The organism is Pseudomonas fluorescens Q2-87, assembly GCF_000281895.1.
In the GTDB taxonomy this organism is placed as follows: domain Bacteria; phylum Pseudomonadota; class Gammaproteobacteria; order Pseudomonadales; family Pseudomonadaceae; genus Aquipseudomonas; species Aquipseudomonas fluorescens_S.
On record NZ_CM001558.1, the window covers coordinates 3025677 to 3082667 of the forward strand.

Here is a 56991-nt window from a genome sequence, read left to right on the forward strand (position 1 = left end):
GTTGCATCGCGATTCCGACGGAAAATACCCACGGCTATGAGCTGATCCTGGACGGCAGTATCGAGGCCTGCGCGGCGTCGCTGTTGGAATTCCTGCTCAACAGAACCCCAGGCTAGCCCTGCGGGAATGCTGAAGCTGGGAGCTGGGAGCGGGGTTGCCCGCTCCCAGCAAGGTCTGCGTTACAAGCCCAGCTCGGACAAGCCGGGATGATCATCAGGCCGACGTGCCAGCGGCCAGCGGAACTTGCGCTCGCTTTCCTTGATCGGCAGGTCGTTGATGCAGGCATAGCGGTTGAACATCAGGCCGTTTTCGTCGAACTCCCAATTCTCGTTGCCATAAGAGCGGAACCAGTTGCCCGAATCATCGTGCCATTCGTAGGCATAGCGCACGGCGATGCGGTTGTCAGTGAAGGCCCACAGTTCCTTGATCAGCCGATAATCCAGTTCCTTGGCCCATTTGCGCGTCAGGAAGGCCTTGGCTTCTTCGCGGCTACTGGCAAATTCGGCACGGTTGCGCCATTGGGTGTCGAGCGTGTAGGCCAGCGAAACTTTTTGCGGGTCGCGAGAGTTCCAGCCATCTTCGGCCAGGCGAACTTTCTCGATGGCCGTTTCACGGGTGAAGGGCGGCAGGGGCGGGCGAACTTCAGAAGAAGACGACATGGCGGATCTCCAGTGAGTGGTAGACGAATTGCACAGCGGTTCAACGGGTCAGGCTTGTTGCGAATCCATGGGCAATAACGTTTTCAGCATGTCCCGGGCATCGTCGGCCGCGCTGTGGTCGCCCATGACCAGCGCCACGGTGATGGCGCCATCAATCAGGATCAGCAACTGCCGGGCCAGCGCCTCCGGGTTCTCGATACCTTGATCGATGCACAGCCGGGTGACGTATTCGAGCAACTTCTGTTTGTGCAGCTTCGCCACTTGGCGGACCGGATCCTGCGGGTCGCCGGTTTCGCCGCTGGTGTTGATAAATGCACAGCCGCGAAAGCCTTCGCTGTCGAACCAACCCTTGAGCACGGTGAACAGGTTGAGCAGCCGGGCGGCGGGGTTCGGCGCCTTGTCGACCTCGGTGCTGAACCAGAGCATCCAGCGCTCGTCGCGTCGCTTCAGTGCGGCCACGACCAAGTCGTCCTTGTTGGTGAAGTAGCGGTAGATACTTTTCCTGGAGACGCCGGCGGTTTTCACCAGAAGGTCCATGCCGGTGGCGGCGATGCCACTTTTATAGATCAACTTTTCGGCGACATCGAGGATGATGTCTCGTGTTTCGTTGCCAGTGATTTCGTTCATGACGCAACAGTAGAACGATCGTTCTTCTTGGTCAAATCTTTTTTCATGACGACGGGAAGACCCAGCCCCATCCATGGTGTAAGCTCATCCGTTCTTCGGAATCGACCTTATTGCGAGCCCTATGCCGTCGCTTTTCAAACGCTCCCTGCTGCCCAAGCTGCGCAGCTTTGCACTGACCGCCGATGCGGTGACCATCCTCGATGGCGCTGCCCAATTCCGCCATTGCCTGTTGGAAAAAATCGCCCAGGCTACCCAGCGCATCTATATCGTCGCCCTGTACCTGCAACAGGACGAGGCCGGCCAGGAAATCCTCGATGCCCTGCACGCTGCCAAGGCTGCGCGTCCGGAACTGGACGTGGTCGTGGTCGTAGACTGGTTGCGGGCCCAGCGCGGGCTGATCGGCGCCAAGAAGCAGCCGGGCAACTCGGCCTGGTACCAGGAGCAGACGCGCACCCATGCCAGCGAAGTGCCGATCTATGGCGTACCGGTGCAGACCCGTGAGCTGTTCGGCGTGCTGCATCTCAAGGGTTTCGTGATCGACGACTGCGTGCTGTACAGCGGCGCCAGCCTGAATAACGTTTACCTGCACAAGTTCGACAAGTACCGCTACGACCGTTATCACCTGCTGCAGAACACGGCGTTGGCCGACTCGATGCAGCATCTGGTTCAGCACGGTCTGGTGGCGTCCAAGGCGGTGCATCGCCTGGACCTGCCGAACCTGCCCAGTACTCGCAGCCTGCGCAAGGACATCGGCGATCTGCGCAGCCGCCTTAAATATGCGGCCTACGACACCACGGCCGGCAGCCTCGACAAGAGCGGGCTGACGGTGAGTCCGTTGCTCGGCGTGGGCAAGAACAACCCGCTCAGTAAGGTGATCGGCGAATTGATCGCCAGCAGTCGTCGGCAGTTGACCATCTGCACGCCGTACTTCAACCTGCCCCTGGCCGTGACCCGGGAGATCAATCGCGCCCTGGCCCGAGGCGTCAAGATCGACATCATTGTCGGCGACAAGACGGCCAACGATTTCTTCATCCCGCCGAGCGAGCCGTTCAAGATCATCGCGGCGCTGCCCTATCTCTACGAAATCAGCCTGCGACGCTTCGCCAAACGCCACCAGCGCTACATCGACAGCGGCCAGTTGAACCTGCACCTGTGGCGTGACGGCGATAACACGTATCACCTGAAAGGCATGTGGGTCGACGAGCGCTATACCTTGTTGACCGGCAACAACCTCAATCCGCGGGCGTTTCGCCTGGACCTGGAAAATGCCCTGTTGCTGGACGATCCCAAGGGTGAGCTGCTTGCGCCACGCCAGCTTGAACTTGAGCAGATCTATCACCATACCCGCCGGATCGAACGGTATCTGGACCTCGAAACGTTGCCGGATTACCCGGCGGCGGTGGCCAAGTTCCTGAAACGGGTCAGCCGCGTGCGGATCGAGCGGCTGCTTTATCGAATCCTGTGAACGCCCGCGCCGTGTCGCAGAAGGACACCATTTCCATCCAGCTGGTGCGTGAAGCGCTGCTGCAAAGTTGCCCTTCTGGAGCGGCTACCGACGAGGTGCTGCGCGCAGTGGGCATCGATCCTGCGCTGCTCGGCGATGCCCAGGCGCGGGTGCCAGCCCATGCCTACGCGCGGCTCTGGCGTTTGCTGGCCCGGCGCCTGGATGATGAATTCTTCGGCATGGACCCGCGCAAGCTCAAGTCCGGCAGCCTGGCGTTTCTCTGTCAAAGCGCCATGGCCCAGCCCACGTTGGCGGCCGGCTTGACGGCGGGGCTGGCGTTTCTCTCATTGATGCTCGAACGCCTGCCGGCCCAGTGGGTTCGCCAGCAAAGCCTGGCGGAAATCGTCCTGTTGGAAGACGATCAAGAGCCACGTCGTGCCTTTACCTACTTCACCTACTGGATGATCGTCCATGGCGTGGCCTGCTGGCTCGCTGGGCGGCGCATTCCTATTCTTGCCATCGAACTGCGCTGCCCGGCGCCGGATTTCTGCGACGACTACCGGGTGATGTTCTCCCAGAACCTGCGCTTTGACCGGCCCCGTACCCGGATGATTCTCGCCGCCGAGTGCCTGGACTTGCCCATCCGGCGCAACGCGGATGAACTCAAGCGTTTCCTCGCCCAGGCCCCGGCCAATATCCTGGTCAAGTACCGCAACCCGCAAAGCCTCGCCAGCCGCATTCGCCACGACCTGCGGCAGTTGCCGGCCGAGCAGTGGCCGGAAACCGAAGCCCTGGCCCAGCAATTATGCGTTTCGGCGTCCACCTTGCGCCGACGCCTGGCGGAGGAGGGCCAGACCTACCAGGCCCTCAAGGACAGCGTGCGCAAGGACCTGGCCATCACCTGGCTGGCCGAACCCTCCATCAGCTTTGTCGAAATCGCCGCGCGCCTGGGCTTCGCCGATGCCAGCTCCTTCTACAAGGCGTTCCGCAAATGGTCGGGGTCCAACCCGGGGCATTACCGGAGCCTGATTCTCAACGATTCTGCCTGACCTATCGGTAGGTCTCAGACCTTCGCCCCACAAGGGGCCTTGCGTAGGCACGCTCATAAAACTGTCATTTTTCTTTGATACAAGCCTGTGCAGGCCCGGATAAACCGAGCCATTGAGCAGGGTAGTGTATGCAAGTGACCGTTTTGGGATGCGTATGAGGGTACTGGTCACCGGCGCTGCCGGCTTCATCGGCTTTCATACGGCCAGGCGGCTGTGCGGCGAGGGCCATCAGGTCATCGGCATCGACAACCTCAACAGCTACTACAGCGTCGAACTGAAGCAGGCACGACTGGCGCTGTTGGCCGAATGCCGAAATTTCCAGTTCCACTTGGTCGATATTGCAGACAAACCAGCGCTGCTGGACCTGTTCGCCAAACACGCCTTCGAGCACGTCATCCATCTGGCGGCCCAGGCCGGTGTGCGTTACTCCATCGATCATCCCGATGCCTATGGGCAAAGCAACCTGTTGGGTTTTCTCAACGTAGTGGAAGCCTGCCGTGCCCATAAGCCGGCGCATCTGATGTTTGCCTCGAGCAGTTCGGTGTACGGATCGAACGAACGCCTGCCATATGCCACGACAGACCCGGTGGATCGGCCAGTGTCCTTCTACGCGGCGACCAAACGGGCGAATGAACTGATGGCCCATACGTACGCTCACCTGTACGGCATTCCCACCACCGGCCTGCGCTTTTTTACGGTGTACGGGCCTTGGGGACGGCCCGACATGGCGCTGTTCAAATTCACCGATGCCATCCTCAACGGTCGCCCCATCGACATCTATAACGACGGTGCGATGTCCCGGGACTTCACTTACATAGACGACATCGTCGAGGCCCTCGTGCGATTGATCCCGCTGCCGCCGAGCGATCAAGCCGGGGCACCCAACAAGATCTACAACATCGGATTCGGCGCGCCGGTGAGGCTTCTGCAATTCGTCGAGTGCATCGAAGCGGCACTGGGTATCCGGGCGATGAAGCATTTCCTGCCGTTGCAGCCGGGCGATGTAATCGACACCTGGGCGGACACCCGGGAGTTGGAAGCGCGCGTGGGGTTTCGCCCACAGGTCGCGGTGCCCACCGGCGTGCAGTCGTTTGTCGAGTGGTACCGCAACTATTACGGCGTCTAACCCTTCGTTCCTCGTTCCCCTGGAGTGTCATGCACCAAGCCCCTTACGTGTCGGTCCTGATTCCGGCAAAAAATGAAGCTGGCAACCTCATTCCACTTCTGGAAGAAGTGCGCACCGCAATGGCCGACGAGGCCTTCGAAGTGATTGTGGTCGACGACGGCAGCACCGACGGCACCGCCGCCGAGTTACGAACCTTGCAAGACAGCGGCTATCGGCAGTTGCGAGTGCTCCGCCATGCCCGATCCCTCGGCCAGAGCACATCGATCCACCACGCCGCTGAAGCGGCGCGCGGGCACTGGCTGGCCACCCTCGACGGTGATGGGCAGAACGATCCGGCCGATCTGCCCAGGATGCTGGACCTGGTGCGCGGTACGGAAGGCGAACCGGCCGGCGTCAAGTTGGTGGCCGGGCATAGAGTCAACCGCCGGGACACGGCGAGCAAGCGCTGGGCATCGCGATTTGCGAACAAGCTGCGCGCCAGTCTGCTGAAGGACCAGACGCCCGATACCGGTTGCGGGATCAAACTGATCGAGCGCGAGGCGTTCTTGCGCCTGCCGTATTTCGATCACATGCACCGTTTTATCCCCGCGCTGATCCGCCGGCACAACGGTCGGATGCTGGTTCAACCGGTGAACCACCGCGAGCGCGGGGCCGGGGTTTCGAACTATGGAAACCTTGACCGGGCCTTGGTGGGCATACTCGATCTATTCGGGGTGTGGTGGCTGATAAAGCGCACTCGCCTGGACGTCAACGCTCAGGAAACCGAGGTCTGAGATGGGCAGAGAATCTTTGTGGCTGGCCGTTGGCTTTGGTGGTCAATTGGCGTTCACCGGGCGCTTTGCCCTGCAATGGCTCTATAGCGAATACAAGAAACGCAGCATGATCCCGGTGGGATTCTGGTACCTGAGCATCGTCGGCAGCGCGCTGTTGCTGGCTTACGCCATCTACCGAGAAGACCCGGTGTTCATTGTCGGCCAGTCGTTCGGCTTCGTTGTGTATCTGCGCAACCTGCAATTGATCGCCAAGCATCACGCCCGTGAAGGCGGCGGACTGGATGAGAAGGGCTGAAACGGTGCGGATACGATTATCTTCCTCGCGGCTGGAGCTGTGGGTTCTTGTAGCGCTGGCGACGATCCTGGTTGGCGCCGGCCTCGGCTGGCGTCAACCGCTGAATGTCGACGAGGAGCGCTTTCTCGGCGTCGCCCTGGAAATGCTGCAGAACGGCGCGTGGTTCATTCCCCATCGTGCCGGTGAAATCTATGCGGACAAACCGCCGCTGTTCATGTGGGCGGTGGCGCTGTTCGTGCAGTTGACCCACCTGCCCAAAGTCGCCCTGTATCTGCCTGCGCTGCTCGCAAGCGCCGTGACCACGGCGTGCCTGTATGACTTGGGCCGGCGCTTGTGGGGCCGGCGCGTGGGGGTGATCGCGGCGCTGCTGTTCCTGGCCACGTACCAGACCTACAGCATCTTGCGCACCGGGCAGATCGATGGGTTCCTCGCGCTCTGGACGATCCTGGGTATCTACGGCTTGTGCCGGCACCTGTTGCTCGGCCCGGCCTGGCGCTGGTACTACGTTGCCTGCGCGGCGATGGGGTTCGGGATCATCAGCAAGGGCGTGGGTTTCCTGCCAGCGCTGATGCTGATTCCCTACGCCTATGCGGTGCGCAAAGGCTGGCGCGGCGTCGTGCCCATGCCGGGCAAGGCGCGGGCCTGGTGGCTGGGGCTGGCCGTGGCGCTGGCGGCGGTTGCCCTCTGGCTTGGGCCTCTGCTGGTGATCGTGGGGCAGGGCGGCCCCGATAGCCTGGCCTACGCCCAGGAAATCCTGCTCAAGCAGACCGCCGGCCGTTATGCCAGCGCCTGGGAACATCGCGAACCTTTCTGGTATTTTTTCGTCCACGTGATCCCGAAGTACTGGCTGCCGATGGTGTTCATGCTGCCCTGGCTGGTACCGGCCTGGCGCAAGCAATTGCTCAAGCACGACGGTCGAGTGTTGGTGCTGCTCGGTTGGGTGGTGCTGGTGCTGCTGTTCTTCAGCCTGAGCAGCGGCAAGCGCAAGCTGTACATCTTTCCTGCGCTGCCTGCGTTGATCCTGCTGGTGGCGCCTCTGGTGCCGTGGGTGCTGCGGCGCTGGTTCGGCCGGCATCCAAGGGGCAGGGTGGCATTTTCCGTGCTGGCGTCGGTGTGGCTGTGCGCCTGGTTCGTACGCGGCTTCATCGAGCCGCACAAGGAAGGCATCAACCCCCACGAAACCCTGATGCACGACGTCGCGGGGCTGACGGCAAATGCCCAGTTGGTGCTTGTGGGATGGCGTGAGGGTCACTGGTTGTTCGCCCAGCAACCTATCGTGCATTTTGGCTTTTACAGCCACCAAGCCCTGGAACAGTCCGCCGTATGGCTTCGCAGTCATCCGCAGGACTACGCCTTGGTGCCCGGGCACGATCTGGCACGCTGCTACGACCCGCAAAAAGCCCGCCGGGTCGGCAATACCTCCAGAGCCGAATGGTTCCTGGTGGGGGCTGATGCGGACAACCGCAACTGCCTGTCGCCTGCGCCAGAGAAAGTCTATTCATTCGCATGGGCGCATCCTTTGTAGCGTCTGGACCACTACCCCGTGGCGAGGGAGCTTGCTCCCGCTGGGCTGCGAAGCGGCCCCAGAGCAATTTGCCTGATACACCGGGTTGTCAGGTTTTGGGGCCGCTTCGCGCCCCAGCGGGAGCAAGCTCCCTCGCCACAAGGACTGGATAGACAACCCATCACCCAAACCATGGCCAAACCAGTCAAGCAACTTGATGGCTTTGACCATTGCCGCCAGCGCCCTTCGGCGCGAGTATTTCCCTGTTATCTACGGTTCCCCCACCAATAAAAAGTACAGAGGGATGCTGGTCATGCGCGATTATTCGTCCGCCACTTCGCAATTCGATTACCTGCACACCGTCAATGCCGCGTTGCACGGCTCGCTCGAGGCGCTCAACGCCTGCGTCGAGTGCTGCGACCGGCACGCCTTGCCGGGGCGAATTGCATTGTTCTGGGAAGGCCGTGACGGCAGCGAGGCAACCTGGACCTACCGTGACCTGCAGGACAATGCCGCGCGTTTTGCCAATTTCCTCCTGGCCCAGGGCGTAGGCAAGGGCGACAGAGTCGCCGGCCTGTTGCCGCGCACCGCTGAACTATTGATCGTGGTATTGGCCACCTGGCGCATCGGGGCGGTGTATCAGCCCTTGTTCACCGCATTCGGGCCCAAGGCCATCGAACATCGCCTGGGCAGCTCAGGTGCGCGCATTGTCGTCACCGACGCCGTCAACCGTCCGAAACTCAGCGAAGTCGCCGCTTGCCCTACCGTGGTCACGGTTGGCGGCGCGAAAGGTCAGGGCATCGTGCGTGGCGACTACAGCTTCTGGGCCGAAGTGGCGAACCATTCCAACCAGTGCGAGCCGGTGATGCTCACCGGTGAAGACCCCTTCCTGATGATGTTCACGTCCGGCACCACCGGACCGGCCAAGGCGCTGTCGGTGCCGCTCAAGGCCATCGTCGCGTTCCAGAGCTACACCCGCGATGCCGTCGACCTGCGTCCGGAGGATGCTTTCTGGAACGTCGCCGATCCGGGCTGGGCCTACGGTATCTATTTTGGCGTGACCGGACCGTTGGCGATGGGGCATCCGATCACCTTTTACGATGGTCCGTTTACCCTGGAAAGCACCTGCCGGGTGATCAACAAATACGGCATTACCAACCTGACCGGCTCGCCCACGGCTTATCGCCTGCTGATCGCCGGGGGCGAGCAATTCGCCCGGTCGATCAAGGGCAAGCTGCGCATCGTCAGCAGCGCCGGCGAGCCGCTGAACCCGGAGGTGATCCGCTGGTTCGCCGACAACCTCAACGTGGTGATTCACGACCATTACGGCCAGACCGAACTGGGCATGGTGCTGTGCAACCACCATGGCCTGGAGCACCCGGTGCACCTCGGTGCGGCTGGTTTCGCCTCGCCAGGTCACCGGATCGTGGTGCTGGACGAACATCACCAGGAGCTAGGCGTCGGCCAGCCGGGCATCCTTGCGGTGGACCGCAGCCAGTCGCCGATGTGCTGGTTCGCCGGCTATGAGGGTGGACCGACCAAGTCTTTCGTCGGTGATTACTACCTCAGTGGTGACACCGTGGAGTTCAACCCCGACGGCAGCATCAGCTTCGTAGGGCGCAGCGACGACGTCATTACCACGTCGGGCTATCGTGTCGGCCCGTTCGACGTTGAAAGTGCGCTGATCGAGCACCCGGCGGTGGTCGAGGCCGCGGTTATTGGCAAGCCTGATCCGGAGCGTACCGAGGTGGTCAAGGCTTTCGTGGTGCTCAGTGGCCAATACCGCGCCGCGCCGGAGCTGGCCGAAGAACTGCGCCAGCACGTGCGCAAGCGCCTGGCGGCCCATGCCTATCCCCGCGAAATCGAATTTGTCAGCGACTTGCCGAAAACCCCCAGCGGCAAGTTGCAGCGCTTTATCTTGCGCAACCAGGAAATCGCCAAAGCTCAAGAGGCGGCGGCGCAGAACGCTTCAGCTTGAACCCAAGGAAACCATGATGCAGATCGACAATAAGATTTTCCTCGTCAGTGGCGGCGCGTCCGGCCTCGGTGCGGCCACTGGCGAGATGCTGGTCAAGGCCGGCGCCAAGGTGATGCTGGTGGACCTCAACGCTGACGCCGTCGCCGCCCAGGCGCAGAAACTTGGCTGCCACAGCGTGGTCGCGGATATCAGTAACGAGGCGGCGGCAGAAGCGGCGGTCAAGGCCACGGTCGAGGCCTTTGGTGGCCTCAACGGCCTGGTGAACTGCGCCGGTATCGTGCGCGGCGAGAAAATCCTCGGCAAGAATGGCCCGCACGCCCTGGCCAGCTTCACTCAGGTGATCAACGTCAACCTGATCGGCAGCTTCAACCTGCTGCGCCTGGCGGCTGCGGCCATTGCCGAAACCGAGGCTGACAGCGACGGCGAGCGCGGGGTGATCATCAACACCGCGTCGGTGGCTGCGTTCGACGGCCAGATCGGCCAGGCGGCTTATGCGGCGTCCAAAGGCGCCATTGCCAGCCTGACGCTGCCGGCGGCCCGGGAGCTGGCTCGCTTCGGCATTCGCGTGATGACCATCGCCCCTGGCATTTTCGAAACTCCGATGATGGCCGGCATGACGCCCGAAGTCCGCGACTCCCTGGCGGCCGGTGTGCCGTTCCCGCCGCGCCTGGGCAAACCCGCCGAGTACGCGGCGCTGGCCAGGCATATCATTGAAAACAGCATGCTCAATGGCGAGGTGATCCGTCTCGACGGTGCCTTGCGCATGGCGGCCAAGTAGGAGAGATAGTCATGTCCAACGATCCGATTGTTATCGTCAGCGCTGTCCGCACCCCCATGGGTGGTTTCCAGGGCGAATTGAAAAGCCTCAGCGCCCCGCAACTGGGCTCCGCCGCTATCAAGGCAGCCGTGGAACGAGCCGGCCTCGCACCCGATGCGGTGGAAGAAGTGCTGTTCGGCTGTGTGCTTGCCGCCGGCCAGGGCCAGGCACCCGCGCGCCAGGCTGCGCTGGGAGCCGGCCTCGACAAGTCGACCCGCTGCACCACCCTCAACAAGATGTGCGGTTCGGGCATGGAAGCGGCGATTCTCGCCCATGACATGCTCATTGCCGGCAGCGCCGACGTCATCGTGGCGGGCGGCATGGAAAGCATGTCCAACGCCCCCTATCTGCTCGATCGTGCCCGTAGCGGCTTGCGCATGGGCCACGGCAAGGTGCTCGACCACATGTTCCTTGACGGTCTGGAGGACGCCTACGACAAGGGCCGCCTGATGGGCACCTTCGCTGAGGATTGCGCCGAGGCCAACGGTTATAGCCGCGAGGCCCAGGATGCCTTCGCGATTGCTTCCACCACCCGCGCCCAACAGGCCATCAAGGATGGCGGTTTCGAGGCCGAGATCGTGCCGTTGCAGGTGATGGTCGGCAAGGAGCAAGTGACCGTGCGCCACGACGAACAACCGCCCAAGGCGCGAATCGACAAGATCGCCTCGCTCAAGCCGGCGTTCCGTGACGGCGGCACCGTGACCGCGGCCAACTCCAGCTCCATTTCCGACGGCGCCGCCGCGCTGGTGCTGATGCGCCAGAGCCAGGCTGCCGAACGTGGCTTGAAGCCCTTGGCGGTGATTCACGGCCACGCAGCTTTTGCCGACGCTCCGGGCCTGTTCCCGACCGCACCGATTGGCGCTGTCAAGAAACTGATGCGCAAGACCGGCTGGTCGTTGGATGAAGTCGATCTGTTTGAAATCAACGAAGCCTTTGCCGTGGTGGGTCTGGTGACCATGGACAAGCTTGGAGTGGCCCACGACAAAGTCAACGTCCACGGTGGTGCATGCGCACTGGGTCATCCAATCGGCGCATCCGGGGCGCGAATCCTGGTAACGCTGCTCTCGGCCTTGCGTCAGAAAGGCCTCAAGCGCGGCGTTGCAGCGATTTGCATCGGCGGCGGCGAAGCCACGGCGATGGCCGTCGAATGCCTGTATTAAGGAATCACCATGCTCCCGACTGAAGAACAGACTCAAATCAGCGACGCGGCCCGGCAATTTGCCCAGGAACGCCTGAAGCCGTTTTCCGCCGAATGGGACCGCGAGCACCGCTTCCCGAAAGAAGCCATCGCCGAGATGGCCGAGCTGGGTTTCTTTGGCATGCTCGTGCCGGAGCAGTGGGGCGGTTGCGACACCGGCTACCTGGCCTACGCCATGGCGCTGGAAGAAATCGCCGCAGGCGACGGCGCGTGCTCGACGATCATGAGCGTGCACAATTCGGTGGGCTGCGTACCGATCCTCAAGTTCGGCAGTGACGAGCAAAAGGCTCGGTTCCTCACGCCGTTGGCCAGCGGCACGATGCTCGGTGCCTTTGCCCTGACCGAGCCACAAGCGGGTTCGGATGCCAGCAGCCTCAAGACCCGGGCGCGACTGGAGGGGGATCACTATGTGCTCAACGGCTGCAAACAGTTCATCACCTCCGGGCAAAACGCCGGCGTGGTGATTGTGTTTGCGGTGACTGATCCAAGCGCGGGCAAGCGCGGCATCACGGCGTTCATCGTGCCGACCGATTCGCCGGGCTATACCGTGGCGCGGGTCGAGGACAAGCTTGGCCAGCACGCTTCCGACACTTGCCAGATTCTCTTCGAGGACGTGAAGGTGCCGGTGGCCAATCGCTTGGGCGAGGAGGGCGAGGGCTACAGGATCGCCCTGGCGAACCTGGAAGGCGGGCGCGTGGGGATCGCGGCGCAGTCGGTGGGCATGGCCCGCGCTGCGTTCGAGGCCGCCCGCGACTATGCCCGCGAACGGGACAGTTTCGGCAAGCCGATCATCGAGCATCAGGCCGTGGCGTTCCGTCTGGCGGACATGGCGACGCAGATCGCCGTGGCCCGGCAAATGGTGCACTACGCCGCCGCCCTGCGGGACAACGGCCAGCCTGCGCTGGTGGAGGCGTCGATGGCCAAGCTGTTCGCCTCGGAAATGGCGGAAAAAGTCTGCTCCATGGCGTTGCAAACCCTGGGCGGCTACGGTTACCTCAACGACTTCCCGCTGGAGCGCATCTACCGCGACGTGCGGGTCTGCCAGATCTACGAAGGCACGAGCGACATTCAGCGCATGGTCATTTCGCGCAATCTTTGAACAGGAGTCCTGCATGAGCTACGAAACGATTTTATTGGAGATCAAGGACCGCGTCGGCCTGATCACCCTCAACCGTCCCCAGGCCTTGAATGCCCTGAACGCGCAGATCGTCAGCGAGCTGAACCAGGCGCTGGACCTTCTGGAAGCGGATCCGAAGATTGGCTGCATCGTGCTCACCGGCTCGAAGAAAGCCTTTGCCGCCGGCGCCGACATTAAGGAAATGGCCGACCTGACCTATCCGCAGATCTATCTTGATGACCTGTTCAGCGACAGCGATCGCGTGGCCAACCGCCGCAAGCCGATCATCGCGGCGGTGAACGGCTTTGCCTTGGGCGGCGGCTGCGAGCTGGCTTTGATGTGCGACTTCATCCTGGCCGGCGACAACGCCAAGTTCGGCCAGCCGGAAGTTAACCTCGGTGTGCTGCCTGGCATGGGCGGGACCCAGCGCCTGACTCGGGCGGTAGGCAAGGCCAAGGCCATGGAAATGTGCCTGACGGGGCGCTTCATCGATGCAGTGGAAGCCGAGCGCTGCGGCATCGTGGCGCGGATCGTACCGGCTGATGAGCTGCTGGATGACGCGCTGAAAACCGCCGCGTTGATCGCTTCCAAGTCCGTGCCTATCAGCATGATGGTCAAGGAAAGCGTCAACCGCGCCTTTGAAGTGAGCCTGTCCGAAGGCGTGCGTTTCGAGCGCCGAGTCTTCCATGCGGCGTTTGCGACGCAGGATCAGAAGGAAGGCATGGCAGCATTCGTGGCAAAGCGCCCGGCAGAGTTCCAGGACAAGTAAGCGGCGTTTTTACCGACGCTTTCACGAGCAAGCCCGCTCCCACAGTGGATCGCTGGTGTACGCAGCATTTGCATATACCACTGGACCTGTGGGAGCGGGTTTACCCGCGAAGGCGGCGGCACATCCACCATCACTTCAAGCTGACCCACCGCTTTCGCGAGCAAGCCCGCTCCCACAATGGATCGCGGGTGTACGCAGCATTTGCATACACCACTGGACCCTGTGGGAGCGGGTTTACCCGCGAAGACGGCGGCACATTCACCCTCACTTCAAGCTGACCCACCGCTTTCGCGAGCAAGCCCGCTCCCACAGTGGATCGCTGGTGTACGCAGCATTTGCATATACCACTGGACCTGTGGGAGCGGGTTTACCCGCGAAGGCGGCGGCACATTCACCCTCACTTCAAGCTGACCCACCGCTTTCGCGAGCAAGCCCGCTCCCACAGTGGATCGCTGGTGTACGCAGCATTTGCATATACCACTGGACCTGTGGGAGTGGGTTTACCCGCGAAGGCGTCGGCACATCCACCATCACTTCAAGCTGACCCACCGTTTTCGCGAGCAAGCCCGCTCCCACAGTGGATCGCTGGTGTACGCAGCATTTGCATACACCACTGGACCCTGTGGGAGCGGGTTTACCCGCGAAGACGGCGGCACATTCACCCTCACTTCAAGCTGACCCACCGTTTTCGCGAGCAAGCCCGCTCCCACAGTGGATCGCGGGTGTACGCGGCATTTGCGTAAGGCACTGGACCCTGTGGGAGCGGGTTTACCCGCGAAGGCGTCGGCACATCCACCATCACTTCAAGCTGACCCACCGCTTTCGCGAGCAAGCCCGCTCCCACAGTGGATCGCTGGTGTACGCAGCATTTGCATACACCACGGGACCCTGTGGGAGCGGGTTTACCCGCGAAGGCGTCGGCACATCCACCATCACTTCAAGCTGACCCACCACTTTCGCGAGCAAGCCCGCTCCCACAGTGGATCGCGGGTGTACGCGGCATTTGCGTAAGGCACTGGACCCTGTGGGAGCGGGTTTACCCGCGAAGACGGCGGCACATCCACCATCACTTCAAGCTGACCCACCGTTTTCGCGAGCAAGCCCGCTCCCACAGGGGCCAATGGTGTACGCGGCATTTGCATACGGCACTGAACCAATGTGGGAGCGAGCCTGCTCGCGATGCTTTTCCAGCCATCAAACCAGGTAGTGCTTCAACTCGCGGGCGATGACCATCCGCTGGATTTCGCTCGAGCCTTCGTAGATCTGGGTGATTCGCGCATCCCGGTAGTAACGTTCCACCGGATAGTCTTCTAGATACCCATACCCACCATGGATCTGTATGGCCGAGGAGCAGACTTTCTCAGCCATTTCCGAGGCGAACAGCTTGGCCTGGGAGGCTTCTGACAGGCAGGGTTTGCCGGCGCTGCGCAAACGGGCGGCGTGGAGGATGAGCAGGCGGGTGGCGTTCAGGCGGGTGTGCATGTCGGCCAGCAGGTTGGCGATGCTCTGGTGTTCAATGATCGGTTTATCGAACTGCACCCGGTCTCGCGCGTAAGCCAGCGCTGCTTCGAACGCGGCCCGGGCGATGCCCAGGGCTTGGGCGGCGATGCCGATGCGGCCGCCTTCCAGGTTGGAAAGGGCGATGGCCAGGCCTTTGCCCCGCGCGCCCAACAGATTTGCCTCGGGGATGCTGCAGTTATTCAAGGTGACGGCGCAGGTGTCCGAGGCACGAATGCCCATCTTGTGTTCGGTGCGATCAACGATGAAACCGGGGGTCTCGGTGGGCACCAGAAACGCCGAGATGCCTTTTTTGCCCAGCTCCGGGTCCGTCACGGCAAACACAATCGCCAGTTTCGCGCGCTTGCCGTTACTGACGAACTGCTTGGCGCCGTTGATGACCCATTGACCATCCCGCAGCTCGGCCCGGGTGCGCAGGTTATGGGCCTCGGAGCCGGCCTGGGGCTCGGTCAGGCAGAAGCAGCCGATGGCTTGGCCACTGGCGAGTTCGGCCAACCAGGTCTGTTTTTGCTCATCGGTGCCGAAATTCAGCACAGGGCCGCAACCCACCGAGTTGTGGATGCTCATCAACGCCCCGGTGGCGCCATCTCCGGCGGAGATTTCCTCCACCGCCAAGGCGTAGGCCACGTAATCGACATAAGTACCCCCCCATTCTTCCGGCACCACCATCCCCAACAGGCCCAGCTCGCCCATCTTCGCCACCAGGCCGTCATCGATCCAGCCAGCTTTTTCCCAGGCTTGGGCATGGGGGGCGATTTCGCCACGGGCGAAGTCGCGAGCCATGTCGCGGATCATCACTTGTTCTTCGGTCAGTTCGAGGTCGTGCATGATTCAGTTCCCGTGGTCGTCGAAGCCGTCGAAGAAACTCGCCACATGGCCGGCGTCCAGCGCCTGCAGGGTTGGCGGGTTCCAGCGCGGGTTCTTGTCTTTGTCGATCAGCAAGGCGCGCACGCCTTCGATCAGGTCGCCACGCTCGAACCATTGGCGGTCCAGGTGCAGCTCCAGGGCAAAACAGTTTTCCAGGCTCAGGTGCCGACCGCGGCGCAACATCTCCAGGGTCACGGCCATGGCCAGGGGTGAACGGGTCTCCAGCAGGTCGGCAGTCTTGGTCGCCCATTCATGGCTGTTGGCAACCGTGACCTGGCGCAGCTGCTCGACCATGCTCGGCAGGTCGGGCAGGGCAAAGAAATGATCGATGGCCGGCCGCAGGTCGGCCAAGGGCGGGGCAGGGAGCTGCTGCAAACCGAGCTTCGCCAGCAGGCTTTGCAGGTCCTTGAGTGGCGTGTCATGCCACTCCAGCCGGTCGAGACGCTCATCGAGCTGTCCGAGCTTGCGGCTGTCCAGATACCAGTCGGCCAGGCCGCAATACAACGCGTCGGCGGCACGGATCTGCACGCCACTGACCCCCAGGTAGATGCCCAGCTCCCCGGGAATGCGCGGCAGGAAATAACTGCCGCCCACGTCAGGGAAATAACCGATCCCGACTTCCGGCATGCCCAGGCGGCTGCGTTCGGTGACGACCCGCAGGTCGGCGCCTTGCACCAGCCCCATGCCACCGCCCAGTACGAAGCCATCCATCAAGGCGAGGATCGGTTTGCGGTAGTGGTGGATCGTCAGGTCGAGGGCATATTCCTCGACGAAAAATGCTTCATGCAGCGTGTCGCCTTGCCGGTGGCTGTCGTACAGCGAACGGATATCGCCGCCAGCGCAAAAGGCTTTGTCGCCAGCACCACGCAACACCACGGCGTGGATCTGTGGATCGAGTGCCCAGGTGTCGAGCTGTTGCTGCAAGCTGCGCACCATGCCCAGGGTGAGGGCATTGAGGCCGGAGGGGCGGTTCAGGGTCAAGTGGCCGATGTGATTGCGGACCTCGGCCAGTATTTCTTGAACGTGGGCCTCGACGGTTCCGGCGGCTTGGGATGAAACCTGAGCTGTCATCGCTAACTCCCTGCTTTTATTATTCTTTACGAATTGATTCGCGCGTACCCGAGCAGGATCGTACCAGCGCAAATTTGCATAGCACAACCCGGATACGTGCAGGTCCTGTCTGCATATTTATAGCAGCCCCAGGATCAACCGCGACCCGAAAGCACCTCCGTGATGCTGCGACGCTTGGCATTGCGCTCGCTGATGTGAATCAACTGCTCGAGATCTTCCGGGGTCACGTCGAAGAATGCCTCCATTTCCGCCAGGGCCTGCTTCAAGTCTTCAGCGGTGATGGCCTGCCGGTCGACGGGGGGATGGTCCGCGGGGACGACGGCCACCGGCTCGCTGGCCCGTTTCGGATAGCGCACCCGAGTCAGATTGTTATAGGCCAGCGCGAAGGCGAGCAGGCCGGAGCCGGCCAGCATCGCGGCACCGACGGCCTGCCAGTCCAGGGCAACGATGGAGGCGTCGGCCAACACCAGCGTGGCCGCCAGGGCACCCGCCGGAGGATGCAGGCAACGCAGCCAGCACATCAGCACCAACGCCATGCCCGCCGCCAGGCAAGCGCTGCCCAAGGTGCGGCCCAACACATGGGCCACCAACAGCGCAACGACCGAGGCGCACAGGTAACCGCCGAAAATCGACCAGGGTTGGGCGAGGGCGCCCGATGACACCGCGAATAAGAGCACCGCCGATGCGCCCAAGGGGCCGATCAGGTGCTGCGCGACTTCAAGGCCGAAGACCTGGCCACAGAGCCAGACACTGAACAAGGTCCCCAACGCCATGCCGATGGCGGCACGGCTCCATTCGGTGGGACGAGTATTGATTGCAGCGGGGAACCAGCGAGAAAGCATTCAGCGAAAATCCAAAAAACGAACAAAAAAGGGGCTTACCGGATAATCCCTGAAAGCCCTTTAAGTGTTCCAACAGTTGGGGGAGGAACGCCGCACAGTGTGCCGTCCGCCACTCCTGCTTACAAATTCATATTAATGCTGCTTGAGTTCATTAATTTTGAGGTAAGGGACTTCATGCGGTTCTGGACGCCTGAAACCAGTTTTGCTCGGCGAGGGGCAGGGTGTGCGACTGGCCGCGCCCCATCGGGAAGTATGTGAACCCTTTGTCTGCCATGCGCTCGGGGTCATACAGGTTGCGTCCGTCGAACACCACTGGCGCCTTGAGTCGCTGTTGGATCAAGTTGAAATCCGGCGCCTTGAACGGCTGCCATTCGGTACAAATGATCAGGGCATCGGCGCCTGGCAATACCGATTCCGGTGTGCCCATCAGCATAAGCTTCGGCTCGTTGGGGTAGAGCAGTTGGGTCTGCTGCATGGCTTCTGGATCGAAGGCGCGGACACTGGCGCCCGCCGCCCATAGCGATTCCAGGAGGGTGCGACTCGGCGCATCGCGCATGTCGTCGGTGTTGGGCTTGAAAGCCAAACCCCACAGCGCGAAGGTCCTGCCCCGCAGATCGCCCTTGTAGAACGCGTTGATGCGTTCGAACAGCTTGTGCTTCTGCCGCCGGTTGATGGACTCCACCGCTTGCAGCAGGTCGCTGGAGCAGTTGGCTTGCTCAGCCGTGTGGATCAGGGCGCGCATGTCCTTGGGGAAACACGAGCCGCCGTAGCCACAGCCCGGATAGATGAAGTGATAGCCGATGCGCGAGTCGGCGCCGATCCCCAGGCGCACCGACTCGATGTCCGCCCCGAGGTGTTCGGCCAGTTCCGCGATCTGGTTGATGAAGCTGATCTTCGTCGCCAGCATGCCGTTGGCCGCGTATTTGGTCAGCTCGGCGCTGCGCAGGTCCATGAACAGGACCCGATCGTGGTTGCGATTGAACGGTGCGTACAGGTCGCGCATGGTTTCCCGTACTTCCTCGCGCTCGCAGCCAATGACGATGCGATCCGGGCGACGGCAATCGGCGACTGCCGAACCTTCCTTTAGAAATTCAGGATTGGAGACGATATCGAATTGCAACAAGCGACCGGCCTTGAGCAGGCATTTATCGATGTGCGTGCGCAGCACATCGCCAGTGCCCACCGGCACGGTGGATTTCTCTACGAGAATGACGGGATGCTCGCGATGCCGGGCGACTGCATCCCCGACGGCCAGGACCTGGCACAGATCGGCCGAGCCATCGGCCCGGGAAGGCGTGCCGACGGCAATGAACAGTACCTGGCCATGCTGCACGGCAAGTTGTTCGTCGCTGGTGAAGTGCAAGCGCCCGGCCTCCAGCCCTTCGCGCACCAGCGTCGCCAAACCGGGCTCGAAGATGCTTACCAGGCCCTGGCGAAGGCTGTCGACTTTGCGCTCGTCAATGTCCATGCACACCACGTCATGGCCGACCTCAGCCAATACGGCGGCTTGCACCAGCCCTACGTAACCACTCCCGAACACGCTGATTTTCATGACGACTCCCTGAAACATTCCGAGCGGGCGAACATGCACGGCCAGCCCATTGGCGGTCGTGCGCTCGTTTCAGAATAAGTCGGGGATGTTGCAATTCACTGACAGGCTGCGGCAGGCCGTGCTTAAGTCGCCTCTACGCCGCATTCTGGCGGCAACTGCGCCACGAAAGCGGCCACCACTTCCCGGGTCAGGCTGACTATGTCTTCCACCCGTTCCATTCCGGCGCCGGTTCGCCAACTGGCGACGATGTCCATCACCGGCGGCAGCGGCACGTCTTGCACCAGGGTCAACGTACCTTGGGCCAGTTCTCCCGAGACCAGTGCCGCCGGCATGGCGCCGATGCCAAACCCATCGCGAACCAGGCGAGTGATGGCCGATGCCGAGTTCACGCAGTTGATGCGCGGCGAGACGATGTTGGCCGAATGCAGCAGGTTGAGGATGTCCTGGTGGGGCCGTGAGTTGCGCGAAAACGTCACGATGCGTTCCTGGGAAAGGTCTTCCAGCGAGGCATAGGGCCGGTCGTAGCCAGAACCGCTGCGCACCACCCAATGCATGGGATAACGGGTCAGCAATGCGTTGCGCACGCTGTCCAGGCGCAGGATGTCGGTCTGAAAAATAATGTCCTGATAGCCTTTTTCCAGCTGCGAACAGAGGTTGCTGGCGGTGTCCGCCGACAGCTCGATTTCCAACGCCGGATAGCGCTCCATCAGGCGCGTGACCAGCGGACTGAGCCAGGTGTGGATCACCGTATCCATGGCCCCGATGCGGATCCGCCCGCGCACCTGTCGAGGATCGCGGATCACCGCCTTCATGCTTTGCATCGTGTCCATGATGCGCTCGGCATACTCCAGCACCCGCTGCCCCTCGGAGGTCAGCGACACGCCCTTGGAGTCGCGCACGAACAGGCGCACGCCCATTTCATCCTCCAGCGCCGCGATCCGGCTGGAAATGGACGCCTGGGTAGTGAACAGCTTTTCGGCGGTGAGACGAAAACTCTTCAGGCGGGCGACCCAGACGAAGGTTTCCAAGAACTTGATATTCATTTGCAGGATTCCTGGGCGCTATTGTGTATCGGCATCCGCCAGGTAGCTGACCACCTCTTGCAGCTCGGCCAAGTCCGGTATGTTGCGCACAGCCGCTTCGGCGCTGCACCAGGGGTAGTCCAGCTGCGACGCCCAGGCCATCACCGTAGGCAAATCAGCGCAGGGCAGCGTCTTCATGTGTTCGATGGTGATGGTCAATCGCTCGGTCAGCCCTGATTGCGGATCGAACTGCCAGTCATATAGACCGCAGCCGACGCGCGCTTCGCCGCTGGCCTTGTCCGACATCGCCACCAACCACTTGCACTGAAAGGTGCTTGCCTGCGCCGTTGGCGGGGCGCCCAAGCAAAACGTGTAGACGTTTTCGAAAGTCTGCCCGAAGCGACTGACCAGCACATCGCCAATGGCGTCACGGCCTTCAACGTGGCCGGGAAAGGAAATGGCGCCGGTACGCACGATCATGTCCAACTGCGCGTCCTGCTTGAAGGCGTGTTCGAGCAGGTGAGGGCGGTTGCCGTCCTTGGCATTGATGTACTGTTGGATCGATAGCCTGGGGGTATTCATCGCTTGCCCTTTTCCGGTCGTAGTCGGCCTCGTTGGAGGCTCACAAGTCACTGTTCCATAAGTCCGTCACCAGCATACAGCCCGGCGCGTGGGTAATGCACAGCGGTGGGCGCGACGCCTGGACCACCGATTGAGGGGTCACGCCGCAGGCCCAGAATACTGGAATTTCGTCCGCTTCCACTGGCACGGCGTCGCCAAAATCCGGTTCGTCCAGGGAGCCAATCCCGATCAGCGACGGGTCTCCGATGTGCACCGGGGCGCCATGGACATTGGGCATGCGTCCGGTAATCTGGATGGCCTGGATGGCTGCCGCGGCTTTCATGGGTCGCATGGTCACCACCATTTTGCCTGAGAGGCGGGCGGTGGGGCGGGTGTCGATGCTGGTCCGGAACATCGCGACGTTGCGTCCCAGATCGATGTGCCGCAGACGGATGCCAGCTTCCAGCAGGGGCTGTTCGAACGAGAAGGAACAGCCAAGGGCAAAGGCCACCCAATCGTCTTGCCAGAGATCTTCGATGTCCACCGGCTCGTCAGTCAATTCGCCGTGGCGATAGACCCGGTAGCGCGGTACTTCATGGCGGATATCGATGGCGGCGCCCAGGTTGCGAAAGAACGGATCGCCAGGCTCGGTGACGTCCAGCAATGGGCAGGCCTGGCGATTGAGGGTGCAATAGCGCAGGAATTCATTGGCCCAGTCGCTGGGCAGGATGACGATGTTGGTTTGCACCCGACCCTGGCCCAGGCCGCTGGTATGGCCCTGGTAGTGGCCGGCGGCGATGCTTTGGCGCAAAGCGCTCGGGGCGTATTGCTGCAGTTGTTCGAAGGACAGGGCCGGTTGATTCATAAAGAGTGCTCCACGGGTTCGTGGGATCTTTGTAGAAAACCGCGGCGATCACGTCCAACAAGGAATATTGCTACCCCCCACAAACAAAAGTTATTCAAGAGGCCATTGGCCGTTCAGGCCGGGCGCGGCCACCATGCGCTGCGGGCCGACATCGATAGCGTATTGGCCAACCACCTGACGACTCATCTGCATGATGCTCTCGATCAGCTCCAGGCCCATGCCGGCGCGCCACGACGCCACCACATCCAGTTGGGGGAGGGTGGCGCCGGGCTCCAGTTGGATCAACTCGCCGCTGGCCAAAGGCTTGGCCACCAGCGCAGCGGGCAGGGCGCCAATCCCGAACCCGTCGCGGATCAGCCGGGTCATCGCCGAGACCGAGTTGACACAACTGACCCGTGGCGCCCCGACGCCATGGGCGTACAACAGGTTGAGCACATCCTGGTGGGGACGCGAGTGCTTGACGAAGGTGATGATGCGCTCGCCGGCCATCTCCACCAGCGAAGCATAGGGTCGGGCATAGATCGAGTGGCTGGCGGCGATCCAGCTCATGGGGTAATGCCCCAGTTCGAGGTTGCGCACGCTTTCGTGGCGGACCAGATCGGTCTGGAACACGATGTCCAGGTAACCCTTTTGCAGTTGCTCGCACAAATTGCGCGCTGCATCGGCGGTGATTTCGATTTCCACGGCGGGGAAGGCTTGCATCAGCATCGCCATCAACGGGCTGAGCCAGGTATGGATCACGGTGTCCATCACGCCGATGCGCACCAGGCCTTGCTGTGGACTGCTGCTGTCCAGTGACTGCTTCAGCGCTCGCTGGACTTCGAGCATCTGCTCGGCGTAGTCGAGCACCTTGAGGCCTTCGGGCGTCAGCGAAACTCCGCGCGAATCGCGCACGAACAGGCGCAGGCCCAATTCCTCTTCCAACGAAGCGATCCGACTGGAGATGGCGGCCTGGGTGCTGAACATTTTCTCGGCGGTGAGGCTGAAGCTTTGCAGCCGGGCAACCCAGACGAAAGTTTCAAGGAATTTGAGGTTCATGGGCGTTCTCTTGGCGCTTATGGTTCTTATGGTTGCAATTGTTACTCCAGATCGGACCCGCGAGCGCATCAAATTTTCTTATGTCCGATCTGGCTTTTTTCCCGTTTGACGCTGCCAGGTCTCGATGGGAAGAATCCGCTCCACGGCGCAGGCCTCCGCCAGGACGAGCCATGTAGCCCACTGTCGCTACACCCTCTAAGAACAACAACCATCGGACGCGGTCCCAACGCCCCCGAGAGGGCACGCTCGCGTCCAAATAAAGGAGCACAGCATGCGGCATTTCACTACCAATTGGATTTACAGCCCGATCGGTGCGGTACTTGGCTTCAGCCTGATCGGCATACCGAACGCTCAGGCCGATTTTATCGCCGACAGCAAGGGCAGCCTGGAAGCCCGCAACTTCTACTTCAACCGCGACTTCCGCCAGCAAGGTGCGCGGGACAAGGCTGAAGAATGGGCGCAGGGTTTCTTGTTGCGAATGGAATCGGGATACACCACCGGCACCGTGGGTTTTGGCCTCGATGCCTTGGGTATGGCCGGGTTCAAGCTAGATTCCGGTGGCGGCACGGCAGGCACCAATCTTTTGCCTGCGGATTTGTCCGGCGGCTCCCAGGACCGCTATGGCGAACTGGGGCTGACCGCCAAGGTACGCGTATCCAACAGCACCTTGAAGTTGGGCACGCTGCAAATCCGCGATCCGGTGGTGAGCTCCAACGACACGCGCCTGTTACCCGGGACATTCAAGGGAGGGCTGCTGAGCGTGCAGGAAATCGATCGCTTGAAGCTGACGGCTGGGCAACTCACGCAGATCAACTTCGTCGATTCCACCGACTACCAGGACATGACCGCCAACCGCATCGGTGGCAGCAGCGACAAGTTCCAGTTCGCCGGGGCGGACTATCAGGTCCTGCCTAATCTCACCGCGCAATACCGCTACGGAACGTTGGAAAACATCTACCAGCAAAACTACCTCGGGCTTGTCCATAGCCTGGACCTGGGGGCAGGGCAGTCCTTCAAAAGTGATGTGCGCTACGCACGCAGTACCGAGGACGGTAACTTCCGCAATCTCGACAACCGGGCGTTTGGCGCCCTGTTCACTTACAGCCTGGCGGGTCATTCGGTGGGATTGGGCTATCAGCGCATGAGTGGCGACGATCCGTTTCCCTATATCGGGCGCAGCGATCCGTACCTGGTCAATTTCGTGCAGATCGGCGATTTCGCCAACGTCGATGAGCGCTCCTGGCAAGCGCGCTATGACTATAATTTTGCTGCCGTTGGAATGCCCGGCTTGACCTTCATGACCCGCTATATATCGGGTGACAACGTACAACGCAGTGCACCGGGGGAGGGCAAGGAGTGGGAACGCAACACGGACATTGCCTACGTGATGCAAGACGGAAAATTGAAAGGGCTGGGGGTCAAATGGCGCAATGCGTCGGTGCGGTCGAATTTCGGGAATGATCTGGATGAGAACCGGTTGATCGTCAGCTATACGTTGGCGCTTTGGTAGGCATTCAACGCCGCTCAATGAGCGGCGCTGTCTCATCAAGCCGTCGTCGACGAATCACTGTCATGAGGCGGCGACAACGACGCGAGAATGCTTGTGCGGCAGGCTTGCAAGATCTCGTCCGCCAGCGACGAGTCATCCGGGCAGGCGCGCGACAACATAACAGCACCGACTGCGTGGGCCAGCAAGTTGATCATCTTGGCCCGCATAGCCTGTCGTTGGGCGTCGTCTTGCTCGGTGAGGTCGCCCTGCAGCGCGGCGACCACTTTTTCAATCCCGACCTCAAACGTTGCCTTGACGTCTGGGGACTGACGGGCAGCGTCTCCGCTAAGGGCCGCCATCGTACAGCCTGCGTCGCGTGTGTCACGGTGGTCTCGTGACAGGTACAGATTGAAGAACTCAACGACGCCCAGGCCTGCGCTGTTTTGCAGGGATTGCGCAAGTCCGCACGCGGCGGCTTCGGCCATCAGGTCGGCCTTGGAGCCAAAATGCTTGTAGAACCCGCCGTGGGTGAAGCCGGCAGCCCCCATCAACTCCGCCACGCCGACGCCATCATAGCCACGCTCACGAAACAGGGCTGAAGCCGTTTCGACGATATGTGCCCGGTTCGCCTGGGCCTGTGCTTTGGTGACTTTCATGCCCATGTGCCTCGTTGTTACACCAGCGGTAGAGTCGACAATATACATTGATGTCAAGCGACATCAAAGGGTCGATCGACAAACCACCGAATCGGCGAGCGCTGTCAGTGCGGCCTTGGGGCCGATAAGCTGCGGCACCTAATTTCAGCAAGGAAGTGTTGGATGCGTTTGCTCGTCAGCGGTGTGCTGTTTTCGCTGACCCTGGCGGCACGTTGAACGGTATCGTGGCCGAGCAAGTTACCGTACCGACGGAAAACGAAAACCTGATTGTCGTGCGTGAACCCCAAGCGCCAGCGAAGAATGGTGCGTATCACGTTCAGTTGATGAAAGACCTTGCGGCTATTGGTTACAACGGGGAGCTGGGTACTGAGGATAGTTTGATGGGGATGTATGTGAAGCGGCAGTGAGTAGCAGGTTTGGAGCTGGTTGCTGGGTTGAAAAGCGACTGGCACTGGGGCTCGTTGGTGTATATGAGACTACACATAATGTATATTATGTTAAACACCATGCAATGTCATAGGTGTTCATACAGGAATCCATGCGGAGAAACGTTGACGATATCTCACTGCTCAGTAACTCACTGTTGCGCCAAGCTAGGGCCAATGGCATGTCAATCGACGCCTTAGCATTTCCAGGTGAGCAAGATTTCGAAACCAATTTGCCTACCCGCCAGAACGTGGAACTCGTAAGGGTTCGGCACACCCTGTGTCATGGCAACATCCTTGAGTATGTTAGTGCCCAAGAGGATCTGCCGGCACTCTTCACACCAGAGTGCTGCCGCGACCTTGCCAATAAGCTTCACGTTATCTCTCGTAATTGGGTAGCGAACCTTGGCGCGTTCAGAAAGCAGGCTATGGGACTGCAATAATCGATCGTCTCAAGGGTTCAAATAGGTACTCGGTCATACAGGCCGCTCACGCTCTACGCCTCGGAACGGTCTGTTGAAAATGATGAACACCAGCCTGAGAAGGTGAACCGTTAGAACGCAATATGGTAAAGCGCCCTTGAGTAAGCTCTGTACCAACCAGATATGCCGGAGCCTTGACTATATCGGGAAACAGCACCCATCCCGTAACACCGGCATCAGCCACAGACACAATTTTTGTTGGAGTTTCAATCACTGCTGGGTGGAGCATATCGCTGAAAAAATGGGTTTCACAGCAAATATGAGACTGGTATTCGGGCCCGTATATGGTTGCTGTATGTACGTTAGCCCCCACCGTTTTCTCAATAGTAGAGGCAAACTTAATAGTGGCCACCATTGCATCTCTTACGTCCGAGACATATTGTTCATAAGCACTGAAATCAGGAAGCCCTTGCCTTTCGTGGACTGCTTTCCACTCGACGTCAAAATAAGCTTCGGTTTCAGGGCGGCAACCAGAACCAACCATGTCGATACCGCAATTTCCCTTTATGCCGGGGCGTTCTTTGAAACCGACGGGATTAGAGAGTTTCAAAGAACTACGGCTCCGGCTAACTTCAATGAGCACCCGCTTCCACTTATCGCGTTTGCGCTTCCACCCGGCGATCACAATCGTCAACCCTGAGCTCAATAATTCGCCTTGAGAAATCCTAGTCAACTTCTCCTTGATCTGTTTTATGACTCCATCAAAATGAAGCTGCTTTTGCTCGCCTAAGCCGCCCAGTTGCATAGCCCAAGGATCAGACCCGTCGGTTGGGATCCTTATGCGAGTATCAAGCTGCTCTGCGATCCACTCATCTGTTGGCTTACCTCGCATAAATGCAGCGCCACAATAGCTAATCGTTAAAATTCCATCACTGGCTTCATAAATCAGATTCTTATTTGACTTATCATCAAATTGTTGGGTCTTATCATCAGCCTGAGTCGTTAAAAGACGATCCCCCGCTTGGATAACAAACAGTGGTGATGCAACTGTAATTATCAGCGTCATGCTTACTTCCTATTTCCCTACGAAACCAGAGTGATGCGTCTTGGTCGATCCATGCATGTGCCACTAACTCTTGAGTCTCCGGCGAATGCGCCAACCAGCGTCTAAAAGCACAGCACAGGCTAGCACTATTACTGAACCCAAGCCCCTCGACAACCAATCCGGGAGACTGAGCAGTTTGCGAACTTCGCTCCCAGTGGCGCAACCTCCCTTCCCTTCCCTTCCCTGCTCAGGCTCGCGATGCAGTGCCATCGGTTCGTCACGAGTGCCGATCCCGGCATCGACTCAACCGGGATCGGTGAATGCTCAACCTTCGAATTGGTGATAAACCTTGGCGATGACCTTCCAGGCGCCATCCATCTTGATCAGCGTCAGGTAGTCGTTGTAGTCCGCACCAATCGCATCTTTTTCCATATCTATACGCACCACCGCTGTTGTGGGTGTGATCGCCAGGATGTCGAGCCGAGTCGTTATTTCTGGGGCACTGCCGTTTTTCTGAACGAAATCAAATAAGTTCTTGATCGGGCCGCCAAGTAGTTCACCATTTGTGAAACCGTACATCACGGCGTCTTTATGGAAGGCTTGCGCAACGCCTTCGGCACTGCCCACACGCAGACCTTCAACGTACTGGTGGGCAGTAGCGATGACCGCGTTGTACTCGGAAGTTGATACCGCCTTGATATTCTTTGACATGGTTCTTTCCTTACAATAAGGGCGAGGTACAACACATCCCGCTAGTGGTGTTTGAGGAGTCATGCGCTCGGGTGGGTGTGGTAAATCTTGCTGACGATTGTCCACTTGCCTTCTACCTTCAGCAGGTTGAAGAAGTCAGTGAAACGAAATCCCGAAACATTGTCGGTGTCGACCCGGGCACTGGCGGCAGTGCCCACGATGTCGATGCGCACGATGGCTGCTTTGGCTTCGGGAGATGGGCGGAAAGAGTTGTCGATGATGTCGTACAGATTCTGAATTGCACCGCCGACGAGCTTGTCGCCGTCGACCCCAAACATCGTCGCATGCTCGTTGAACGCGGGCTTCATCAAAGTGCTGTTGGCCTTGGCACCGCCTTCGCTGTATTGGCTAAGCACGTCGACGATCGCGTTGTACTCTTGAACGTAAGTTGTATTGCTCATGGTGGAACTCCTGATTGAAGAATTTCCGATGCCCATAAGGGCTGGATGGGCACTGTTTTGGTAGACATCGGCCATTCAAGCGTTAGCTACAGGCCAATCGATATAACCTTTGGCGCCTCCTCCGTAGTAACTCTCACGGGGCGCGATGGTCAGCTCTCTGCCTCGACGCAGGCGATCCACGAGATCGGGGTTGGAAATGAACAGGCGACCAAACGCAACCGCATCTATTCGCCCCCGCGCCCGACGCTCAAGCGCCATCGCCAGGTCGTAGTTGTTGTTGCCGATGAATGCGTTTTCAAACTGAGCACTCAGTGCATCCAGATCGACGCCATCGGGAACCGTGCGAGAGGTGGCCGTGGCGCCTTCAACGAAGTGCAGGTAGGCCAGATTGAATCGATTGAGTTGCTGGATTAGGTAACCGTAAGTCGCCATGACGTTGCTGTCTGGTGGCGTATTACCGGCATCTGGTGTCACGGGCGAAAGACGAATCCCCACTCGCTCGCTCCCCCAGATCGAAACCACTGCCTCAGTGACTTCCAGCGTCAATCGTGCACGGTTCTCAATGGAACCACCGTATTGGTCTGTGCGTTGATTGGTGGAATCACGAAGAAACTGATCGAGCAGATAGCTGTTGGCAGAATGGACTTCAACGCCATCAAAACCGGCGCGTTTTGCGTTTTCTGCCGCATGCCGGTACTGCTCGATGATCCCTGGGATCTCTGAAGTTTGCAGTGCCCGAGGCATCGACACTTCAACCATGCCATTGTTGGTGTAGGTAGTACCTTCAGCCTTGATTGCCGAAGGCGCCACTGGCGCATCGCCGTTGGGCTGTAACTCGACACTCGAAAAGCGCCCCACGTGCCACAACTGACTGACTATTTTGCCGCCCGCCGCGTGCACTGCGCTGGTGACTTTTCTCCAGCCAGACACCTGTTCTTCTGACCAGATACCAGGGGTCATGGCGTAGCCTCGACCCTGCGCGGAAATGTTCGTCGCTTCGGCGATGATCAAACCGGCACTGGCACGCTGGGCGTAATAGGTCGCGTGCATTTCATTCGGGACGCCGTCGTCAGCCATTCGGCTCCGCGTCACGGGTGCCATGACAATTCGATTAGCCAGTCGAAGCGCGCCCATATTCATCGGCGAAAAAAGGTCGGTGTCTACTGCGTTATCAATCATAAAAACCCCATATAAATAGACCGGTCATCTAGTAAAAAGCTTAAAAAAAACGCCCCTATGCCAGCAGGCGTTCACTTGTGATCGGCATCTGACGAACAACTAGCTCCTCGCTGCCGGATGAGCTCGCGCAGGCTCCAGCTCGACCCTTTCCCACTTGGCGATCACCAAAGGTGCGATGGCATTACCCAAAACATTCAACGTCGTGGTGCCGCTGTCGATGATCCTGAAAATGCCGGCAATCAACGCGACCCCTTCCAACGGCAATCCGGCAGACGCCAAGGTCGCTGACAAGATGATGATGGCAAAACCCGGCACCCCGGCTGCGCCCTTCGAAGTCAGCACCATCGTCACCACCAACAGGATCTGCTGCGACAGCGAAAGGTCGATGCCATAGAGCTGCGCCACAAAAATTGTTGCCACACCGAGAAAGATCGATGCGCCATCCAGGTTGAACGCATAACCCACCGGCACCACAAAACTGACGATCCGACGCGGTACACCATAGGTCTCTAATCGTGTCATCAACTGCGGCATGACGGCAGCTGACGCGGCACTTGAAAACGCCAAAATCAGCTCGTTACGAAAGTAACGGATCAACTTGAAAATATTCTCGCCGATCACGTAGCAAATCCCTCCGAGTATCACCAATGCGAACACTATCAGCGCCAGATAGACCACTCCAATCAACTTGAGCAACGGCAACAACGAGGCGAAACCAAACGTCGCCACGGTCGCGCCGATCATCCCAAACACACCGACCGGCGCGTAAGCCATGACCATTGAGACAACCTTGAACATTGCATCGGAGAGGCTCTGAACCACCGCAATGAACGGTGCGCTCCTGTCCTTCGGCAGAGCGTTCAATGCCATGCCTAACAGCACGGCGAAAAACAGCACGGACAGCAACTTCGCTTCTGACATAGCAACCAGTACATTGTCAGGGACTATGTTCTGCAAGATGACCAATGCGCCTTTGGACGGCTCCAAAGTGATCGCTGCACTACCGTGCGAAATACCGGAAATGTCGGTACCCGTACCCGGCTGGAAAATGTTGGCGAAACACAAGCCGAGAACAATGGCCAAGGCCGTAATCGCAAAAAAGTAGCCCAGCGATTTTATTCCCATACGACCAAACGACTTATTATCGCCACCGCCCGCGATGCCCAGAATCATGCAACAGAACACAATTGGTACAACCACCATCTTCATCATCTTGATGAAGATATCACCGAGCGGTTTGAGGATCTCCGCACTCACCCATGTCTGATAATGCGGATGCGTATTGAAGTACCAACCGACAAGCACGCCAAGCAACAGCCCGGCAACGATTTGCCACACCAAGGGAATACGTTTCATGTCTAGCCTTCTTGTTGGAATGAAAGGTCTGCGTCTTTCGCAGTTGCTAGATTCATGAGCTTCCAGCTCACTTGAGATCAAATGGCACAACGTTGTTGTGCCATGGCTGTTGTTACTTGGCGAAGAGCTGACTCATATCTTTGAAAGCTTTGAACTCAAGAGCGTTGCCGCATGGATCAAATAAAAACATGGTGGCTTGCTCACCCACTTGGCCTTTGAAGCGAATGTAAGGTTCGATCACGAACTCGGTGTCAAACGACTTCAGACGTTCGGCCAGTGCCTCCCATTGTTCCCAACCTAAAATGATGCCGAAGTGTGGAACCGGAACATCGTGTCCGTCGACCGGGTTGCTATGGACGCTTTCCTGCGAAGCAGTTTTTGGATGTTCGTGAATCACCAGTTGGTGACCATAGAAATCGAAATCTACCCACTGCGTGCTGGAGCGCCCTTCTTCCAGACCAAAAACCTCACCGTAAAAGGTGCGCGCTGCAGCCAGGTCGTAGACAGGAATTGCGAGGTGGAATGGCGAGAGGCTCATCAGAACTCCAATATTTTTTTGTTGGTTGCCGAAAATCCACCGTCAATTGGCTCTCAGGGATCAGCCTTTGCCGGGGGATGAAAACATCGTAGACCGGAAAACCAAGCATAAAAAACAATATATATTTCTTAGAAACACAATTATTATTTGTGAATGATCAAGGAACTCAAAACACTCATCGCCGTGGCGCGGGAAGGTACATTTGCCGCTGCCGGCAACAAGATCGGCCTCACCCAGGCTGCCGTCAGCGCGCAAATCCAACGGCTGGAGGCTGAGCTCGGCTTCGAAATTTTCGACCGAAAAGGACGCTCAGCCCACCTCAACAAGATGGGTCACCAAATCCTTCTGCAAGCGCAAGAGCTGCTTAAGCTCTACGACAACCTTGGCTCCACGACGGTAGGACAACCGGCAAGTGTGCAGGTCAACATCGGCGCGATCGCGTCCGTACAGCGCTCCTATTTGCCGGATGCGCTGGCCAAGTTTCATCAACAATGTCCGCACTGCCGCACACGTGTCATTCCAGGGCTGTCGATGCAATTGGTGAACCTTGTCGACGCTGGCGAGATCGACATGGCCGTTATCATCCGGCCGCCCTTCTCCCTTCAAAGTGACTTACGCTGGACGACGTTGGCGCTAGAGCCCTACCGACTGATCGTGCCACGAGACGTAAAGGGAGAGGACTGGTCGGAACTGCTGTCCAGCCAGCCATTCATTCGCTATGACCGATCGTCCTTCGGCGGCAGGCAGGTCGATCGTTTCCTGCGGCAGATGCATTTCACTTTGCGGGAGGTCTGCGAACTGGATGAACTGGACGCCATCGTCAAGCTGGTTGAAAACGGTGTGGGCATAGCTCTGGTGCCACAGACGGAAACCTATCGAGAATGGCCCGCTGGAGTAAGAGCGCTCGATTTGCGACAGCACACCTTTCACCGGGATATTGGATTGGTACATCGGTCTCGGCAAAGTTTTACGGAGCCTGTGCGAATGTTGGCTCAGCTTATAAGTGATCAGGTAACAGCACTTTCCGGATAACAGCTCAAGCAAAAAGAGCCCTAGGGGAAAGCTGTGCAAGGCGCCGTTGTGCGCCTCGCCAAGGTCGACGAGGTATAGCATAAATAGTCTGATCAGCCTCACGTGATCCTATATAGTCGCGCCCATGATCGCGAACAACTTCCGCACGCCTCCGCCAGACCCTGACGCATGAAGCGCAAACAAAAGAATCCGGTACGTCTGATCGAATCCCCCCAAACCGCAATGGCCAGCGCCACGCTGGCGCATCCGCCGTTCTGGCATTACGTCGATGAGCAGCACAGCGCGCATGTTTACCCGCGGGGCACCTTCGCGTTTCTCTCCGGTGGCTTTGGTTTTTTTGCCGTGCTGTTGTTCCTCTTGCCCTTTTATGGGCTTGCACTGCTGCTGATTACCCTGGTGGAGGCAGTCAAGGGTTTACCGCTTACTTACGCGCAAACCTTCACAGAACCCACCTTCCTCCTTCCTCTGATCGGTACGGCATTGATGGCGGCGGTCATGCTGAGCTTTGGCATTTCCAGTCCGGCAGTGACCGCCTTCAGTTTCGACGAAGCCAGGCAGCAACTCACTTTTACCCAGACACGCCGGCTGGGGAAAGCCATCGAAAGGCAGGTACCTTTCAGCGATATCCTTTGGATATCGGCTTACGTCTTGTCCAGTTACGGGCGTTCCGGACATTTTCAGCTCGGCTTTGTCGGGCCCAAGGGCAAATCTCTGAAGTGCCACTTGGGCCGGGATTTCCCGGTCACGGAAATGGAGTTTCACATTGCTTGGTTGAAGGGGCTGATCGGCGAGCGGATGAGCGATATTTGCTGGCTGGATACGTGATGAGCCCTGAACAAGAAACTCAAGTGCACCCAGACGCAGCCGCTACACCTGCAAATGGCAGCGCGACACCTGTGCATCCATCGTACTGGCACTACGATAAAGAACCGCCACCAGCGGAAAACCTGGCCTTGGTCTTTCTCTTTACGTCCCTTTTTATTTTCGCGGTCTGGGCAATCGCGGCGCTGCCGGGGGTCCTGAGTGAGACGACCGGGGACTTCATGGCGAACTACCTGCAAAGCATTACTGAAACACCTTATCTGGCAGTGTTGTTCGTCGTTATTTTGTTGAGTGGCGTCATAATCGGCTTGCCCATTGTCGAAGGACCGGTGATGACCTTCAACTTCGACGAGTCCAGGCAGCAACTCACCTTTACCCAGACGCGTCGTCACCAGGCACCTGTCCAGGTGCAGGTTCCATTTAGCGATATCCTTTGGGTGACCCCCTACGTAACGTCCTTTTACGGCCGCTCCGGGCAATATAGGCTGGGCTTCAAGGGGCCGGCAGATGAGCCCTCAAGGTGTTGCCTGGGCTTGGATATACCGGTTACCGAGATGGAATATCACGCGACATGGTTAAAGGGATTGATCGGAGATCGGATGGGGCCCTTGGATTGGGGGAATGACTGATCACTCCCCGCTATGACAAGTAACGGTACGCCCTGAACCACCCCGGAATCAGGCTTATCAGTCCGCCACAGTCGCTGCTGCGTCCCGCTTGATAGCCATTACCGATTCGGTCCCTTTGGCGGGCTTGGTGCCCGCAACCTTCAGATCCTTGGCAAACGTCCCATCCACCTCCCCCTTGAAGAAATTCTTGCCGTAGATCAGCAGGCACAACACAACGCCAATCCCGAATGCCCAGCTCGCGCCTTTGATTGCCAGTACCGCACCGATCACGCCGGCGATACCCAGGTCGCGCTGGCTGCGAGCCTCAAGGATGCCCAGGCGCACGCTGACATAACCCTGGATCAGCAACGTCAGCGACAGGGCAACACCGAGAATCGGCTGTACCAGCGTCACCACCGGCAACAGCAGCAAACCGCTGTTGGTGCCCCAGCGGAACGATCCGACGCCGCCGATAATCGACTTCATCGCCTTCGGTCCACCTTTGAAGCGTTCGATCACCACCACCAGCATCGCCGCCCATTTGGGGCCGCACATGGCGACATCCGGGCCAACGATACTCATGAACGCATTACGCGCGCCGAAGATCAGGTGAGCGCGATCGGCGTTGTAGTCGACGATTTCATCGGTGCGGACAGTTTCTGCCTCATCGAGGAGCGATTTCGCACTGAGCACATCGCCGAAGACAATGATGTACGCCGCCAGCATGGTCGGTAGTGCCGAGATAAACATGGACAACGGAGGCATACCCAGGCCGAACACAGTGTAGTTGTTCCAAAGTCCGGCAAAGTCCGGTTTGCTGATGCCCCATTGAATGGTTGGCCATGGGGCTTCACCAAACAATGGTGCAATCACCACCGCCAACAGAACGATCGGCAAGATGCCGAGCTTGGCGAAATTCCACCAGAAGCGGTTGCGCTGCTTGAGTTCGTTGAAGTGCTGGGAAAAGATCAAATAAAAGGCGATGCCAACTGCAATGGAAATGGTCCAGGGCAGCACATTGAATTTGCCGCCGACCTGGAACACCGCGATCACCGCACTCAAGCCGGCGCCGACGATAATCCCGGATTTGATCGCCGAGGGAACATACTCCACCACCCTCTTCGCCATTCCGGTCGCCCCCAAGGCGATTGAAAAAATCCCCAACATCAACTGGAAGGCAATCAAGGCGTGGACACGCTCCGGGCCCATTGGGTACTGCGCGCAGTAAGCCATCAACAATGGCACCGCCGGCGTGATCCAGCCAGGCACGGTGGGGTCACCGAGTAAATGGTGCGCCAGGTAAAGCAAGCCGTTTAGCATGACCACGGCAAGTGCGACCTCAAAGGGCATGCCAAGCAGTTCGGTCATCAGCGGAATCGCGGCCAGGTCCACGGCACACATCAGCAAGCCTTGGAGATAGTCCGGGACTTCGATTTTGTAATGAACAAAGGGCAACCGGACCTTGAACGGTCCCATCGGGATGTACGGGCTTTCGCTCCGCTGCGCAGGAGTGTCAGACATTGAGTTCACCTGTTTTATTGGTTTTGTATGGGCGGGCGCGCGCCGGCTGAACGGCGTCGTGGCGTGTGGAGATCAATAGGCTGCGCGGTAGATCTTCTCGATATCGGCGGCGGTCAGCTGGCGCGGGTTGTTGCGCATCAAGCGGTCGATCTTGCTGGCCTCTTCAGCCATCGCTGGGATGGCATCCTCCGGCACGTTGAAGCTGCGTAAGCCGGATGGGATATCCACGGCCACACATAGATCCGCCATGGCTTTAACGGCTTGATCCGCCGCATCCTTGTCGCTCAGGTTCGCGACGCGCACGCCCATGGCTTCGGCGATATCACGCAAGCGTTCGACGCAGGCCGTCTTGTTCCACTCCATCACGTACGGCAACAACAAGGCGTTGCTGACGCCGTGAGCAATATTGAAACGCCCACCCAATGGGTACGCCAGCGCATGCACCGCGCCTACCCCTGCGTTGCCAAACGCCATGCCGGCCATCAGGCTGCCGGTGGCCATCTCCTCCCGCGCTTGCAGGTTGGTAGGATTGGCATAAGCCTTCGGCAGCGCCTTGGCGATCAGCTTGATGGCGCCCAGCGCGATAGCATCGGTGATCAGCGAGGCGTTGACTGAAAGGTAGGACTCGACCGCATGCACCAGCGCATCGACACCACTGGCCGCGGTCACACTGCGTGGACAGGTCAGCGTCATGGTCGGACTGACCAGCGCCACGTCGGGCAAGAGATAGTCACTGACGATGCCTTTCTTCAGTTGCGCTTGCTTGTCGGAGAAAATCGCTACGTTGGTAACCTCCGAACCTGTGCCGGCGGTCGTCGGGATAGCAATCAACGCAGGGCCTTTGCGTTTCACCAGATCGACACCGAACAGTTCGCTCAGCGGACCTGCATGACTGGCATACGCCGCGACACCCTTGGCGATGTCGATGGCGCTGCCGCCGCCCACAGCAATCAACCCGTCGTGGCCGCCCTCGCGATAGGCGCGGGTGCAGTCCTCGACGATGGCCACTTCAGGCTCCGGTTTGACCTGGTCGAAAATGCCGTAAGGGCGATCACCTAATTGCGCCAGTGCCAGGTCAACAGTGCCGGATTTCAACAGAATGACGTCGGTGACGATCAATGGATTCTGCACATCGAGGCGAGTCAGTTCAGCCGAAAGCTGCTCGATAGCGCCTTGTCCAGTGATCAGTTTGTTTGCGATTTTGAATGCAGAGGTGTTCATCAGGCTCGTCCAGTTGATGTTGTTTTATTGGAAGACGTGCCATAGGAGATAGCGAAAGCCGTGCCAAATCCCGCAAAGCCCCACGCCGTGGGCCTTCACGTGATTGGAACGAACACAGGAGGGTTTTTTACCGCTCAGTCCCGATTAGTTTTCTGATCGGTATGCAGGGGCTTGATTGAAAACCTAATCGGTATGTTCCCAGCGTTTCATTTTCTGCACCACGGTTGCCTGACTCACCCCCAACGCCTTGGCGGCAAGGCGCGTGGTCTTGTGTTCGCGCAGTGCGGCGCGAATCGCACTGCGCTCGGCATTTTCCAAGACCTTGCGCAGGGGTAAGTGGGCCTCATTGGAGTTCAGTGAGTTGAGGTCGAGGATCTCCTCAGGCATATCCAACGCCTCGATAGTCCCGGTCTGATTGGTCACCACCAGCCGTTCGACGACATTGATCAGCTCGCGGATGTTGCCGGGCCAAGCGTATTCGCACATCAGGTCCAGCGCTTCGAGGCTCCATTGGACCTGGCGTTCATAACGGGTATTAAATCTGTCGAGGTAGTAATGCAGCAGCGGTGCGACCTCCTCACTGCGCTCGCGCAGTGCCGGGATACTGATCGGCACGACGTTGAGCCGGTAATACAGGTCAGCCCTGAAACGACCTTCTGCCACCAGTTGCTTGAGGTCATGGTGAGTGGCGCTGATGATGCGCACATCGACCTCCTTCAGCTCCAGGCCGCCGACAGGAATGAAGCGGTTTTCTTCAATGACCTTGAGTAACTTGACCTGTACTGGCAGCGGCAAATCACCAATTTCATCGAGAAACAACGTTCCGTTGTGCGCCAGTTCCAGCAGGCCACGCTTGCCTTTGCGGCCTGCGCCGGTGAACGCGCCAGGGGCATAGCCAAACAGCTCGGCTTCGATCAGATTCTCGGGTAAGGCACCGCAGTTCAGCGCAAGGAAGGGTTCATTGGCGCGTGGACTGGCGTTATGGATGTACTGCGCGACGAGGGTTTTCCCGACACCGGTCTCTCCTTGAAGCAAAACCTTCACCGAGCTTGCGGCAACCTGTCGGGCCAACGAGAAGACTCGGCCGGAAACCTCCTGGTCGGCCATAAGCGGAGAGCGCAACAGATTGTCTTGCTGACCGGCATGCAGCTTGGCGGTGCTGTTGCGCAGCTGTTTAAGCTGTTGCAACTCATCGCGCTCATGTTTCATGCGCAGCAGTTCAGTCATGTCCCGCACGGTACTGACGACGTACGAAATCCGCTTATTTACGTCGAGAATCGGCGTGGCGCTGACCAGCAATTTCTTGCCCTGGCTCAGGCTCTGCATCACCGACACCGGCCGACCTCCCTGTAATACGCGCAGTGTGGCCGATTGCGAGATGACGCCCTCCTTCACCAACTCCTGCATGGATCGGCCGATGAGCACAGCACCGCTGAGTCCAGTCAGGCGCTCATAGGCTTGATTGACCTTCAAGGTCTTGCCGTCGCCATCCGTGATGTAGACGCCGTCATGCAATGCGTTGAGCAGTTCTTCAAAACTGGCGTCGTTGACGTTCACCGGGGCGTTCCTTCGAAGTTCAGAGTCGTTAAGTGTAAACGTGTGCTCATGCCGGTGCTTTCAAATCCACCCCAAGCGCCCGGGCAAACGCCTTGACCAGCGGACTGCGGACGGTGTTGTGTCGCAGGATCAGATTGAACGGGGTAACGATATTGAACAGGTCCGGGCGTATGGCTCGCAACTGTCCTTGCTCGACCAGGCCGGCGGCATAGTGTTGCGGGAGAAAGCCCACGAAACGGCCAGTCTTGACCAATAACGCGACCGCTTCCACCTGGGTCGCCGAGGCGGAAAAGCCGTCGTAACGGGCGAAATTCAGTTTGTCGCGGTGGATCGCGTAGCGGTGGTTGACGCACTCATGTTCCTTGAGCACCTGGCTATCGATTTGCGCATCCGGCGTCTCGAATAGCGGGTGCCCCAGGGCGCAATAAACCAGTGAGCGTTCTTCATACAAGGCATAGTAATCAAACTCTTCACGCTGCTGATAAACCGGCACGATTCCGGCCACTAATCGACCTTCAACTACCCCGCGCTCCACCTCATCTAGCTGGGACGCCTGAAGTTGCAGCCTTACTTTCGGTGACTCTTCGTTGATCGTTCTAAGCGCGGCAACTAGCGGTGAATGAGGGTCACTTATCGTATTGTCAATGACGCCTACGCCCAAGTCCCCAACAAGTTCGTTTTGCGCGGAACTAAGCCGGTCCCGAAAGTTGTCGACAGACGCAAAAAGATCGATCGACGCCTGATAGACCAACCTGCCCTCTTCGGTCAGGTGAAAGCCCTCGCGGCCTCGCGTGCACAGGCGCATGCCGATGCGAATTTCAAGGTCCGAGATCTGTTTGCTGATCGCTGCCAAACCCACGTTGAGTTCATTCTGGGCGGCGCTGAAACCTCCCGCCTCGACCACCGCCTTGAACACTTTGAGCAGTTTGAAGTCCAGGCCGCTGAGCGCCAACGGTGCCCGGTGAGGCGGTTTAGGCGGCGGGTTTCCGGAATTGGAAAGTGGGGTTTCCATAATGCTTATTTACCTCTGGCGCCCTATTCAACACTCTGTGCCCAACAACAAAAACAACGCTGGCTAATAATAATGACCACAGAAAACCAAGCTTGGCAACCGCTAATAATTTTTGTATCTGGCGGCCAAGTCACTGATTTCCCGCTATTAAAAGCTGACACTTCGATCAGCCCTTTCCGCTTCGAAACTGCGCTTGTCCCCTGCCCTCGATGAATAATTAAGCCGCGTCACGCCTGGCGGATTTTCTCCGTCCAGGGTGAATGTTTCGGGCCAGACCGAACGTTTCGAGTTCGCTTCACCGATGAGGAAAACAACAATGTCCCAAACCACCGACCGTCTCTGGGGTGCGCGCTTCAAAAGCGGCCCGTCCGATGCCCTGGCAGCCCTGTCGCGTTGCCCGGAACACTATTTTCGCCTGACCCCTTACGACCTCGCCGGGTCCCGCGCCCATGCCGGGGAGCTGCAACGCGCCGGGCTGCTCAGCGAAGAAGAAACCCGGACCATGCTTGCCGCCCTGGATCAGATCGGCGCCGACTTCCGCGCCGGCAGCATTGCCCCGACCCTCGACGACGAAGACGTCCACACGTTCATCGAGCGCCTGCTGACCGAGCGCCTCGGCGCCTTGGGCGGCAAGCTGCGCGCCGGTCGCTCGCGCAACGACCAGACTGCCAACGACCTGCGCCTGTTCCTGCGGGATCACGTCCGCACCCTGGCTGTCGAAGTGCTCGCCTTGCAACAGGCGCTGGTGGCCCAGGCCGAGCAACACATCGAAAGCATCTGCCCCGGCTTCACCCACCTGCAGCAGGCGCAGCCGATTGTCTTCGCCCATCATCTGCTGGCCCATGCCCAAGCGATGCTGCGCGACGTTCAGCGTCTGGTTGATTGGGATGCTCGAACCTCGCTGTCGCCGCTGGGTGCAGCGGCCATGGCCGGTTCCGCCATCGCTCGCCTGCCCGAGCAATCGGCCAAGGAAATGGGCTACAGCGGCGTGTGCGAAAACTCCATCGATGCGGTGGCCAGTCGTGACCACGTCGCGGAGTTCCTGTTCATCGCCAGCATGCTCGGTATCAACATTTCCCGCCTCGCTGAAGAGTTCTGCCTGTGGTCGTCGCGGCAATTTCGCTGGGTCAGCCTGGACGATGCCTACGCCACCGGCAGCTCGATCATGCCGCAGAAGAAGAACCCGGACATTGCCGAGCTGGCTCGCGGCAAGGCTGGCCGCTTGATCGGCAACCTGACCGGCCTGCTGTCCACCCTCAAATCCCTGCCGCTGTCCTACAACCGCGACTTGAGCGAAGACAAGAACGGCGTACTCGACAGCGTCGACACGCTTCTGCTGGTGTTGCCGGCCATGGCCGGGATGGTCGCGACCATGCAGGTCAACGTTGCCGAGCTACTGCGTCAGGCGCCACTGGGTTTCACCTTGGCGACCGAAGTCGCCGACTGGCTGGCCATGCGCGGCGTGCCCTTCAAGCAAGCCCACGAAATCACCGGCGCGCTGGTACAGGCGTGTGAGAAACACGACATCGAATTATGGGACGCATCCCCAGCGCTGCTGGCCGAGATCGATCCGCGCCTGACGCCCGAGGTACGCGATTGCCTGACCCTGGAAGCGGCCATTGCCGCCCGCAGTGGCCGGGGCGGTACCGCGCCGCAGCAGGTGCGCGAGCAGATCGGGCGCTTGAAAACCGCCCTCGCCGCCCAGCAGGCATGGACCGAAAACTATCAGGGCCTGCGCCTTTGACGCCTGCTCCCGCAGCGATTGTGCCTCACCGCAAAGACCAGTTTCAGGAGCACCAACATGAGCCAGACTCAGGCAGAACAACTCCAGGCGGAACGCAAGCTGGCGGAAAACCAGTTCGACATAACGCAGTACCAGCATGTGCCACGGCGCTACTACGGGCGGATCTTCTTCGCCTCGGTGATCGTCGTCGCCCTGCTGGGCCTGGCGCGGGCCTTCGCTGAAGGCAAGATCGAATGGTCGTACATCGGCCAGTTCCTCACATCCCAGGCCATTCTGTGGGGGTTGTTCAATACTATCGTCATGGCCGTGCTGGCGATGGCGCTGGGGATCGTGTTCGGGGTGATCACCGCGATCATGCGCATGTCCGCCAACCCGATCCTGCGCTACGTAGCGTTGACCTACACCTGGCTGTTCCGCGGCACGCCGCTGATCCTGCAACTGCTGTTGTGGTTCAACCTGGCGCTGATTTTCCCCACCATCGGCATTCCCGGCCTGATCGAAGTGGACACCGTCAGCCTGATGACACCCTTCGTGGCCGCCCTGCTCGGCTTGAGCATCAACCAGGGCGCCTACACCGCCGAAGTGGTGCGCGCCGGCCTGTTATCCGTGGACACCGGCCAGTACGAAGCGGCCAAGTCCATCGGCATGCCGCGCCTGCAAGCGTTGCGTCGGATCATCCTGCCGCAGGCCATGCGGATCATCATTCCGCCGGTGGGTAACGAGTTCATCGGCATGGTGAAGATGACGTCCCTGGCGAGTGTCATCCAGTACTCGGAACTGCTCTACAACGCCCAGAACATCTACTACGCCAACGCCAGGGTCATGGAATTGCTGATCGTCGCCGGTATCTGGTACCTGGCCACGGTCACGGTTCTGTCCTTTGGACAAAGCCGCCTGGAGCGTCGTTTCGCCCGCGGCGCCGGCAAGCGTTCTTGAGGAAAGCGACATGAGAAGCATCGTCAAGGCTGTGAGCCTGAACAAATATTACGACCAGTACCACGCGCTCAAGGACATCAACGTCGAAGTCGAGCAAGGCGAAGTGCTGTGCATCATCGGCCCGTCCGGCTCGGGCAAGAGCACCTTGCTGCGCTGCGTCAACCAGTTGGAGAAGATCGACAAGGGCGGGCTCTGGGTCGATGGCGAGCTGGTGGGCTACCGCGTGGTTGGCAACAAACTCCACGAGCTCAACGAGGCGCAGATCGCCCGGCAACGCCTGGCCACTGGCATGGTGTTCCAGCGGTTCAACCTTTTCCCGCACATGACCGTGCTGCAAAACATCATCGAAGGCCCCTGCCAAGTGCTCAAGCGCTCGCCCAAGGAAGCGCACGAAGAAGCATTGGAATTGCTGGCCCGGGTCGGCCTGGCCGACAAACGCAACAGCTACCCGATCGAACTTTCGGGTGGCCAGCAGCAACGGGTGGCGATCGCCCGTGCATTGGCCATGCGGCCCAAGCTGATGCTGTTCGATGAACCCACTTCGGCACTCGACCCGGAACTGGTCGGTGAGGTGCTGTCGGTGATGCGCGATCTGGCGCAGACCGGCATGACCATGATCGTCGTCACCCATGAACTGGGCTTCGCTCGCGAGGTTTCCAACCGCATGGTGTTCATGGACGGCGGGCAGATCGTGGAGGCTGGAAGCCCCGAAGAAATACTTATAAGTCCTCAAAATCCACGCACCCAAAGCTTCATTTCTGCCGTTCGAACCTAAGCGCCGCTTGGCGCCACAACACTCAAAAGAGAACGACCATGAAGAACTTCGTCATCCCAGCAGTACTCGCCAGCCTCATGGCTTGCAGCGTCAGCTTCGCCGCCCAATTGCCCGCGAGCATCAAGGACAAGGGCGAGATCGTCGTCGCGATCATGCCGAACTACCCACCGATGGATTTCAAGGACCCGGCCACCAACACCCTGACCGGCCTGGATTATGACCTTGGCAACGCCTTGGCCGAACGCCTGGGCGTGAAGATCAAATGGCAGGAAACCGGCTTCGAACAGATGATCAACGCACTGACCACCGATCGGGTGGACATGGTGCTGTCGGGCATGACCGACACCGCCGAGCGCCAGGCCAGCGTGACCTTCGTCGATTACTTCACCAGCGGTCCGCAGTTCTACACCTTGCAGAAGAACAAGGACATCAACGAAGCCATCGACCTGTGCGGCAAGAAAGTCGGTACCAGCCGCCGTACCACTTTCCCGGCGGAAATCGCCGAGTTCAGCAAGGCCACCTGTGAAGCGGCCGGCAAACCGGCCATCGTCGTGATCGGCACCGAAGGTTCGGCGGACGCCCGGGCGCAACTGCGTCAGAGCCGTATCGACGCGGCCATGCAGGGCAGCGAAACCTTGTCCTATCTCAAGACCCAGGAAAAGGACATGTACAAGACCGTGGGCCAGCCGATTTCCGTGCAACTCACCGGCCTGGGCGTGAGCAAGAAAAAGCCCGAGCTGAGCGAGGCTGTCAAAGTCGCGCTGCAAAGCATGATCGATGACGGCAGCTACCAAACCATCCTGAAGAAATGGGAATTGGAACTCGGTGCGATCAAGACCGTGACCGTCAACGCCGGCAAATAGAACCCATCCACTGTGGGAGCGACCTTGCTCGCGAAGGGCCGTGCCGGACGGCATTGACCTCGAGACGGGCCCGCTCCCACAGGGTTGGTGATTCCATGAGAAATGAGTGGAGCGCTACTGATGTCCTCGCTTAAACCCGCCTGGCCCGACCAGCATAAAGCCTGCCTGGCCTTGGCCTTCGACCTGGACGGTCCGACCGGCGATGCGATGCTCAACGGCTCGATCTGGCACAAGCCCGAGTACTTTGGCTTCGGTGGCTATGGCCCCTATCGCGCACTGCCGCGCCTGCTGGACCTGCTCGACGCCTTCAAGATCCCGACGACGTTTTTCATCCCGGCCTGGGTCGTGGAAAACTGGCCCAGGCAATGCCAGGCAATCGTCGAACGCGGGCATGAGGTGGCGTACCACGGCTACAAGCACGAATCCTTTTACGCCTTGACGCTAGATGAACAGAAGACCGTGATGAGCAAGTCTCGCGAGGTGTTCAGCAAGTACCTGAACATCACCGCCGAAGGCTTTCGCACGCCGTCCGGCGACTGGCGCGCCGAGACCCCGGCCATGCTGGCGGAAGCCGGCGTGATCTATTCCAGCAGCATGCGCGGCGATGACCGTCCCTATCTGGTGGACGTCCCGGGCCAGGACACCCCTTTGGTGGAAATCCCCGGCCGCTGGGAAATGGACGACTACGCCTCCCTCGCCTATACCCGCAGCCCAGACTTCCCTTCGGGACTGGACCGTACCGCCAGTTACGAACTGACCCTGGACAACTGGTGCCGCGAATACGACGGCGCCATGGACGAAGGCTTGTGCCTGACCACCCTCTTCCACCCCAAGATCACCGGCAAACCGGGCCGCATCCTGTTGCTGGAAAAACTCTTCGAACACATGCGCCAGCGCAATGACGTGTGGTTCGCCACCTGCCGCGACGTCGCCCATTGGTGGCTCAAGGAGCATCATCATGGCTGATACTCGCATTTGGCCCGACGGCTATCGTTGCGCGGTGGTCGTGACCGTCGACTACAACGACATCCATGGCATCCTCACCCAGGCCCCGGAAGTGGCCGGTCGGGACAAGACCTTGTCAGTCTGGCGATACGGCAGTCAACGGGGCGTAGAACGGCTGCTCGATCTACTCGCCGAGCTGGGCGTACCCAGTACCTGGTGCGTTCCTGGCATCGTCGGTGAAGAAAATCCCGGGCACATCCGGGCGATCCAGGCCGGTGGGCATGAGATCGCCTGCGCCGGTTATCGCCATCAGAACTACGACCACCTCACGCTCGTCGAGCAAAGCGCCGACGTCGCCAAGGGCTGCGAAGCCCTGGCCCAGCTCACCGGCAAGCGCCCGACAGGTTTCCGGATTCCCGCCGGCAATGGCGCGCCCGGATTCGTCCAGGCGCTGTACGAACAGGGGATCCGATGGTCCTCGTCCTGGCGTGGCGATGACCTGCCGTTCGCACACCCGACAGCGCCGGAGGTGATCGAATTGCCCCTGCACTATGAGCTGGAAGACGAACCCTACTTCGCCTTCAACCTCAGCCCGGCGGTCCCGCCGGGACAATCGCGGATCGCCTCCTATGGTCATACCCTGGGCAACCTTCAGATGGACTTCGCTGGGTTCCACCGATTCGGCCTCTGTTATGTATTGCGGTTGCACCCGGAAATCATCGCCACGCCGGGGCGCATCGGGCTGCTGCGCGAATTGCTGGAAGGCATCCGGCAGCATTCGGACGTGTGGCTCGCCACGGCGGATGACGTCGCGCAATGGTGGGCGGATTCGGCGATTGCCGTGGCCGATGACCATCCAGCGGCGGTGTATGAGCGCCATTACCGGAATCACGGCGTATGAGCGATATACGCGCCTGCCAACGTCTCAGCGCCATGGAACGCCTGGCGCAGTTCTGTGTGCAAACCCGGTTCGACGATTTGCCCGTGGCGCTGGTGACCCAGGCCAAGCGCCACATCCTCGACACGTTTGGCGCGGCCCTCGCCGGGGCTGGCAGCGAGGTGGCGAAACAGGCACAAGCGGTGTTTCGCGATGAACCAGGTGATACGCCGGTGTGGGGCACCCCTTTACGCACCAGCACCGCCCAGGCAGCGATGCTCAACGGCATCTCCGCCCATGCCCTGGAGCTGGACGACACCGGCGGTTGCGATCATTCCGGCGCCGTGGTGCTGCCGGCCGTGATGGCGGCGGTGTCGATGGCGGGCAGAGCCGTGGACGGCCGCGAGTTCATCACCGCCGTGGTGATTGGCTACGAAATCGGCCGCCGCGTGCTGGAAGCCTGCGGCGGTTATTCGGCGCACAACGGCGCCGGTTGGCACTCCACGGCCACCTGCGGAGTGTTTGGCGCAGCCGCCGCCAGCGCGCGGTTGCTCGGCCTGGACGCCGCCCAGACCCTGTCTGCCCTCGGCATCGCGGGCAGTTTCAGTGGTGGGCTGTGGGCCTTCATCCACGACGGCTCCCACAGTAAAAAGCTCCACAGCGGCCGGGCTGCCGAGGGCGGCTTGCTCGCCGCTCGATTCGCCCAGTGCGGCATCACCGGACCGAGCCACTTGTTCGATGACGTCTGGGGCGGATTTCTCAAAACCCTGGCTGCCGAGACTGCTGTTCCCGAGGCGCTGGATGCGGACCTGGGCCGCGTCTGGAAACTCGCCCGCTGTTCGATCAAGCCCTACGCGGCGTGCCGTGGCACCCATTCGGCAATCGACGCCCTGGGGCTGCTACTCGCGCAGTTGCAGGTGGGCGCCGGGCAGCTAGAGGACATCCAGGTAACGCTGTGTGGGTTGCTTCGGGACATGTGTGGCGGGCAGGATGTCGCCAGCCTGGCGGCGGCGCAGATGAGCCTGCGCTACGCCCTCGCCGCGCGGCTTGTGCTGGGGCACTGCCGATTGGACGCCTATGACGATGCATCACGCAGCGATCCTCGGATTGCGCACTGGGTTCCGCGCATTCGCCTTGAAGTCGATCCGGCGCTGTCGCAGGATGGCGAGCCCATCGTGACCGTGCGGACCCTGGACGGTCGGTCGGCAAGCCTGTGCGTAGACGTTCCGTTGGGCGCGCCAGGCAATCCGCTGAGCGAAGCGGCGCTGGAGGAGAAATTCCTCAGTCTGGCCGGTCGGGCACTTAACCAGCGCCAGGCCCAGGTGTTGCTGGCCCAGCTGCGACAGGTCGAAACCTTGGAATCGGCGGCGACGCTGTATCAATGGCTGGCGTGAACATGGCGTTGCCGGTACAGGACCCTACAGAATCTAATAAGGACATTTGCCCCACGTGGCCACCTACTCCCTCGTGATACGCCGATTGATGATCTGCTCGCTGACCATTGTGGTCAGTCGCGCTATCACCAGTCCTCTGCTGACGCTGTTCTTGAGCAACAAACTCGGCCTCAACCAACAGGACGTCGGCCTGTTGCTGGGCATCGCCGTGTTCATCGCCACGTTGCTCGCGCTCTATGGCGGCTACGTCATCGACCGGCTGGACAAGCGCCAGTTGCTGATCCTGGCGATGCTTTCCAGCGCCATCGGCTTCGTCCTGCTGACCTTCGCCGAAAACCTCTACCTGACCACCGCGATCCTGGTCGTCACCGAAACCGCTTCGGCGTTATTCCTGATCGGCTCCAAGGCCATCCTCAGCGAACAACTGCCCATGGGCCAGCGGGCCAAGGCGTTTTCCCTGCGTTATACCTTGACCAACATCGGCTACGCCACCGGCCCGATGCTCGGCGTGGTGATCGCCGGGGTCTATCCGACAGCGCCCTTTCTGATTGCTGGCGGCATCGCGTTCATGAGCATTTTCCTGATGAGCGCCATTCCAAAAGACGCCGCACAGGTCCCAGTCATAGGCCCACCACCGAGTTTCCTGAAGACCCTGACCACCCTCAAGAACGACCGCACCCTGATCATGTTCACTTGCGGCTGCCTGTTCAGCACGGTGGTCCATGGGCGATTTACCTTGTACCTGTCGCAGTACCTGCTGGTGACGAATGATTCCAAGCGCGCCCTGCAAACCATGGCCGCCCTGCTCGCCTGCAACGCCATCAGCGTGATCCTGCTGCAATACCAGATCGGCCGCTTCCTCAAGCGCGAGCAGTTGCGCTATTGGATTGCCGGCGGCACCGGTCTGTTCATCCTGGGCTTGATCGGTTTCAGCTTGGCCAATAGCTTGTTGAGCTGGTGTGTGGCGATGTTCATTTTTACCTTGGGTGAAATGATCATCTATCCGGCCGAGTTCCTGTTCGTCGACACCCTCGCCCCGGAAGACTTGCGCGGCAGCTACTACGGCGCGCAAAACCTGGCCGCACTCGGCGGCGCGTTGAGCCCGGTAATCTGCGGTTTTCTGCTCCTGCATACCCCGGCGCCGACGATGTTTTATGCCCTTGCCCTGCTGACAGCGATGGGTGGGACGCTGTGCTTTATGGCCGGGCGGCGGGTGGCGCTGGGGCAGAAACATTAGCCCGCTGAAGATCTTCCGCGGCTCATTGGCGGCAGCAATCCAACCTAAAGATCATCAGGCCACTGCTGCCATTGCACCCCATTGATGAGATGCCCCCTGCGAATGAACAAGCCACTGTTGAAGGCCTTGAGTAATCGGGAATCGTCGGTCCCGCTGAACCCTCGTTCGGAGGCATCCACGACTTTTCCGAGATTCCAATTGGAAACCTTGGAAGCTGCATATTCAATCCCCACGCCCTCGTTCGTGCGCTTCTCGAGCCGGTAATTCAAAGACCAGTTCAACAGGGGGTAAGCCTCGCGCTGCGCAGCATCCATTAGAAACCTGTTCAAATTGCTGGGTGCACGGAAGTCGAGTTTGTCCGTGCATCTGAACGCCACCGCTGCGGCATTCGATGGATCGCCCTCTCGATCGAACAAATACTCCCAGAGGTACCGCCTCACCGTGTTGGACTGGTCGATAGACTGAATGGTCTGGCGGCTGATCCACCGTTTGACATCCTTGAACATGGCGCCGGCCTTGGGGCCGAGCTTCAAGCCAATGCCAATCAGGTACCACTGGATTCTGTGAGTATGCTCACCGTGCCAAGGACCGGCACCGAGATCCTTGAAGGGGCGTCCCGATGCCAGTTGAGCGTTGAACAACGACAAGACGTTACCGACCAGCAAGTCTGCCGGTAAGTGCTTACTTGAAAAGAATTCCTTGTCGACATCGAAGCCGTTATCGGCCTCCCAGCGGGACAACACCGTCGTCAGCAGCTTGCCGGTGGTTTCCTTTGCCACTTCGGCAAGCCTATGGAATTCATTGGGTGTGCCTTTCTTCCATTTTTTTCTCATGCCGCTCAGATGATTGAATAGATTCAACACCGTGTCTGGCGTGATGGTGACGCCGCTGGAGCGTAGAGCTGCCTGGGCAGCCATTATCCGTTCAGAGAACAATAGAAATAACTGGTGCTCCAGATACGCCAGTGCGCCCCTGCAATTTTCTTCTGCTGACAGAAACGCCCCCACATCGCAGAAGTCCTGGAAGTAGGCACTATTCTGAAACGCTTGGGAAAAGTTATTGGTTAAGTCCAAAGCTACACTGGCTTCGCTCTGAGCGGGCATCGCGTTTTCCTCCATGGATGACCTCTTCAGCCTAGTCCCGGAACACAGCGCTGCTCGCTCCTTGGTAGCCGTGATCCAGTTGTTTTATTTTTTTTCGCAATAAAACCTATAGCTAAGAAGCCTAAGCAACGTCTTCCTGTCGCCTATCTTGAAACACAATTCAGCGCTGTTCCCTTGGTCGAATAGCGTCTCCAGATAACGGCAGATGTTATCCATGGAAACGCATTCTTCCATCCGTAAGCGCTGACGGGTGTGAATGACGAGGCGATATGGAAATCACCCAAAACCACCGCCTGGTGCAAGTCGACAGCCCCCTCGGCGACAATGTCCTGCTGCTAAAGAGCCTGGAAGGCAGCGAAGAATTGGGGCGGTTGTTCCACTATGAAGTGGACCTCACCTCCGAAGACCGGGCGATCACCTTCGACCAGTTGCTGGGCAAACCGATGGGCCTGACCCTGGAGCTGTATGACGGTGGCAAGCGCTACTTCCACGGCATTGTCTGCAGTTGCCGGCAGCTGACCGGCCACGGCCAGTTCGCCGGTTACCGCGTCAGCCTGCGGCCGTGGTTCTGGCTGCTCACGCGCACTTCCGATTGCCGTATTTTCCAGAACAAAACCGTGCCGGACATCATCAAGCAGGTGTTCCGCGACCTGGGCTATTCCGACTTCGAAGACAGCCTCAGCGGCAGTTATCGCGAGTGGGAGTACTGCGTGCAATACCGCGAAACCAGCTTTGACTTCATCAGTCGGTTGATGGAGCAGGAAGGCATCTATTACTACTTTCGCCACGAAAACTCCCGCCATGTACTGGTGCTGGCCGACGCCTACGGCGCCCATTCCACGGTGGCAGATTACGCCTCGGTGCCGTTCTACCCGCCGGATCGGCAAATGCGTGAGCGCGATCACTTCTACGATTGGCAACTGGCGCGCGAAGTCCAGCCCGGCTCACTGGCCCTCAACGACTATGACTTCCAGCGCCCGCGCGCCAGCCTTGAGGTGCGCTCCAACGTGCTGCGCAACCACAGCAACAGCGACCATCCGCTCTACGACTACCCGGGTGAATACGTACAGAGCAACGATGGCGAGCACTATGCGCGTACTCGCATGGAAGCCATTCACAGCCAGTTCGAGCGGGTGCAGTTGCGTGGCCGCGCCCGAGGGCTGGGCTCCGGCCATTTATTCAATCTGACGGGCTACGACCGTGAGGACCAGAATCGTGAATACCTGGTGGTGGTCGCACGCTATCAGATCCGCCAGGATCCCTATGAAAGCGGGCAGCCGGACCTGGGCGAGCAGTTCATCAGCGAACTGGACTGCATGGACGCCAACCAGGCCTTCCGCCCTCTCCCGCTGACGCCCATGCCGATTGTCCGTGGGCCGCAGACCGCCGTGGTGGTGGGCCCCAGTGGCGAGGAGATCTGGACCGACCAGTACGGCCGGGTCAAAGTGCATTTCCACTGGGACCGCCACGACCAGTCCAACGAAAACAGCTCCTGCTGGATTCGCGTCTCACAGGCCTGGGCCGGCAAGAACTGGGGCTCCGTGCAGCTCCCGCGGATCGGTCAGGAAGTGATTGTCAGCTTCCTTGAAGGCGATCCGGATCGGCCGATCATCACCGGCCGTGTCTACAACGCCGAGCAGACCGTGCCCTATGGGTTGCCCGCCAATGCCACCCAAAGCGGCGTGAAAAGCCGTTCAAGCAAGGGCGGCTCACCGGCCAACTTCAATGAAATCCGCATGGAGGACAAGAAAGGCGCCGAGCAACTGTTTATCCACGCCGAGAAGAACCAGGACATCGAGGTCGAGAACGACGAGACCCACTGGGTCGGCCATGACCGCCGCAAGACCATCGATAACGATGAAACCGTGCACGTCAAACACGACCGGACCGAAACCGTCGATAACAACGAAACCATCACCATCGGTGTGGATCGCAAGGAAAAGGTCGGCAATAACGAAACCATCTCCATCGGCGTGAACCGTACCGAGGATGTTGGCAGCAACGAGAAAATCACCATCGGCGCGAATCGCACCGAGAGCGTGGGCAGCAACGAGACCATCACCATCGGCGCGGACCGCACGGAAAAGGTCGGTGCCAACGAAAAAATCAGCATTGCCAGCAACCGGACCGAGGACGTAGGCGGCAACGAGACCATCGGCATCAGCGGCAACCGTAACGAAACGGTCCAGGGCAACGAAGGCATCGAGATCAACGGCAACCAGAGCACCCAGATCGGCCAGAACGAATCCCGCGACGTTGCCCAGAACCGCACCACTGGCATCAAGCAGAACGACAGCCTGGACGTCGGCAAGCATTTTTCCCTCACGGCCGGCGACTCCATCACCCTGACCACGGGCGCAGCCAGCATCACCATGAAGAAGGACGGCACGATCATGATCAGCGGCAAGAACATCACCATCGACGGCTCAGGCGCCATCAAGATCAAGGCCGACCGGAACGTGGTCGTCAAAGGCCAGAAGATTCTGCAGAACTAGCCAGGGAGTAGGCGCTATGACCGTTGAATATCACCTCCCCGTCGCCTCCGCCGCCACGCCGGCGCGCGTGGAGGGCGTCGTGATTGGCGTGTTGCTGGACGTGCCCAAGGCGGACGCCCCGGTGGTGGCCTTTCCCGGCTGCCCCGTTGACTCAGGCCTCGCCGCGCGCACCACCACCCCGCTCACCCGCGAAGACATCGGTGCCCAGGTCGCCCTGATGTTCGAGGCCGGCGATGTGGCCCGGCCGCTGGTGATCGGGCGCATCCAGCGTCTGCCGGAAACCGCGCCGCCTGCCGTCGCCCACCTGGACGGCGAGCGCTTGGAATTTACTGCCGAGCTGGAAATCGTCCTGCGCTGCGGCAAGGCCAGCATCACCCTCACGCGTGAAGGCAAGATACTCATCCGAGGGGCCTACCTGTCGAGTCGATCATCCGGCGTGAACCGCATCAAGGGCGGTTCGGTGCAGATAAACTAGAAGGTAGTCGATCCATGGAGCTGCTCAACGCCAGCAAACTGGTGGCTGCCTACACCCTGGGCATGGCAAGCGACGGCCGTGAATCCCTGGTGGTGGTGGCCAAGGGGACCTTCGGTCTTCCGTTGGACGGTCGCGCCGCGACCCTCGCTGAGATGCAGCAACCGCTGCTGATGGCTGACACTTTTATTGGCGAACCCGGCCTCAGCGCGCCTTTGCAGGAAATGGATTTCGCCCCGGTCAAGCCATTCTGCGATGTGCTGGTGCGTGGCAAGGCCTATGCGCCAGGCGGACGGCCGGTCACACAGTTGACCGCAGGCATTCGTGTTGGTCAGATGACCAAGGCCTTTTCCGTCCTTGGCCCTCGGCAATGGCAACCAGGACTGTTGGGCGCTTCTCCCGGCTTACCGCAGCCCTTCACCGAGCAGGACATCTCTTATGCCCAGGCCTTCGGCGGCAGCCATCCGGTGGCGAACGAGCCCGACATGCGTCACTGCTACCCAGCCAATCCGACCGGTCGCGGCTGGTATCCGCACCGTTTGAGCAGTGCTGACATCGTGGGCACGCCGATGCCGAACACCGAGGAATTGGGCAAGGCGATCGACAGCCCCTCTGGCGACTTTCGTCCGATGGCCCTCGGCCCGGTCGGCCGTAGCTGGCCGCAACGCGCCCGCTTCGCCGGCACCTACGACGATGCCTGGTTGGCCGACTGCTTTCCGTTTTTGCCAGGGGACTTCGACAATCGCTACTTCCAGGCGGCCCCTGACGACCAGCAGGTTCCTTACCTGCGTGGCGGCGAGAATGTACAGCTGCTCAACCTCACCCCCCAAGAGCGGGCAGGTTTTCGCATTCCCGAAATGGCTGTGCCGGTGACTTTCTTTCTGAAAAAAGGCGGTCATGAGACTGTGCAGGCGGTGATTGACACCTTGCTGATCGACACCGACGCTCGCCAGGTGCAGTTGACGTGGCGAGTCGCTCGTCCGCTACGGCGTAACATTTTCGAGATTGCCCAGGTGCTGGTCGGCACTATGTCGACAGCGTGGTGGCGTGCCCGTGAACTGGGCAAGGATTACTACCCGTCGCTTGGCGCCTTGGTGAAAGCCAAGCGCGCCCCCGAGGAGACGAACTGATGACTGCCCTTTGCATCATCGGTTCGGGGATGATCAGTGCTGTCGGCTTGAGCGCGCCGGCGAGCTGTGCGGCGATCCGCTGTGCCATCGACAACTTCCAGGAAACCCGCTTTCTCGACCGCGCCGGTGAATGGCTGATTGCCGCCAGCGTGCCTCTGGAACAGCCCTGGCGCGGCCGCACCAAGCTGATCAAGATGGCTGCCCGCGCCATTGCCGAGGCATTGCAGAGCACTCCCGGCATCGACCCGGAAAAGACGCCGCTGCTGCTGGGGCTGGCGGAAGCCGAGCGTCCCGGTCGCCTCGCTGGTCTCGACCAGGGGCTGCGGCACGCCATCGAAGCCGAACTGGGCGTCCGTTTTCATCCTGGTTCCTGCGTCATCGCGCGGGGCCGGGTCAGTGCCGCCGTGGCCCTGCTCAACGCGCGTGCGTTGATACATCAAGATGGCCATCGTCACGTGATCATTGCCGGTGTCGACTCCTTCCTTAATGGAGCGACGCTGGCCGCCTTCGAAGAACGCGAACGGCTGCTTACCAGCGAGAATTCAAACGGTTTTATCCCCGGCGAAGGTGCCGCAGCGGTGGTGCTGGCCGCTCCCGTCGCCCGCGAAGAGCCGCAATTGGCCTGCATCGGCCTGGGGTTCGGCGTGGAACGGGCCACGGTGGAAGCTGAAGACATTCCCCTGCGCGCCGAAGGCCTGACTCAAGCGGTACGGGCGGCCCTGAGCGAAGCCGGCTGTGGGTTGGAGCAAATGGATTATCGGCTCACCGACATCTCCGGCGAGCAGTACTACTTCAAGGAAGCCTCCCTGGCCCTCAGCCGGACCCTGCGTGTGCGCAAAGAGTTCTTCCATCTCTGGCACCCGGCCGACTGCATCGGCGAAGTCGGCGCCGCCATCGGCCCGGCCATGCTCGCCGTGGCGTTGGCCGCCAGTCGCAAGGGTTACGGCGAAGGCCCGAATATCTTCTGCCATCTCGGCAACGACGCCGGCGAACGCGCCGTTGCATTGCTCAGTTACCTGACTGTGAGGGCTGCGTAATGGCCAACCAAGTCTTCGCCAATAATATGGAAATTTCCTGCAAGGCGGCGGACGGCAAGTCGATTGCCTGCTTCCCGGATGTCTGCTTCACCCCGCCCCAGGCCCCGCCCACCCCGCTCGGTGTGCCCATCCCTTATCCCAATACCGGTATGGCGAAGGACACGGCCAAGGGAAGTCGGACGGTGAAGATCACCCGTAAAGAAGTCATGCTTAAAGACAGAAGTTACTTTAAGACCAGCTATGGCGATGAGGCCGGCTGTGCGCCGAAGAAGGGCGTGATTACCGGTAAGATCAAGGGCAAAGTGTACTTCACCTCTTGGTCGATGGATGTGAAGTTCGAAGGCCTGAACGTTGTGCGGAACATGGATCTGACCACACATAACCATGCATCGCTCCCCGGAAACACACCGACCTGGCCCTATTTGGACGAAGCGGCCTTCGCCGACGATAGTGATCATGCCTGTGCCCCGCTGGCTAAAAAACTCAAGACCCACTGCGAAAAGCACGTTAAACGGACCAAGAAAGGCCAGTTAAAAAGGAAGTCATCAAAGGACGCCATGTGTGCCGATCGTAAATGTAAGGCCGCGATGAAGTGTTCTCTATCACCCTATTCCCCCTCGAATTGCTGCGATGGGAAAACCCCCCATCATGTAATACCTAAGCACTGCATCCAGAAGCCTAATCAAGGAAACTCTTCCAACCCTGACGTATATACCGGCTGCGAGGGCTATAACTCCAAATTAGCCCCGTGTGTATGCGTGTCTGGACATGACAAGAGCACCGGGCAGCACAAAAAAGTGCACGACATATTCGACAAGGCCGAGGATAAAAACCTCGTTAACGGCAAGGCTGGGACCTGGACTTATGAGGCCGCAGCAAATAGCGGAGCAACGGCGGTCAGCCAAGTATTACGATGCGACCCGAAATGTACACGGTCCCAGTTGGATGCTTATCACCAGCAGCCCAATAGATCGGCGGTTCCTCCGAAAAGCCCCAACATCAGCAATACCACCAATCTACGTGCTGACAGCAGCGGAAACAGGACCCCGGAAAACTTCTCAACAGTTGCCAGCGGCACATTTGGATAAGGAGCAACCATGACATCATCCAGGCATTATTTCATTGATGGCTTCACTCCCACCAAGGGACTCCTGGGCGCAGTAGCCTTTCCATATGCACTCAAAGGCGAGGACACGGAGTACACCACGTTCTATACGACCGTCGACGGACAGTGGGCGCAGCAAAAATTCGACTTTGACAGCCGCTCAATCACCTATTTGATACAGGGCGAATATCGAGCATGGTGGATACTCGGAAAGCGCGGAGAAGTGGTTGAGATCAAACAGGGAACCCCCTCCTTCGAGTTGATCGCTGACGCAGGGACCGGCGGCGAGAAATTAGGTTACATGAACAAAATTACCGTTATCGACGGGGAACTACACGCCTGTGGCTATAGCCGGCAGGTGTACCGTCGAAGTAATGGGATATGGGCGCATATGGACCAGGGGCTGATCTATATCGGCACAGAAGATGGCATAAGCCTGGAATCCATGGCGGGCCATTCCAAAAGTGACATTCATGCCGTTGGCAATGCGGGTGAGATATGGTTTTTTGATGGCTCACTCTGGAGGCAATGCGATAGTCCAACGAACGTCGATCTGAATGAAGTGGCGACGTTCGACCAGGACAAGTACATCGCATGTGGCGATGATGGGGTGATATTAGTCGGATCGAAAGATTGTTGGAAAGTTATCCAGAATGATGAAGTCGAAGGTGACCTATGGGGGGCTGTTTCCTTTCAAGATGTACTTTATGTCGCCGGATTCGAAGGGATAGGCGTCATAGATAACAATCAGGTGAAAAAACTCGCCATCCCAGGCGTGAAGAAAATGGATGGTTATCGCCTTCGGACATGTGGCGATTATCTATGGTCCATTGGTAACGATCAGATAATGCGATTTGACGGGACTCACTGGGCAGAAATCATTTGCCCTGACAATATATGAAACCCGTTTGCGCATGCGAGGGTGAAATTATCGCCCCTACTCAGGGATGGTCCCTCGGAGTTATTCTGAATTGAACACCGAACTTTCGTTCCTAGTAGACCAACACGCCGAAGAAGCCAGCTTCCTCGCCGTCCTGCGTGACTATGCCCTACGCGCACCGCACTACGACATCGAGCACCTCGACAACCTCGATAACCGCCTCGACGCCCACCTCGACGGCTTGCGAATCGCCGAACACACAGGTCTTGAAACGCTGCTGTCCCAACTCGGTCCACACGCCATCGGCGAGATGTTCGCCAGTGTGGTGCTGGCTTTCGAGGCAGGTAACGCGCAGCTGTTGTCGCGGCTCAGCGAGCACTTGCGAAGCGCTGAGGATACAGAGCGCGGTTATCTGATGGCCTTGGGATGGCTCGACTGGGAGCGGATATCGCCCTGGATCGACCGTATGCTCGCCGCCTCCGATCCGCTGTTCCGACGCCTAGGCTTGGCTGCCTGCGGGATGCATCGGCGCGATCCAGGTTCTGCCCTGCCGACCGAGCTGTCCCTGGCCGACCCCTGCGTGATGGCGCGTGCCGCAAGAACTGTCGGCGAACTGCGCCGGCGTGACCTGCTGCCGATACTTCGGACCCACCGCCTGCACCCGGATGCGCCCACGCGCTTCTGGGTCAATTGGGCCGCCGCGCAGATGGGCGACGAACAAGCACTGGAACCGCTGCGCCAGTTCGCCGAGCAGCCAGGAGCGTTCCAATATCGTGCGCTCGGCGTGTCGTTGGCTTGGCAACAGCGTGAGGCCAGCATCGCCTGGATACGCCAGTTGGTACAAAATCCGGCGCAGCGGCGCAGCGGCATCCAGGCACTGGGGCTGCTGGGCGATCCGGTCTGTGTGCCCTGGCTGATTCAGCAGATGAGCGACCTTCCCTGCTCACGGGTCGCCGGTGAAGCCTTCAGCCTGATCACCGGAGCTGACCTTGCGCTGCTCGATCTGGAATTGCGCGATCTGCCGGATTTCGATGCCGGGCCGAATGACGATCCTGAGGATCCCAATGTTGCCATGGACCCTGATGAGGACCTGCCCTGGCCCGACCCGCAGGCGATCGAAGTCTGGTGGCGGGGCCATGGCGCGGATTTCCAGGCAGGCACCGGCTATGTGCTGGGTTTAGCGCAGAGCGAACGCAGTTTTCAGCTGGCCCTTGTCCACGGCCAGCAACGCCAGCGCATCGCTGCCGCCTGCGGCATCGCGCGCTTTCGGCC

54 protein-coding genes (2 of these 54 running past the window's edge) are annotated in these 56991 nt (G+C 59.6%); 32 read left to right on the forward strand and 22 right to left on the reverse strand.

Features of this window, described 5'->3' with window-relative positions:
- Nucleotides 1–116, forward strand: partial view of a M42 family metallopeptidase gene (locus tag PFLQ2_RS14320; protein ID WP_003181658.1) — the end only. 955 nt of this gene lie to the left of the window's left edge; only the last 116 of its 1071 coding nucleotides appear in the window; its start codon lies beyond the left edge, outside the window; it ends in the stop codon at nt 114–116.
- 63 nt (nt 117–179) lie between these two features.
- Here the strand turns inward: PFLQ2_RS14320 and PFLQ2_RS14315 are convergent, their stop codons facing one another.
- Nucleotides 180–659: a DUF1348 family protein gene (locus PFLQ2_RS14315; RefSeq protein ID WP_003181660.1), complete on the reverse strand. Its 480-nt coding sequence runs from the start codon at nt 657–659 to the stop codon at nt 180–182.
- Between the two features lie 48 nt (nt 660–707).
- On the reverse strand, nt 708–1286 hold the full coding sequence (locus PFLQ2_RS14310) for a TetR/AcrR family transcriptional regulator (protein WP_003181662.1): 579 nt from the start codon (nt 1284–1286) through the stop codon (nt 708–710).
- A gap of 121 nt (nt 1287–1407) precedes the next feature.
- On the opposite strand from PFLQ2_RS14310, the gene pssA reads away from it, so the two are divergent.
- The 11 genes from pssA (at nt 1408) to PFLQ2_RS14255 (ending at nt 13356) form a co-directional block, all read left to right on the forward strand.
- Nucleotides 1408–2751 carry a CDP-diacylglycerol--serine O-phosphatidyltransferase gene (gene pssA, locus PFLQ2_RS14305; RefSeq protein ID WP_003181664.1) on the forward strand — a complete coding sequence of 448 codons (1344 nt, stop codon included), beginning with the start codon at nt 1408–1410 and terminating at the stop codon, nt 2749–2751.
- An 11-nt stretch (nt 2752–2762) separates the two neighbouring features.
- Nucleotides 2763–3779, forward strand: coding sequence for an AraC family transcriptional regulator (locus PFLQ2_RS14300; RefSeq protein ID WP_003181666.1), 1017 nt, complete (start codon nt 2763–2765; stop codon nt 3777–3779).
- A 154-nt stretch (nt 3780–3933) separates the two neighbouring features.
- Nucleotides 3934–4905 carry an NAD-dependent epimerase gene (locus PFLQ2_RS14295; RefSeq protein ID WP_003181668.1) on the forward strand — a complete coding sequence of 324 codons (972 nt, stop codon included), beginning with the start codon at nt 3934–3936 and terminating at the stop codon, nt 4903–4905.
- A 29-nt stretch (nt 4906–4934) separates the two neighbouring features.
- A complete protein-coding gene (locus PFLQ2_RS14290) occupies nt 4935–5678 on the forward strand; it encodes a glycosyltransferase family 2 protein (RefSeq protein WP_003181669.1) in 744 nt (247 codons plus the stop codon).
- 1 nt (nt 5679) lies between these two features.
- Entirely contained in the window at nt 5680–5973 is a 294-nt protein-coding gene (locus PFLQ2_RS14285; RefSeq protein ID WP_003181672.1) for a lipid-A-disaccharide synthase N-terminal domain-containing protein, read from the forward strand.
- Nucleotides 5960–7498, forward strand: coding sequence for an ArnT family glycosyltransferase (locus PFLQ2_RS14280; protein ID WP_050551573.1), 1539 nt, complete (start codon nt 5960–5962; stop codon nt 7496–7498). Before PFLQ2_RS14285 ends, PFLQ2_RS14280 begins: the two co-directional genes overlap by 14 nt.
- A gap of 292 nt (nt 7499–7790) precedes the next feature.
- On the forward strand, nt 7791–9455 hold the full coding sequence (locus tag PFLQ2_RS14275) for an AMP-binding protein (protein ID WP_003181676.1): 1665 nt from the start codon (nt 7791–7793) through the stop codon (nt 9453–9455).
- A gap of 16 nt (nt 9456–9471) precedes the next feature.
- Nucleotides 9472–10233 (forward strand): SDR family NAD(P)-dependent oxidoreductase, encoded by a 762-nt coding sequence (locus PFLQ2_RS14270; RefSeq protein WP_003181677.1) that lies wholly within the window; start codon nt 9472–9474, stop codon nt 10231–10233.
- Nucleotides 10234–10244: 11 nt separating this feature from the next.
- Nucleotides 10245–11432 carry an acetyl-CoA C-acyltransferase gene (locus PFLQ2_RS14265; RefSeq protein WP_003181679.1) on the forward strand — a complete coding sequence of 396 codons (1188 nt, stop codon included), beginning with the start codon at nt 10245–10247 and terminating at the stop codon, nt 11430–11432.
- A gap of 9 nt (nt 11433–11441) precedes the next feature.
- Complete coding sequence (locus PFLQ2_RS14260) at nt 11442–12569, forward strand: acyl-CoA dehydrogenase (RefSeq protein ID WP_003181682.1); 1128 nt, start codon at nt 11442–11444, stop codon at nt 12567–12569.
- A gap of 13 nt (nt 12570–12582) precedes the next feature.
- Nucleotides 12583–13356 carry an enoyl-CoA hydratase gene (locus tag PFLQ2_RS14255; protein ID WP_003181684.1) on the forward strand — a complete coding sequence of 258 codons (774 nt, stop codon included), beginning with the start codon at nt 12583–12585 and terminating at the stop codon, nt 13354–13356.
- A 1194-nt stretch (nt 13357–14550) separates the two neighbouring features.
- Here PFLQ2_RS14255 and PFLQ2_RS14250 read toward each other — a convergent pair.
- From PFLQ2_RS14250 to PFLQ2_RS14215, 8 genes are all read right to left on the reverse strand, one after another.
- Nucleotides 14551–15702 (reverse strand): acyl-CoA dehydrogenase family protein, encoded by a 1152-nt coding sequence (locus PFLQ2_RS14250; RefSeq protein WP_003181686.1) that lies wholly within the window; start codon nt 15700–15702, stop codon nt 14551–14553.
- 3 nt (nt 15703–15705) lie between these two features.
- On the reverse strand, nt 15706–16812 hold the full coding sequence (locus tag PFLQ2_RS14245; protein ID WP_003181688.1) for an enoyl-CoA hydratase/isomerase family protein: 1107 nt from the start codon (nt 16810–16812) through the stop codon (nt 15706–15708).
- Between the two features lie 134 nt (nt 16813–16946).
- Nucleotides 16947–17654, reverse strand: coding sequence for an HPP family protein (locus tag PFLQ2_RS14240; RefSeq protein WP_003181690.1), 708 nt, complete (start codon nt 17652–17654; stop codon nt 16947–16949).
- Between the two features lie 172 nt (nt 17655–17826).
- On the reverse strand, nt 17827–19206 hold the full coding sequence (locus tag PFLQ2_RS14235) for a UDP-glucose dehydrogenase family protein (protein ID WP_003181692.1): 1380 nt from the start codon (nt 19204–19206) through the stop codon (nt 17827–17829).
- 122 nt (nt 19207–19328) lie between these two features.
- Nucleotides 19329–20249, reverse strand: a complete 921-nt coding sequence (locus PFLQ2_RS14230) for a LysR family transcriptional regulator (protein ID WP_003181694.1) — start codon at nt 20247–20249, stop codon at nt 19329–19331.
- A gap of 18 nt (nt 20250–20267) precedes the next feature.
- Entirely contained in the window at nt 20268–20810 is a 543-nt protein-coding gene (locus PFLQ2_RS14225; protein WP_003181695.1) for a hypothetical protein, read from the reverse strand.
- Nucleotides 20811–20850: 40 nt separating this feature from the next.
- A complete protein-coding gene (locus tag PFLQ2_RS14220; protein WP_003181697.1) occupies nt 20851–21654 on the reverse strand; it encodes a putative hydro-lyase in 804 nt (267 codons plus the stop codon).
- Nucleotides 21655–21744: 90 nt separating this feature from the next.
- Entirely contained in the window at nt 21745–22692 is a 948-nt protein-coding gene (locus PFLQ2_RS14215; RefSeq protein ID WP_003181699.1) for a LysR family transcriptional regulator, read from the reverse strand.
- A 271-nt stretch (nt 22693–22963) separates the two neighbouring features.
- Between PFLQ2_RS14215 and PFLQ2_RS14210 the strand changes: the two genes are divergently transcribed.
- Nucleotides 22964–24202: an OprD family porin gene (locus PFLQ2_RS14210; protein ID WP_003181701.1), complete on the forward strand. Its 1239-nt coding sequence runs from the start codon at nt 22964–22966 to the stop codon at nt 24200–24202.
- A 35-nt stretch (nt 24203–24237) separates the two neighbouring features.
- Here PFLQ2_RS14210 and PFLQ2_RS14205 read toward each other — a convergent pair whose 3' ends face one another.
- Nucleotides 24238–24837 (reverse strand): TetR/AcrR family transcriptional regulator, encoded by a 600-nt coding sequence (locus PFLQ2_RS14205; protein WP_003181703.1) that lies wholly within the window; start codon nt 24835–24837, stop codon nt 24238–24240.
- A 212-nt stretch (nt 24838–25049) separates the two neighbouring features.
- Between PFLQ2_RS14205 and PFLQ2_RS14200 the strand changes: the two genes are divergently transcribed.
- Nucleotides 25050–25244 carry a hypothetical protein gene (locus tag PFLQ2_RS14200; protein WP_152632756.1) on the forward strand — a complete coding sequence of 65 codons (195 nt, stop codon included), beginning with the start codon at nt 25050–25052 and terminating at the stop codon, nt 25242–25244.
- A 507-nt stretch (nt 25245–25751) separates the two neighbouring features.
- On the opposite strand, the gene PFLQ2_RS14195 is transcribed toward PFLQ2_RS14200, so the two are convergent.
- The 6 genes from PFLQ2_RS14195 to PFLQ2_RS14170 all read right to left on the reverse strand — a co-directional run bounded on the left by PFLQ2_RS14195 (nt 25752) and on the right by PFLQ2_RS14170 (nt 30953).
- Nucleotides 25752–26750 carry a hypothetical protein gene (locus PFLQ2_RS14195; RefSeq protein ID WP_003181707.1) on the reverse strand — a complete coding sequence of 333 codons (999 nt, stop codon included), beginning with the start codon at nt 26748–26750 and terminating at the stop codon, nt 25752–25754.
- 303 nt (nt 26751–27053) lie between these two features.
- Nucleotides 27054–27440 carry a nuclear transport factor 2 family protein gene (locus PFLQ2_RS14190; protein WP_003181709.1) on the reverse strand — a complete coding sequence of 129 codons (387 nt, stop codon included), beginning with the start codon at nt 27438–27440 and terminating at the stop codon, nt 27054–27056.
- 59 nt (nt 27441–27499) lie between these two features.
- Nucleotides 27500–27880, reverse strand: a complete 381-nt coding sequence (locus PFLQ2_RS14185; protein WP_003181711.1) for a nuclear transport factor 2 family protein — start codon at nt 27878–27880, stop codon at nt 27500–27502.
- Between the two features lie 75 nt (nt 27881–27955).
- Nucleotides 27956–29059 carry an alkene reductase gene (locus tag PFLQ2_RS14180; RefSeq protein ID WP_003181714.1) on the reverse strand — a complete coding sequence of 368 codons (1104 nt, stop codon included), beginning with the start codon at nt 29057–29059 and terminating at the stop codon, nt 27956–27958.
- Between the two features lie 99 nt (nt 29060–29158).
- Nucleotides 29159–30415: a cation:dicarboxylate symporter family transporter gene (locus tag PFLQ2_RS14175; RefSeq protein ID WP_003181716.1), complete on the reverse strand. Its 1257-nt coding sequence runs from the start codon at nt 30413–30415 to the stop codon at nt 29159–29161.
- A 112-nt stretch (nt 30416–30527) separates the two neighbouring features.
- Nucleotides 30528–30953: a VOC family protein gene (locus tag PFLQ2_RS14170; protein ID WP_003181718.1), complete on the reverse strand. Its 426-nt coding sequence runs from the start codon at nt 30951–30953 to the stop codon at nt 30528–30530.
- A gap of 153 nt (nt 30954–31106) precedes the next feature.
- Between PFLQ2_RS14170 and PFLQ2_RS14165 the strand changes: the two genes are divergently transcribed.
- The 3 genes from PFLQ2_RS14165 (at nt 31107) to PFLQ2_RS28345 (ending at nt 33436) form a co-directional block, all read left to right on the forward strand.
- On the forward strand, nt 31107–31985 hold the full coding sequence (locus tag PFLQ2_RS14165; RefSeq protein WP_003181720.1) for a LysR substrate-binding domain-containing protein: 879 nt from the start codon (nt 31107–31109) through the stop codon (nt 31983–31985).
- Between the two features lie 168 nt (nt 31986–32153).
- On the forward strand, nt 32154–32810 hold the full coding sequence (locus PFLQ2_RS27775; RefSeq protein WP_003181723.1) for a hypothetical protein: 657 nt from the start codon (nt 32154–32156) through the stop codon (nt 32808–32810).
- Nucleotides 32810–33436, forward strand: a complete 627-nt coding sequence (locus PFLQ2_RS28345; RefSeq protein ID WP_003181724.1) for a hypothetical protein — start codon at nt 32810–32812, stop codon at nt 33434–33436. The genes PFLQ2_RS27775 and PFLQ2_RS28345 overlap by 1 nt, the downstream gene beginning before the upstream one ends.
- A 57-nt stretch (nt 33437–33493) precedes the next feature.
- Here the strand turns inward: PFLQ2_RS28345 and PFLQ2_RS14160 are convergent, their stop codons facing one another.
- The 4 genes from PFLQ2_RS14160 to PFLQ2_RS14145 form a co-directional block, all read right to left on the reverse strand.
- Complete coding sequence (locus PFLQ2_RS14160) at nt 33494–34936, reverse strand: hypothetical protein (RefSeq protein ID WP_003181727.1); 1443 nt, start codon at nt 34934–34936, stop codon at nt 33494–33496.
- A 72-nt stretch (nt 34937–35008) separates the two neighbouring features.
- Nucleotides 35009–36157, reverse strand: a complete 1149-nt coding sequence (locus PFLQ2_RS14155; RefSeq protein WP_003181729.1) for an iron-containing alcohol dehydrogenase — start codon at nt 36155–36157, stop codon at nt 35009–35011.
- Nucleotides 36158–36340: 183 nt separating this feature from the next.
- Nucleotides 36341–37714 (reverse strand): sigma-54 interaction domain-containing protein, encoded by a 1374-nt coding sequence (locus PFLQ2_RS14150; RefSeq protein ID WP_003181731.1) that lies wholly within the window; start codon nt 37712–37714, stop codon nt 36341–36343.
- A 46-nt stretch (nt 37715–37760) separates the two neighbouring features.
- On the reverse strand, nt 37761–38726 hold the full coding sequence (locus tag PFLQ2_RS14145) for a LysR family transcriptional regulator (RefSeq protein WP_003181733.1): 966 nt from the start codon (nt 38724–38726) through the stop codon (nt 37761–37763).
- A 316-nt stretch (nt 38727–39042) separates the two neighbouring features.
- Between PFLQ2_RS14145 and argH the strand changes: the two genes are divergently transcribed.
- The 8 genes from argH (at nt 39043) to PFLQ2_RS14105 (ending at nt 47497) form a co-directional block, all read left to right on the forward strand.
- The gene (gene argH / locus PFLQ2_RS14140) at nt 39043–40470 is read left to right on the forward strand and encodes an argininosuccinate lyase (protein ID WP_003181735.1); all 1428 of its coding nucleotides are present in this window, start codon (nt 39043–39045) and stop codon (nt 40468–40470) included.
- Nucleotides 40471–40527: 57 nt separating this feature from the next.
- Nucleotides 40528–41406, forward strand: coding sequence for an amino acid ABC transporter permease (locus tag PFLQ2_RS14135; protein ID WP_003181736.1), 879 nt, complete (start codon nt 40528–40530; stop codon nt 41404–41406).
- 10 nt (nt 41407–41416) lie between these two features.
- Complete coding sequence (locus PFLQ2_RS14130; protein ID WP_003181738.1) at nt 41417–42181, forward strand: amino acid ABC transporter ATP-binding protein; 765 nt, start codon at nt 41417–41419, stop codon at nt 42179–42181.
- Nucleotides 42182–42219: 38 nt separating this feature from the next.
- Nucleotides 42220–43044: an ABC transporter substrate-binding protein gene (locus PFLQ2_RS14125; RefSeq protein WP_003181740.1), complete on the forward strand. Its 825-nt coding sequence runs from the start codon at nt 42220–42222 to the stop codon at nt 43042–43044.
- A 117-nt stretch (nt 43045–43161) separates the two neighbouring features.
- The gene (locus PFLQ2_RS14120) at nt 43162–44010 is read left to right on the forward strand and encodes a polysaccharide deacetylase family protein (RefSeq protein ID WP_192814264.1); all 849 of its coding nucleotides are present in this window, start codon (nt 43162–43164) and stop codon (nt 44008–44010) included.
- A complete protein-coding gene (locus PFLQ2_RS14115) occupies nt 44003–44890 on the forward strand; it encodes a polysaccharide deacetylase family protein (RefSeq protein WP_003181743.1) in 888 nt (295 codons plus the stop codon). Before PFLQ2_RS14120 ends, PFLQ2_RS14115 begins: the two co-directional genes overlap by 8 nt.
- 32 nt (nt 44891–44922) lie before the next feature.
- Entirely contained in the window at nt 44923–46260 is a 1338-nt protein-coding gene (locus tag PFLQ2_RS14110; RefSeq protein ID WP_003181745.1) for an MmgE/PrpD family protein, read from the forward strand.
- Nucleotides 46261–46315: 55 nt separating this feature from the next.
- The gene (locus PFLQ2_RS14105) at nt 46316–47497 is read left to right on the forward strand and encodes an MFS transporter (RefSeq protein ID WP_003181747.1); all 1182 of its coding nucleotides are present in this window, start codon (nt 46316–46318) and stop codon (nt 47495–47497) included.
- Nucleotides 47498–47541: 44 nt separating this feature from the next.
- Here the strand turns inward: PFLQ2_RS14105 and PFLQ2_RS14100 are convergent, their stop codons facing one another.
- Nucleotides 47542–48615 (reverse strand): LirA/MavJ family T4SS effector, encoded by a 1074-nt coding sequence (locus PFLQ2_RS14100; RefSeq protein WP_003181749.1) that lies wholly within the window; start codon nt 48613–48615, stop codon nt 47542–47544.
- 254 nt (nt 48616–48869) lie between these two features.
- Between PFLQ2_RS14100 and PFLQ2_RS14095 the strand changes: the two genes are divergently transcribed.
- The 7 genes in view from PFLQ2_RS14095 to PFLQ2_RS14070 are tightly spaced (at most 46 nt apart) and all read left to right on the forward strand, a layout consistent with a single transcriptional unit that may run on beyond the window.
- Nucleotides 48870–51095, forward strand: a complete 2226-nt coding sequence (locus PFLQ2_RS14095; protein WP_003181751.1) for a type VI secretion system Vgr family protein — start codon at nt 48870–48872, stop codon at nt 51093–51095.
- A gap of 16 nt (nt 51096–51111) precedes the next feature.
- Entirely contained in the window at nt 51112–51570 is a 459-nt protein-coding gene (locus tag PFLQ2_RS14090; RefSeq protein ID WP_033046021.1) for a DUF6484 domain-containing protein, read from the forward strand.
- Between the two features lie 14 nt (nt 51571–51584).
- Nucleotides 51585–52697, forward strand: a complete 1113-nt coding sequence (locus tag PFLQ2_RS14085) for a DUF2169 family type VI secretion system accessory protein (protein ID WP_003181755.1) — start codon at nt 51585–51587, stop codon at nt 52695–52697.
- Complete coding sequence (locus PFLQ2_RS14080) at nt 52694–53734, forward strand: 3-oxoacyl-ACP synthase (protein WP_088021774.1); 1041 nt, start codon at nt 52694–52696, stop codon at nt 53732–53734. Before PFLQ2_RS14085 ends, PFLQ2_RS14080 begins: the two co-directional genes overlap by 4 nt.
- Nucleotides 53734–54822: a PAAR-like domain-containing protein gene (locus PFLQ2_RS14075; protein WP_003181759.1), complete on the forward strand. Its 1089-nt coding sequence runs from the start codon at nt 53734–53736 to the stop codon at nt 54820–54822. The genes PFLQ2_RS14080 and PFLQ2_RS14075 overlap by 1 nt, the downstream gene beginning before the upstream one ends.
- 9 nt (nt 54823–54831) lie before the next feature.
- Nucleotides 54832–55740: a hypothetical protein gene (locus PFLQ2_RS28350; RefSeq protein WP_003181761.1), complete on the forward strand. Its 909-nt coding sequence runs from the start codon at nt 54832–54834 to the stop codon at nt 55738–55740.
- Nucleotides 55741–55786: 46 nt separating this feature from the next.
- Nucleotides 55787–56991, forward strand: the 5' portion of a protein-coding gene (locus PFLQ2_RS14070) for a TIGR02270 family protein (protein WP_033046023.1). 79 nt of this gene lie beyond the right edge of the window; 1205 of the gene's 1284 nt are visible here — the first part of the coding sequence; its start codon is at nt 55787–55789; its stop codon lies off the right edge, out of view.

What these genes read in the sequence shown, in the direction of transcription:
- PFLQ2_RS14245 (WP_003181688.1), bottom strand. Translation starts at nt 16,812, where the DNA reads ATGACAGCTCAGGTTTCATCCCAAGCCGCCGGAACCGTCGAGGCCCAC.
- PFLQ2_RS14270 (WP_003181677.1), top strand. Translation starts at nt 9,472, where the DNA reads ATGCAGATCGACAATAAGATTTTCCTCGTCAGTGGCGGCGCGTCCGGC.
- PFLQ2_RS14165 (WP_003181720.1), top strand. Translation starts at nt 31,107, where the DNA reads ATGATCAAGGAACTCAAAACACTCATCGCCGTGGCGCGGGAAGGTACA.
- PFLQ2_RS14255 (WP_003181684.1), top strand. Translation starts at nt 12,583, where the DNA reads ATGAGCTACGAAACGATTTTATTGGAGATCAAGGACCGCGTCGGCCTG.
- PFLQ2_RS14170 (WP_003181718.1), bottom strand. Translation starts at nt 30,953, where the DNA reads ATGAGCCTCTCGCCATTCCACCTCGCAATTCCTGTCTACGACCTGGCT.
- PFLQ2_RS14160 (WP_003181727.1), bottom strand. Translation starts at nt 34,936, where the DNA reads ATGTCTGACACTCCTGCGCAGCGGAGCGAAAGCCCGTACATCCCGATG.
- PFLQ2_RS14265 (WP_003181679.1), top strand. Translation starts at nt 10,245, where the DNA reads ATGTCCAACGATCCGATTGTTATCGTCAGCGCTGTCCGCACCCCCATG.
- PFLQ2_RS14155 (WP_003181729.1), bottom strand. Translation starts at nt 36,157, where the DNA reads ATGAACACCTCTGCATTCAAAATCGCAAACAAACTGATCACTGGACAA.
- PFLQ2_RS14225 (WP_003181695.1), bottom strand. Translation starts at nt 20,810, where the DNA reads ATGAATACCCCCAGGCTATCGATCCAACAGTACATCAATGCCAAGGAC.
- PFLQ2_RS14220 (WP_003181697.1), bottom strand. Translation starts at nt 21,654, where the DNA reads ATGAATCAACCGGCCCTGTCCTTCGAACAACTGCAGCAATACGCCCCG.
- PFLQ2_RS14295 (WP_003181668.1), top strand. Translation starts at nt 3,934, where the DNA reads ATGAGGGTACTGGTCACCGGCGCTGCCGGCTTCATCGGCTTTCATACG.
- PFLQ2_RS14145 (WP_003181733.1), bottom strand. Translation starts at nt 38,726, where the DNA reads ATGGAAACCCCACTTTCCAATTCCGGAAACCCGCCGCCTAAACCGCCT.
- PFLQ2_RS14075 (WP_003181759.1), top strand. Translation starts at nt 53,734, where the DNA reads ATGGCCAACCAAGTCTTCGCCAATAATATGGAAATTTCCTGCAAGGCG.
- argH (WP_003181735.1), top strand. Translation starts at nt 39,043, where the DNA reads ATGTCCCAAACCACCGACCGTCTCTGGGGTGCGCGCTTCAAAAGCGGC.
- PFLQ2_RS14250 (WP_003181686.1), bottom strand. Translation starts at nt 15,702, where the DNA reads ATGCACGACCTCGAACTGACCGAAGAACAAGTGATGATCCGCGACATG.
- PFLQ2_RS14190 (WP_003181709.1), bottom strand. Translation starts at nt 27,440, where the DNA reads ATGTCAAAGAATATCAAGGCGGTATCAACTTCCGAGTACAACGCGGTC.
- PFLQ2_RS14215 (WP_003181699.1), bottom strand. Translation starts at nt 22,692, where the DNA reads ATGAACCTCAAATTCCTTGAAACTTTCGTCTGGGTTGCCCGGCTGCAA.
- PFLQ2_RS14180 (WP_003181714.1), bottom strand. Translation starts at nt 29,059, where the DNA reads ATGATTGATAACGCAGTAGACACCGACCTTTTTTCGCCGATGAATATG.
- PFLQ2_RS14260 (WP_003181682.1), top strand. Translation starts at nt 11,442, where the DNA reads ATGCTCCCGACTGAAGAACAGACTCAAATCAGCGACGCGGCCCGGCAA.
- PFLQ2_RS28350 (WP_003181761.1), top strand. Translation starts at nt 54,832, where the DNA reads ATGACATCATCCAGGCATTATTTCATTGATGGCTTCACTCCCACCAAG.
- PFLQ2_RS14175 (WP_003181716.1), bottom strand. Translation starts at nt 30,415, where the DNA reads ATGAAACGTATTCCCTTGGTGTGGCAAATCGTTGCCGGGCTGTTGCTT.
- PFLQ2_RS14135 (WP_003181736.1), top strand. Translation starts at nt 40,528, where the DNA reads ATGAGCCAGACTCAGGCAGAACAACTCCAGGCGGAACGCAAGCTGGCG.
- PFLQ2_RS14210 (WP_003181701.1), top strand. Translation starts at nt 22,964, where the DNA reads ATGCGGCATTTCACTACCAATTGGATTTACAGCCCGATCGGTGCGGTA.
- PFLQ2_RS14310 (WP_003181662.1), bottom strand. Translation starts at nt 1,286, where the DNA reads ATGAACGAAATCACTGGCAACGAAACACGAGACATCATCCTCGATGTC.
- PFLQ2_RS14290 (WP_003181669.1), top strand. Translation starts at nt 4,935, where the DNA reads ATGCACCAAGCCCCTTACGTGTCGGTCCTGATTCCGGCAAAAAATGAA.
- PFLQ2_RS14275 (WP_003181676.1), top strand. Translation starts at nt 7,791, where the DNA reads ATGCGCGATTATTCGTCCGCCACTTCGCAATTCGATTACCTGCACACC.
- PFLQ2_RS27775 (WP_003181723.1), top strand. Translation starts at nt 32,154, where the DNA reads ATGAAGCGCAAACAAAAGAATCCGGTACGTCTGATCGAATCCCCCCAA.
- PFLQ2_RS14240 (WP_003181690.1), bottom strand. Translation starts at nt 17,654, where the DNA reads ATGCTTTCTCGCTGGTTCCCCGCTGCAATCAATACTCGTCCCACCGAA.
- PFLQ2_RS14115 (WP_003181743.1), top strand. Translation starts at nt 44,003, where the DNA reads ATGGCTGATACTCGCATTTGGCCCGACGGCTATCGTTGCGCGGTGGTC.
- pssA (WP_003181664.1), top strand. Translation starts at nt 1,408, where the DNA reads ATGCCGTCGCTTTTCAAACGCTCCCTGCTGCCCAAGCTGCGCAGCTTT.
- PFLQ2_RS14130 (WP_003181738.1), top strand. Translation starts at nt 41,417, where the DNA reads ATGAGAAGCATCGTCAAGGCTGTGAGCCTGAACAAATATTACGACCAG.
- PFLQ2_RS14205 (WP_003181703.1), bottom strand. Translation starts at nt 24,837, where the DNA reads ATGAAAGTCACCAAAGCACAGGCCCAGGCGAACCGGGCACATATCGTC.
- PFLQ2_RS14110 (WP_003181745.1), top strand. Translation starts at nt 44,923, where the DNA reads ATGGAACGCCTGGCGCAGTTCTGTGTGCAAACCCGGTTCGACGATTTG.
- PFLQ2_RS14235 (WP_003181692.1), bottom strand. Translation starts at nt 19,206, where the DNA reads ATGAAAATCAGCGTGTTCGGGAGTGGTTACGTAGGGCTGGTGCAAGCC.
- PFLQ2_RS14280 (WP_050551573.1), top strand. Translation starts at nt 5,960, where the DNA reads ATGAGAAGGGCTGAAACGGTGCGGATACGATTATCTTCCTCGCGGCTG.
- PFLQ2_RS14090 (WP_033046021.1), top strand. Translation starts at nt 51,112, where the DNA reads ATGACCGTTGAATATCACCTCCCCGTCGCCTCCGCCGCCACGCCGGCG.
- PFLQ2_RS14095 (WP_003181751.1), top strand. Translation starts at nt 48,870, where the DNA reads ATGGAAATCACCCAAAACCACCGCCTGGTGCAAGTCGACAGCCCCCTC.
- PFLQ2_RS14085 (WP_003181755.1), top strand. Translation starts at nt 51,585, where the DNA reads ATGGAGCTGCTCAACGCCAGCAAACTGGTGGCTGCCTACACCCTGGGC.
- PFLQ2_RS14195 (WP_003181707.1), bottom strand. Translation starts at nt 26,750, where the DNA reads ATGACGCTGATAATTACAGTTGCATCACCACTGTTTGTTATCCAAGCG.
- PFLQ2_RS28345 (WP_003181724.1), top strand. Translation starts at nt 32,810, where the DNA reads ATGAGCCCTGAACAAGAAACTCAAGTGCACCCAGACGCAGCCGCTACA.
- PFLQ2_RS14315 (WP_003181660.1), bottom strand. Translation starts at nt 659, where the DNA reads ATGTCGTCTTCTTCTGAAGTTCGCCCGCCCCTGCCGCCCTTCACCCGT.
- PFLQ2_RS14230 (WP_003181694.1), bottom strand. Translation starts at nt 20,249, where the DNA reads ATGAATATCAAGTTCTTGGAAACCTTCGTCTGGGTCGCCCGCCTGAAG.
- PFLQ2_RS14100 (WP_003181749.1), bottom strand. Translation starts at nt 48,615, where the DNA reads ATGGAGGAAAACGCGATGCCCGCTCAGAGCGAAGCCAGTGTAGCTTTG.
- PFLQ2_RS14125 (WP_003181740.1), top strand. Translation starts at nt 42,220, where the DNA reads ATGAAGAACTTCGTCATCCCAGCAGTACTCGCCAGCCTCATGGCTTGC.
- PFLQ2_RS14185 (WP_003181711.1), bottom strand. Translation starts at nt 27,880, where the DNA reads ATGAGCAATACAACTTACGTTCAAGAGTACAACGCGATCGTCGACGTG.
- PFLQ2_RS14285 (WP_003181672.1), top strand. Translation starts at nt 5,680, where the DNA reads ATGGGCAGAGAATCTTTGTGGCTGGCCGTTGGCTTTGGTGGTCAATTG.